The sequence below is a fragment of the Bradyrhizobium sp. UFLA05-89 genome (assembly GCF_059803475.1).
This window is the reverse complement of sequence record NZ_JBANBA010000056.1, coordinates 1-57,671: the sequence shown is the minus strand read 5'-3', so window position 1 is coordinate 57,671 and position 57,671 is coordinate 1. Positions and strand designations below refer to the sequence as shown.

Below are 57,671 nucleotides of genomic sequence, written 5' to 3'. Positions count from 1 at the left end.
AGGCATTCACTTTAGCGGACTTAGAAGCGGACGATAGACTCAACGATCTCTTTCACAGACCTCGCATCGCGCGCTATTTCCTGCTCGTTCTTGGGCAACACGTCATCGGGGCTGGTTTGGTTCGGCTAAACCCTATGATCCCACAGTCGATATATGTTCCATACATTGCTATCCGCGCGGCCGACCGCGGAAGACTATCTACGCGGAGGATGAAGCACCTGTTCGCCAAGTTCACGCGGGAGATGGGCGCCCGCAGAATTCTGGTCGAGGCCGAAAGCCCGCCTCGCATGCTACGCGATAATCACTATCGGAAAGAACGCATGCAAAATTCTGCTATGAGAATACATTTGCTGCATCGCGTCTTAGGCACGATCTTTATTGACGATCCGGAACGGGCAATCGCGTATACACGGCCAGCTTCCGATGATCCGCAGAAGGTGAGAACGTCACTTCTGCTGGGCTTCGTGCCTCTCGAGGCAGAACCGGCACACTTCTTCAATCCCGAGCGTACCGCCATAACAATTGACCGCTATCGGCAACTCTATGTGGAACTTATGCAACTGGATTACGGCACCGAAACACTTATGCCCACGCCGAGTCAGCTGGCCGGAAGATACCCCGCAATTCGCGATTTCATGACTCGGACGGATGCTCTTCGCAGGGAGCGCTGTTGGGTATCGCTTCGTCCCTCCTGATTGTCCAACCCCGTTGGCCGCAAAGAGTTAAGCGTGACGGCTCCGACGCCATCCCTCATCAAGTGCTCGCGACCACCTTTTGTCCGATCTGCGAGAGCAATCCTGTAGGCGCCCGAACACACCGCCCGCAAGCGCGAACTAATACGGATCATCATCGCTGTCCACGGACACTACCACGAAAGCCGCGTTCAGCATTTCCGCGTCAAGCGTCCTACCGATCCGCATCCAGAGCGTCGGCCCCAAAGTCGATCGCGATCGGGTCGCGACTGCCGGTAAGAGCATCAAGTGCGATCATCACAAAGACGATCGCAACCTGCGAAAAGAAGATCAACACACTCCCCTGAGCCCCGTTGGGGGCGCAATGAACGTTCGCCTGGAAGAACGACGCGAGCGGATACGAACGCGAGTGAGCCCCGTCGAATGCAACACGTTGTCCCGCGACTCGGAATGCGTACCGATCCGCTCGAGCTTCTTGACCAATGGCCTCAATGACCAAACCGGTCTGATGTTTCTGGAAAATCGGTCCAAATTGAGTTCAATGTTTACGGACGATCCCAACTTTGCCGTCTTGAAGTTTCGGGGAGTCGGTCGGGTCTTTCGGAAGTGAAAATGTGAGCGGGAAGGTCTTGGCAAATAAAGAGTTGAACGCGGCCTGCTCCTTTGCAAGGCGTCTCTCGATTAGCTGGCGTTCTACGTCCGACAATCTCGTCCTTAGCAGCAGTCGACACCGGTGTATATTGTTGCGGTGAGCACGAATGCGAGCCAAGTCTTCATCGAGCATTGTCACTGAAGAGTCATGTCCTCTTTAACGTCGAGCAACAGCAGAGATTTCGCAGCTCGAGACTCTGGCGTCCTTTAAGAGTGTGCACCGCTGATGGTGCTTTGTGGTGAGTTGACCGATAACGGTATAAAGTCGCCCAGCTTTTGAAATGACTCTCGTTCTCTAAGTCGTTTTTCGCTCGGGAAGCGCCTTGCCTGATCCCGCTCGCAGCTTGGTCCATACATAGACGATGCCTGGTATCGATTGCTGCGATGACCTGCCTCGGGGCGTCTGAAATGCGCATTTGAGCAGCGTTTTTGAAGGATTCCTTCATGCCGGCAAGAGCATGGCTTGGGCAGAGTAATGAACCGATGCCGCCCAATGATGAACTCGTGGTGAAAGCCAGGCGGGCACCGCTCCAGCCTTGCGCGCGTACAGCCTGAGCTTTCCGCTCTAGCTTGGCCAGCACTAGCTGCTCCAGCGCGCGGGTTTCCAACTAGTTCACTTTGAGATTGGATAACCAGGCTACAGATGATAACGAAGAGTTGTTGCGGGGGAGTTTGCAACGGTCGTTGATTGGCGGGCTCCCGCGGCACACTTGGGGAAAAGCAATGCCGTTTGGGGCTTTACTTGTCGCGGCGGGGCCTGTAGCTCAATGGTTAGAGCCGGCCGCTCATAACGGTCTGGTTGCAGGTTCGAGTCCTGCCGGGCCCACCAACATCATCAATGGCTGTCGCGCCAAACTATAAGTGAGTCGATTCCAACAATTTTTGAGTCGATTTCCAAGGATTCTTGAGTCGATTTGGCACGAAACTGAAGAATTTTGAGTCGATCCTCGGCAAAAGCAAGGCCCTTCGCGGTTAGCCGTATCAGAAACAGAGGAAGCCGGCTCTCGCGAATGCGAACCACGCCGAGTCAGTTGATGTCTGAAGTTGACGTCCTCCCGGGGACACCTACCCGCACATTAAGCTCAGGCGGACCCGGTACTCCCCAGATATACATCCAAGAGGATTTTTTCCCCTCGCGAAAACGGCCCAGGCGAGAAGGGGAAATGTCTAGGCTGAAGCGCTTCCGTTCCTTCACGAGATTCGCGATTCGGAGATGACGAAGGATAGGACGCGCCTGGACATGTCCGAAATGACTTGACATCAAAGAAACCGACCGACGCGAGGAACCGGCTAAGGAATCCAGCATTTCCTTATTTCGAATCCCGCCATCGGCGCAACGACGATCTCAAGGATTCGTTAGGGCTCTGCTCATTTCTCCCTCTAGACTCGGGCCATGGCGACAAAGCGGAAAAACTCAAGACGAAAGCCAGGCGGCCAATCGCCGGGCACGGGAGGACAGGCCAGGAAGAAGGCCAAGAACAGGAAAACACGTCCTCACTCAATTTTGTTGGCTGACCTCTTCTTGTGGATCAGGGTCGCCGATGAATGTCTCTACCATCCCACAGGAGCTTTGGGTCGGGCGGCGAAGACGGAGGGCTACAGCTCGGTCGGGAACGTCGTGCAGCGCCTCGATGTTCTCGAAAGCCATTTTGGAAGGCTCTTTTATCGCAACCCGCGGCGCGCTGATCCGCCAGGTCGTGATCGTCGGCAAGGCGCGCGTATGCGCATCCGCACGAACGGCGCCCGAACTGACGCTCAAGAGCCCGCTCAGCGTCTCTTCCCCCGGCACGCTCGCCTGCTGCCAGGAGAAGGACAGTATAGATCCGGCGTGCTCAACTTCCGCGGAGCTGCCCTCGCTGAGCTCTTCGTAGTCATCGAACTACTATACTCTCGGGCGTTGTCTTTTGGGAGATCCGGGTTCCTTGACGAATTGCATAAATTAAAGGAGGTCATTCTTCACCTAGCGCCGAGAAGTGCACGTCGTGTGCTGGACGAGTTGGAACAAAACAGAATCAAGGCCAGCTTGGCGTGGTATACTCGACAGTCGAAAACCGGACGGGCGCACCATCGCAAGAAGATGTCCGACTGGCCGACTTTCAGTCCGTCGCCGGTTAAGCCGCGAACTCGGCTTTCGCGCACCTCCGCGCGGTCACGCGGTTGACGCCGCAGCTGATCGCGGCCCGATGGATGCTGCTGCCGCGCTCGACCATGTCGAGCAGCTCGCGTTTGGTCGAGAGCGGTTATTCGCCGTGAGCACTACGGACCGAATCTGGCGGCATCTCGGTCGACGCCCATCTCTTGGCTGTCGCATAGCTAACTCCGCAGGCGATCGAGGCTTGATGTACGCTGTTGCCGCGCTCGACCATGCCGAGCAGTTTGCGCTTGATCCAGCGAGGATGGGCGCCGCGGATGAATTCGGGTCGCGCTACGTGTTCCTCGACGACGGCTCGATCGAACACCGGAACGCCGCCAATCTTTAACCAGAACAGCGGCTTGATGCCTGCGTTCTCAAGCCAGTTCATGACTCCTACGTAACTTACGTATCCTGAAAGCCGCATGATCTCCGGAACGAATACGATTTGCTTCGCCAGCCTTTTTACCTCGGCACGACCGAAGGGAGTGACCTTTTCGGTCGCCGTCAGATGCCCGGTCGCGGCCAGCTTCTGGACCGCGAAGATCGTGCAACCGAGAATGGAAGCGGCCGTCGCGTAGCCCACCTTCGAGGCATCCGATAGCTCTTGCGCCGCCGCGAGCTTACCTAGAGGGCTATCCGGTCCACGTCTTTGGCCTGTCGGATACGATCGGAGCACTCGCTCCCTCGATAGCTCCTCGACACGCCGCTGCAACGCTCTCTCCACTTCGGAGCGCGAGTAAACCTTCCAGCCTCCGCGCTTCAGCTCCAATCGGGGAGCGATTCCATGCTGCTTCAGCCACGCCGAAGCTTCGCGGTACGTGTTGAAACTGCCAGTTCGTGCGACTTCGGGGGCGAAGATCATTTGAACGGCCAAGAGTTCCACCTCCCGGCGTTTGAAATGGGAATACTGCGCGGCGTCCTCGTATTTCTTTAGCACTCCCGCCTTCACGAGCCGCCAGACCGCCACCTCGTTAACCCCAAGAATCTCAGAAGCCGCGGCGTTTCCAATCCATTCGGGCTTTGAGCCGGACTGCGCGGAACTCAGACGCCGGATCGCAGAAGCGAGCGCGCTCGCGTCGCGTACCGCCAGTCGATCGCCAAGGGACTTGCGGGACCTGTCTGCCTTAATGCGGAAGACTTCGAGTTCGCCATTTAAAATCGACTGGACGATTCCACCCCAAGGCACCGCCTGGACCTTGCACGCGCGCACAGCGACTCTCAGCCTGAGGCAATCCTTCGGCGCGCGGCGCGCGATGCGGCTCTGGATACGTCGCTTGAGCGTATCGACCGATTGACGGGTGTAATATGCCTCCGCTTTCAACAGCTTGAGCACGAGGCCTTCCACTTTCTCGAGCAGCCCTAGCTTGTGCAGTTCATCGATATGCGCCGGATGAACGCCAATAGCGGCCGCGGCGCGGGTCGCCGAGATCGTGTTTTCCTTCTCACACAGCAGCGGCTTGAGCGCGGCTTCGGACATCATCACCGGCCCGCGCTTGACACCTTCGAGTTTGGTCGTGGCAACGATGCCGCTCTCCGCGAGGTGACTCAAGGATAGCCGAGTGATGCCGTACTTGTTCGCCAGGCTCTGTAGGGGCTGCATGTCCGGATCGCGTCTAGCCGCGACATACGCTTCCGTCGCTCGCCCCAGTATGGTCTTTGCTTCCTCACAAAGGCTCGGCTCTACGATTGAGAGAGGACCGATCTCGGCCCATTTACCGTATTTCTTTTCCCGCGGCTTGCCCCTGGCTTCGCGGCGCAGGATGTCTCCGAACATCTCAAACCCTGGCTGACCTCCCAGGAGAGCGCGGCCTCCGATCGAGAGCATTCGAGGCGTCAGCCAGCTCCAGCTTGATCCTCCCTTCCTCCGCCTAACGGTCTGCTGCTTGTCCCAGTGATCCAGGTCCAGCATACACGCGAAGGTGAGGCCGACCTCGAAGAGATCGCCGGCGGTCAACGATGACCACATCTCCGGCACCAGTCTCCGTGATCGGTCCTTGCGCTCGGGCGATGGATCGATGAGCCCGATCAGAAAATCCAATGCCTCCTCGTCGTCGACCTGTATCTTCGACTGGGGAAAGTCGCGCAGATCGAGCCCGGGATAATACCAAGTGAACTGCCCGAAAATTTCCGGACGACTGCAATGGTCGCAGTAAGAGACGCCGTAGGTGCGGGTCCAGCCAAGGGAGCGCTTGCATTGCGGACACGAATCTATCAGCAGCTCCTTGGTCGCAGGATCGAACGACAGCGGTCTGAGCGACCAGGTCGCTCTCATGTAGTCCCCGTTCTTCAGCGCACCCGGTGCGACGCGTCGGAGTTCAGGCTGACGGTACATGGCGCGAAGAGGTTCGCCGAAGAAGTCGATCCAGCCTTTCCGCCCTTCGACGGACCGGTGGAACATGCGCGCGATGGCTTCGACATCCTCGGTACCGGCCCATTCGGCGATCGAAGTTGCCAACAGCGACGACTGGCTGCTGAGCGATCCGAGTCGGACGGTTCTGATGCCGATTGAGGAAAGTGCGCCGAGTGGGCTTCTGAGGAAGTTTCTGGCGGTCGCGCGGACAACGAAGCCGGCGAGACTCTCGTCGGTCGCGGGTTCGATTGGAAACGCGAGAGGCATTCTCTATTCTCTTGATCGCTGACGGTGGAAAGTCGACTGCGTCGCCTCATTGGCGACGCACTCACTTCTGGAATATTTGGGCCGACCTCAGACCCTCGCGGAACGGGTTGTAGGGGCTCATGTTCTTGGGGATCGCCCAGAGATCGACAGCCTGCAGAAGATGATCGCGCAGTACCTGGGAGGATCCTTCGTCGACGGCGATGAGCGCGGCCTGTTCAACGATGCGCGACACGACGCCGAGGCGCCCGGAACTCGCTGCGTTAAGACAGATGGGGACGTCGCCGGACAGGAAATCGGACTTGTGCTCGAACAGACCATGCTGCTTCAGCTTCAGTCCCACCGCGCCGCAGTAGTTCTCGAATATTTCGCGTTCAGCACGGTTCGTCCAATCCAGGCGGGAGTAGTCGATCTCCTTGATGCAGCGACCCGCTAACTGGGTATCGTTGAAGACCACCGACCGCGCCTCCTCGATGCCAACGAAGGCCATCGGAACGAGCCCCCGAATCAACATGGTCTTCAGCGTGTTCGTGAGATTGGTGGGTTCCTCCGAAGGAGCCCTCTTGTCCTTCTCTTTGTCCTTTTCCCTCATCAGATGTTGCAGCTCGTCGATAATCAACAATTCGACGTTGTGTTCGTTGAGGTAGTCGTATGCAAGTCGCAGGAGATCCGACGTCGTGCCTTTCGTTGGGCCGCCCAACGCTCGCAATATCTCCTGTGCGAGGTTCTTGATGGTGGTCACGCCTTCGAGAGAGATGTGGAGCACGATCCTCTGCTTGAGCGCGATCTGCTTCGGGTCCATATCGGCCGGATAAAGCCCACGCGCGATCGCATCCTTGGCAACGATCGTCTCGAGGTACATGCGGACGGCCGTGCTTTTGCCGCTATGCGTGGGCGCGAATATGCACGCCCAACGCTTCGGCTCAAACGGCGCGTCGCGCCGCGTTTTCCGGAGGTTGTCGAAAACCGCGTAGGCCCGTTCCAAGCGGTTGTGCTTGATGCGCATCTTCTCGAATTCGGCGAGTATGCGGCCATGAGTATTCTTGTCCGTCATCACAGGTCCTCCTCGAGTTGTGAGAGCCGTTCCAGCGCTTCTGCCTTGGTGAGACCGATCTCCGCCGGCGTCGCCGAGCCCGCTTTGCGGTCGGTTGGCTGTCGAGCGGACGCCGCCGGCTGTTCCTTTGCCTTGCGGGCCCTGTTTCGTTCGCGTGTGGCGGCTGCGTTCCGGGTCGCTTTCTCGCCTCCGCGGCGCACGCCTTTCTCCGGACGTCGATCGTCCGTACGTTCGCCAGCAGGGATCGTCTGCGGGACGTCAACGTCAGGCCGTTCGATCGCCGCCACCGGCTCCTCAGTGAGGACGACATGATCGCCGGCAACGAGTTGCGGCTTGGAGAGATAGACGGCATTCTTCCGCGCCTTGCCGTACTGCAGGTGAGGATGGTTCTCGCGCAGCGATCTGTCATAGGCCGCTCGCGCTGCGTGCATTTCCTTGTCGGAATGAAAGGCCATATTCCGCTCGTGGGCGAACTTTCGGATGTCTTCCGCATCCTTCCAAGACAGGCCGTTTGCGAATTCCGGATACCAGTTCGGCAGCCTGACGTTCTTGCGCCGTACCCAGTCCCATACATGAATGAATGAGACATCGCCGGGATCCCAAGTGACCAGGACCGCGACCTTGCCGCTCGATAAGCCCTTGCGCTGACCGCGTTTCTTCGCGTGCCTTAGCAGGCGATCTAGGAGGTCTGACGTTATGACCTTGTCGTGGAATCTTTCGCCATTGCAGGTGATCCCCGACGTGGTGAGAATGGCGCTTGCCGATCGACCCAAGAGCTTGTCGAGTTCGCCGACATCGTCGATCGTGGGTCGGCCATTGGCCAGCAAGCCGTCGCGCCATCGAAGCGCTGGAACAAGTTTCATTTCGCCATGCTCCTCCACATGATAGACGGTTACTATGGCTTCCCACATGCGGTCATAGAGCCACTCGAGCGTCTGAATGGCTTTCGGCCGCGGATCGAGTCCCCTGGCGGTCATCTCCTGAGGTTTGTACGGAACGGCCGCATCGAGCCGGTGCCAGACTAACGCGTTCAAGACGCCGAAGGCCCGCTCGGCGTACGTCTTGAATTCAGGCGACTTGACGGGCGCCCAGATGACGTGAATGCCCGCCGCCTCGCAGCAGACCTGGAACGAAATGCCCGTGAATTCCCAGCCGTTGTCGACGATCACGGTGAGCGGCTTTCCGAAGCCGTCGGTTGCGCCCTTGTGGTATCCGTACCTCTCCGTCAGGAAGGACTTTTTTCGTACCACTTGTCGCAGACACCGTATGGCGGAGTAGACGGAGGGCCCTTCATAGGTCAACACCGCTCCGAGGATCATGCTCGAGTACACATCGATGGCCAACGTCAACCACGGTCGCTCGACCAAGACGCGCGTTCCGTTCTTGTCGTACAGCGCCGCCCAGGTGTCGATGCGGGTATGATCGATCATGACGTACTGAACTCTGTGGCCTTGATGGCGCGGCCATGCGCCTTGAAACGGCGACGCGCGGAAGGTTCGCCGTACTTCTCGCGCCACGACCAGTAGTTTTCACCACTATTGATCCAGAGCCTCAACGTCTCCTTCGAGGGGCGCGTTAGCTCGCGCAGATCGAACGGGAGCAAGTCGTCAATCTGCTCTGTATGGCCTTCCTTCGCGCGGGACTCTTCTAGCCTCCTTCGCTCCTCGGCGCGCCTGTCGTTCTCCTTGTCGAAACTTTCGTAGAAGCCGGAGATCACGTCGCACTTGCGCTTCGTGGGAATCGACCAGAAATCGGTATTCATGATGACCGCGAGTTCGAGCGTGAACTCCGGCCAGCGCTTCCCGCGGTCGTGACGGCCGTTTCTGGCTAAGAAGCACGCAAGCGGCCTTTCACCGGGCACGCCACATTCGTCGACGGCGCGCAGAACCTGCTGCCACGAAGGCTTCATGGGAAGTTTGCGGTCGACGCGCGCTACCTCATAGTGGTCGTCAATGAATTCTCTGATGCCGACGCGCCCTCTGCCCGCCGGTGCTTCGTCGTAGCGGATAACGTAGAATCGTAGGGTCCGCGCCCACTCGAGCCGGCTGGCGGCAAGTCGACGCCGGGCGGACTCCTTGAGCGTGATGTTGGGCTCCTCCGGATCCAAAAGCGCGAGCGGATCGATGTCTTCGATTTCCTCCGCGCTCCTGCCCCGCCGTAAGTCCGAAATCCGGCAGGCGCGCCGATCCGAGCGCATGTCATCCCATTGCGGGATGGGGAAGTTGAACTCCTGGTCCGTTCCGAACAGCGTGAATCGTAGGACTCCGTTTGAGAGCCGCTTCCTGAACTCCAGTACCAGGACGGCTTCGTGACCGGGGACCATGACGGCGTACTTCTCGCCGATTTTTACGTCGCAAGGACTCAGATCCACGTCGAAGCCGCTCGGAGCAGCCATCGACGCTGGGCCGGCTTGGGGCAGTAAGACTTGGCTCACAGGATTGCTCCGCGATCACCGACGAGCATCACCAGGCTTTCGGGGTTCAGTCCATTCGAGATATCCATGCTGACGACTCGCCGAACGTGCAGCGCCGATAGCTTGGCTTTGCCGATGGGCCCTGATCCCAGAACCCAGGCCGCCTCCTCGTACGGGAGGCGGCCACCCGCCCGCTCAATCGCGTGCGACACGCGACCGACATCGACCATCGTGATGCGCGTAAGCGCGCGGGACCAGATCTTGTCAACGCCCTGCGCTATATGACCGCTCGGAAGGTCTTTCGATTGCAGGAGATGCGCGAACGACCATCCGATCCTGCGATAGACTTCACGCGCCAGATCCAACTTGTGCAGATAGGATGGATCGACCGCGCGTCGATCACCATCCGTCTTCGTCTCGACGATCAACGTTCGCCAATCGAAGGACTCGGACGTGGGCTTCCAGTCGAGCGCGGCCGCCCAAAACGGCTTTCCGTCAGCCAGGTCGTCCAGGAATCTTGCGTCGACGACGAACTGGAAATCGGGATAGAAGGTCAGAATGCGGTTCGGGCCCCCGACAACGTTTATGTCCAACCTGTGGGGCTGGCTCCTGATGTAGCGGAAGGGGCTTGCCACTTCCGCTAGGCGGATCAGCGGCCATTCTGATTGCATCGATTCCCAAGTGGTGGCACGGAATCCCGATTTCACGCAGGTCGGGCTGCCGGTCGGATGCGGCTCGCGCCCTGTGATCAATCGGCGGGCGGCGGCGCCGGCCTCCGACTCTCGGATCGTGGCCAACGTCCGTGCTTGGCGGAATTCGAACTCTCGCTGCAGGACGGTTTTCCAGACTTTACCCATTCTCTCACTACTCGCGGTCTGCCGCCCGATCGGAGTTCATCGCTTCGGCGATCGCCGATCAACGCTTTGATGATTCCAAAATCGAATCTTGGCGACGCTCTGCCTCGCGGCGTTCCCGGTCAGAGTTCGATAAAATCCGCCCTCATGATGTGCCTTCCGTCTCGAGCATCCGGCAGTCTTCGGCCTTCTGGCGTGAAAGCTCGTGTTGATCGGATTCAGCAATCTTACCGGCGTGCGATTGCGGACGCCGCGCAAGATCTCGTCGACTTCCTCGACGCGCAGATAGCGCTTCATCGCGAGCCGTTCCGCCACGGCAAGGATGACCGCGCGGTTCTAAGATCTTGACGTGTTGTTCAACGGGAAGTCAAAGTGGCGTTACGGTCAGTAACGGGTGATTAGTTCCTTACGGCGCAGAGGTCGCGCTCGCGCAAAATCGCTTCGACAACACGGCGAAGGCGGCGCATCGAGCCACCGGACCAATGCCTAGCTACAGCGGCATGCTCAATCCCGTCCAACGGCGGCACCCAGTTGCGGTCGAGACCCCGTTCCTTCGCAAGGTCGGCGAGCACGGCCGGCAAGAGCGCATCGAGATCGTTCGCCGTCGGAATCGGAAACCTCACGATCCGGAAGCGGTCCCGGATGGGGCTCGGCAGAGGATCGAGGGTATTGGCGGTCGCGATGTAAGAGACCCGTGATAGATCGAGATTCGTCTGCAATGCCGGATCCGGATATCGGCAATTGGTCTCGGGCTCGAGAAAGCCGAGAAGCGAATCCCAGAGACGGCCGTAATCGGAGCGGGTCGCTGCCTTCTCAATTTCGTCGATCAAAACGAGCGGGTTGGCGATGCGGCCCTGCGCGATGGCAAGGAACGCGTGGCACGGCTCGGCCGAGTACCAGCGACGATCGGTACCGCCAAATACGGCACCATCTGCGCGGCTGCCATCGGTGCGCCAGACGCTGACACCTAATACCTCGCCGAGACGACGCGCGAAGCGGCTCTTGCCGCCACCGGGATAGCCGACGAGTAGAAGCGGGCGCAGATGAACCGTAGCGCGACCGACGAGATCCGCTAACGCAAAGTCAATCACTTCTTTCGCATAGGGAAATTCGAAGATCAGGATGTTGCGTGCGCCGTGAAGCAGCGGCGCCTTGACGAGCGGCAAGGCCGTATTGATCGCGCCCCGGAACGGAGTCACAATTTCCTTGAGCTTGGTATTCTTCATCTCCGCGTCGGATAGACGTGCGACGATCAAATGATCCTCGGGAACAGCCTTCGCCATAGCCTCGGCCTGTTGCTTGTCTGTTGCCTTCTTGTCGGCTTCGTTCCTCCTCCGCAGTTCTTCCCCAATCTCCTTTTCGGCCTCGCGCCGTGTCTCAACTTCGGCGTCGTGGATGCGTTGCTGTGCCATGCGACTTCCGAGCCACGCAGCGTTCGCGACCGCCGACGCGCTTGGCTGCAGGATGTCGGTGCAAACACTCAGTGCCGCCCAGCCGTAGACGAGCCGCTCCAACTGGCAGCAGAGTTCCCTTTCAACGTCTCTCGCGCGTCCCTCAAACGCCTGGACCAGCGCCTTGCCGACGCGCCGGTGCTCCTCGAAGAACGCGCTCTCATGCGGCGTCGGGAGGCTCAGGAGACGCACAGAATCGGCAAGGCTCCTGAGATTGGGCTCGTTCTGAGCGACGGCACGACGGTCGAGCTCAGTCGCGAGCGCCAGGGCATTGTCTAGGTTTGGGGCTATGGTCCAGGCGACACCATGTGGGAGCTGCGGGCAAAGCTGTTCGATCTCCGCGATCAACCGCTTCTCGACATGGTCAGCACATTCGAACGACAACATGGCATAGCGCAGGAGCCGCGGCAGGCCCTTGAAGCGCTCGTCATCGGCAGAATCGGCCGCCGCTCCCGTCGAGACGACGTCATTCATCCTCGTCGGATCGGCATTGTCGGTGTCGTCCTTCGTGTCGCTCATGCCTTGGTCTCCCAACCATCATCATTTCCTGTCGGACCGAAGGGAGCGTCGCCGCGGGCTTTGTGGACTGTCTCCCAGTTGAGGTGACGCCCCAGCTTGTAGAACCGCGACAGGGTGCGCGCCCATGTATCGTTGGGATCGGCGAACCAAACGGACGACGGAACAACGGCGCGATCCCCGAGCAGGGGATGCCCCTTGACGTAGCCGACAAGCCGCACGCCATCCTGCGCCATCACCGCCATCCAGTTGTCCAGGAAAGGCGCGTCCTGGAGCGCGGCCAGAGAGTTGGCGCCCGTACGCACGAGCCGGTCGCAGTCTTCGGCCAGGGCACGTAACCGGGGTGCCAGACCGGGTTCGATGCGAGCGGGGTCAAGAAAGGGAAATGAACTTGTCAGCATGGGAAGCTACTCCATTCCAGGAACCGGGATGGTGAGGACACCGCGCGGGAGGTCGTCACGAGCCGATCTCGAGCACCAGTCCGCCATCAAAATTTGGGTTCTCGTTGCCATAGCCGTGCGGATTGCAAATCACCCTGGTTATCCCGACGCGATAGTCAGAACTGTGGTGGATGTGTCCGTGTACGAACAGCGTGGGCTGGTACGTCTCAATCAGCGCGGAGAGATCCGAAACATAGGCGGCCGTTAGCCATTCGCTCCGGAACTCCGGTAGTACCGAGTTCAGATGGACGGCGTGATGGCTGATCGCCACGGTCGGGCCAGCGAAGGGCGTTGCTAGAACTTTGCTGAAGTAGTCGCGCGACTGATGGTGCAATAGAGCCGCTTCCTGCGGGCGGAAGCGTCGCCACGGCTCCTTCTGGAATCCGATCCTTCTGTGGTCGTTCATGCCATTCCTGCAGACGTTCATCACGCCGGCACGATTGACCTCGCCGAAGATTGTGTAGTCGCTCCACAGCGTCGCGCCGACGAAGCGCACGCCGCCGAGAACGACCGAATCGTTCTCCAGGACATGAACGTTGAACGCCGGCGCATGCGCGTACGCCAGCGCTAGTTCATCGCGGATGAAGCGCCGGTAGTACTCGTGGTTGCCCATCACCATCACGACCGGGATGTGCATCGGCACAATGCGGCGCAGATGCTCGAACGCGCGGAGGGCGCCGTCGCAGGTATCGCCGGCGACAACGACGGCCTCGCCCCCCTCGAGGACCGAGAACGTCTTGACCGGATAGGCGTCGATGTGGAGATCGCTGAAGATCTGGCTCTTCATGCAGTGCCAACCTTTATGTGATTGCAGCAGTCCGATCGGCGCGCGGCGAATTGCCCGCGCTACTTGATGTCACACGATTCTGCTTGCTGTTCTCCAAGCCGATACAGCTTGGTCCAGGTGCGCGCCCATCTCTTGTTCGGATCGATCATCACCAGCTGCGACGTGTGCACGCGGGAGCAATTTCCGAGCATAGGAAGGTCACATGACCTTGCGATGAGACATGGGGCGGGAACAAACCCATAGGACCATTGATGGAGGCCAGGGCTGGCCCGCAAGTCTGCTTCCGACGGCGATTTGCCCGAGCTGAAATCGCGAAGGTCGCTCGCTAGCTTTTCTAATTCGTGCAGCAGAGCGCTTACAGACTGAGCGTGGACCATGCTTCTCACCCATGATTGATCGGGGGCGTAGCCGCCGGGCGGCAATCGAAGCTCGCCGCGTGCGAATGAACGCGGCGTTTCGCATTCCAATGGGAGGGTCAGCTATGGGCGTGCGAACTGTGTAGACAGCCAGCGCAGGTGGAGTTGCCTGCAAATCGGATCAAAGCGAGCGCGACGTCGCAAAGCAGACAGTATGACGACGCGAGCCGCGGGATCTCCTTCGATGGCGCAACAGAGGACGGCCGATACGACAGCGTCGGCCAAAGGATTCATCATTCCGCAGCGTTTGAGACTGAAGATCGCGATACCAATGGCGACTGCTGCGTCGCCGGAGGCTGCCTGAAGCCATCTGCCATCGCTTACAACGGTAGAGGCAATCAGGGCCTGGCGGATTTCGGTTACATGCACACTGCCGAGTTCTGTTGGGGCTTTGGTTCGCCACCATTGCACGGGCGATCGCACCGCAGAGCGCCGGGCTGGATGGAACAGGAGCTTGCTTTGGTCCACACTTCCGTATTGCACGCGCATATTTTGTATCCCCATGCTCGTCTGCAGGTCAGAAATCTGGAAAATGGAACGTTCACCTTTGAGCTTACTTGCTCAAGACGCAGGTCCTCGCCCGCAGCGATGAAATCACGCAGCGGCCATTTATCGTGCTTTTGTCTGCCTTGGGCTGTCTCAGCCATTCCGAGCCTGCTCCTCGAAGGAGAGCAAGCCGCTAAGGATTAGTCGACGGAAAGGGCCCCTTGCTGGCCCTTCTGAGGCCAAGGATTCATTTAAAGAGCCGAGCCTATCGCTTTGCCAGGCAAAGACCTGGCAAGGATTAAGTTGTACGTTTCGTTCCGGGAATTAGCGGCACCTCTTCTGTCCCACTGCCCAAGGCGCCATGCTTAACAACGTCCTAATGATATCAAACTTCGAAGAATTTGAAACAGCAGTCCAAAATTAACCTTAACGCGACCGAGCCGAGCATCTCGCCTGCTCAGCTGAGGGCCGCTCGAGTGTGGCTGGGATGGAGCCAAGAGTATCTTGCAAAGCAAGCTGAGGTCGCCAAGGGCACTCTGAATCGGTATGAACAAGGCTTTTCGATTCCCCACTCAAATAGCCTAAAGAAACTTCGCAGAGCTCTTGAGGTAGCCGGCATACGCTTTCTGTTTAGAGGCTCGATCGCGACAGGCATCGAGACACAATCAGACTTGCCTCATCCCCATGGCTCCTGAGCGGATCTTCGCCATCTGTTCGATGACCTCTTCGGCCTGTCTCAGTTGGGCTGCGGCGCAGCAGTAGGCCGCGAGCCGCCCGACGTCGAGGACGGTCAACAAGTTCAGCCGATGCAGCTCGGGCGCGATGCGATGCCAATCTTCCTTTGCGTAGGCATTCAGATGCGGTGGGCGGAGGAGGACATTCCTCGGTGCGTGCAGGCTCGGGCGGTGAGCGCGCCGGGCGCTTGCCGGGATTGCCCTTGAGCAGGCGAGATGTGGATGTTCAGGCGGCGGACCGGGCACGAGAGCCTCCTTTCCGGCCCCAACCGGTCCCATCCTACCATAGTTTCGTCAGATCGCCCGAGGTCCGCTTGTGAGGAGGTCATAACGGACGTTGGACGCTCACCGCGGGCAGGTCGCATGCGTTTTCGACGACCAAGTCCCATGGCGGATCTCCTGGTATTTGGCGAGGCGAAATCCGGTGGCCAACGCGATTGAGGCACTGCCGAAGCGACTCTTTCGCACTGGACAACCCTACGCTGAGAAGTAGTGTCGACCGCTGAGGGTGACGCAGATCGCGTCGAAATGGGGGACGACGTGGCGCTGGCGCCGACTGCCAATCAAGTTTCCGTGCGAGAAGTGCTTGCGAAATTCAAAGCCGAGTTTGCCCAGGTGGCGCATGCGGTCGAGAATGGCGAGTTCGCGTTGTGGGTTGGTTCAGGCAACTCGCGACAGGCTCCTGATCTCGGGAACCTAATCGAGAAAGCATTCGATTACATCCGCGAGCGGGCAATCGATCCGGCGACTGCTGCGGCCTTCCTTCCAGCACTCGAAGAAGCGCTCAATCTTGCTGAAATCGCCCCCGCGAGCGTCCAGACACAGTATGCACAGCCGTTGGCCGTATGGCCACAACACGATGCGATCGTCGAACGCCTGTGGACTAAATATTCGCGTGTGCTCGACATCCGCATTCCAGGCACGGATGCGGATTTTATCCTTTGGGACGCTATCGACATCCGAAGCGCCTTTGAAAATCCGGCACCGCCTGCTGAAGCCTCTCTTGGGATACATGCGAACAAGATCGTCCCGCAGGGCTTTCATCGCTTCTGCAGTTGAAGCAACGTTCAAAGTCACTTGCTCTATCAAAGCGTTGCTTATTTGCTTAAGCTGTTGAAACAGCACAGGACCGAGGGCTTTCTCAATTTCCGACGTGGGTATTCTAGACTCATGCTCGAAGCCCGCCTCTTCGAACTTTTGCCAAGCCTTTTCCAGTAAGGTGTTGCGATTATCAATCGCGCCTTTCACCTGGTGATAGCGCTCTTCTTCGATGATCGCTCGCTGCCACACGGCGCCACTGGATTGAATCAGAAAGCCAAGATTATTCTTATTAAGCTCAACGCGGATGCCATTGTCCAAGGGCGGCCCAGGCATAATCTTAAACCACGCGTCCGGAGCGCCCCGGTGCGGATCAATATAATTTCTCTTATAGAGAAACTGATGATTCAGAAACTTTGTCAACACCGACAGCGCCAAATTGCCTTCAATGACTTCCTTGTCGATACGCTCCCGCGTCGCCCGTCGATTGTTGAAAGAAAAGGTAGCAAAGGCACCCGCAAATATTGAAAGCGGCGCCCAAAAGGCCCCGAGCACTTCTTTGAATGTCAGCGAGCTAAAGAAGTTTGACGCGCCGTCGAGCGCAAAGTGAAACAGACTGGGCATTTCCCCCCCATGATTGAAAAAAGCAAATCTGACAACAACGGTTGTGTCAACCGGCATTGGCCACTTGCGGATGCCTCTTGGGTCCTTCTGGGGCCGCTCCCGGTGCGGGTGGACGCGCGACCGTCCGACTTGGCTAGATATAAAATTTCAAAAGTGACTTTCTGTTCTCGAATGCGCGTCTGCCTCCAAACCAAGGGCATGCGCAGCGGCTACTGGATTGGGCTGTAGCGGAATAGCCCATTGTCCGACGTTGAAGGCAGTTCAATCGCCTTCAGGATGACCCGATGCCCACCACCACTCCGCTGTATCCGCCCGATTTCCGCGCTGCGCCCATTTCACCGTCCGCTCGGAAGCGACGCAAAAATCCGCGCACCGTCTCGATGCCCGAGCGCGTCGGACCGTTCGCGAGACTTGTCATCGCCGAGATGGCCCGCCAACGAGTGACTTACGACTCGCTGGAAGAGCGCAGCGGCGTGCGCAGGGCTACGCTGAAGGCGTGGAGAAAGAAGAACCGTCCCGGTCTCGAGAGCATCGAGGCGGCCCTGGCAACGCTCGGATTCGGCCTTGTCCCCGTCGCCGCACTTGAAGCGCTGAGCCCTGAACTCGCGGGCGAACTCACCGCAATCCAATGAATATGATCGCCAAGCTCTTCGCCCCCAAGACTGCAATCAATTCCGCAACGATCCGCGTCGAGATCGAACGGGCTGAATCTGAAATCACTGCACATAGTGCCAAACTTGAGGGCGTGCTTGCCGGCATTGCCGTCATGAATGATAGCCAGCATGCGCAAGCTGAGGGCGACGCCGCAGCGATCAAGCGTGCAATCATGCGACTTGAAGCGCGCGCCAATCATCTGGCCGCCGAGCTTCCGAACGTGATCGCGGCTGAGGAAGCCGACGCAAGGGCCGCCGCCGACGACGCATTGCGCCAGCGTGCAGAAGCCGCGCGGAAGGCGAACAATAAGGAAACCGCCAAGCTGCTTGCGGACTATGCCGTCCACGCGGGGCGGGTTTCGGAAGTAATCGCAAAGCTCGAAGCGCTCGACGTCGAAACGGCGGCCGTGAACGCAGCGCTGCGCTCCAATCCCGTCGCCGAACCCGTCGCGTCATACGACGCAATTCACCGAAGGAGCCCCGACCGCCCGGCGGGCGAGCGAGGCGCGGTGCGGAAGTGCTGGGTCTACCGTTACCCGGGCTCACCGCGCGATACGGACAAGGCGAAGTTTCAATACGAAGCTCCGCACGAGGTAGTTCGGCAGGCGGACATCGGCCGTGACGGCAAGGCAGTCCCGGTCCCGGCAGTCCAGCACGACTACTATGGTCGCGTGCTCACCATTACCCCCACCCTTGAAGACCGCGAGGTTGTTACCGAGCGAGTGTCCTTCCGTCCTGGCCAGAGCGAGGCACCGCTGTCGTCGGTGCGGCTCCCGCCTGCGTTCTCAGGCGAAGACCACATTTGGCCGCGAGGATAACAGCAGGCGTCCATCGCTTGAGGTCGACTTGCTTAGGCCGATTTGGCGCTCGACCGTCGAAACAACGTTGGCGCACAAACATGATGTCTGGCTGTCCAACAATAGCGGCGCAATAGGAGACTGACCCAGAGGTCCCGGAAGGGCCACTTGTATCCTTTGGACACCTCCTTTGCGAAAGCCACTACAGCGGCCGAGAGCGATCACTTCGCAAACTTGATCCTGAGACGTGAGGCCACAAGCTCCGGAACAAAATGGGAGACGTCGCCGCCCATTCCCGCGATCTGCCGCACCAAGGTTGCTTTGATGGGGCGCATCACCGGCGAAGCTGGGAGAAATACGGTCTTTACCTCTGGCATCATAGTTTCGTTCATCCCCGCCATCTGCATCTCGTAGTCGAGATCGGAGCCGTCGCGTAAGCCGCGGATCAGGATCGAGGCGTGAACGCGTTTCGCCGTGGTCACCACGAGATCATCGTAGGTTATGCAGTCAATCTCACAGCAAACTTGAGCCGCCACTGGCAGGATCACAGCATGCAGCATCTCGATCCGCTCCTCGCTCGGAAATAGCGGCTTCTTGCCGGAATTGATGCCGATAGCCACAACTAGTCGATCAACCAATGCCGCGGCCCGGCGGATCACGTCGAGGTGCCCATTGGTCACCGGGTCGAACGTCCCCGGGTAGAGTGCAATCCGCATCCTGCTCTCCTCGACTACACCACACATCTGCTACCTTAAAACACGTCCACCCAACCTATATCATGCGGTGTGGCTCGCTATCATGCTAGGGGCGCCCATAAGTCCGCTGTGGGTCAATCGCGTCGCTCTGACACCGCGACCGCGACTTCCGGTCTAGCCCAACGAGCAGACATCGTCGATGCCGATCGGCATGAGGCCGTCCGCTATTCCTCAACGACGAGCAACCGAAACTGAGTGGGTAACTATCTGATCTCCCCTTGAAGGCGGACCTTGATCCGCGATCAGCCGGGGCTGCTTAGTATGCGAATGACTTACGGGTGGGAAGCGAATGTCTGAGAAGCGCCTATCGATGCGCCTCGTCGCGCCCCGCCTTCAGGGATCATGCGGAGGCTGGTCTGCATCTTTAGCGGATCCTTCCTGGGTATTGGAAGGCGATATGCGGGCTTCTCGTCTCGCCTTCCAAAATTCCTGATAGGTGGGGCCACGTGAATCTGGCGGGCTCGTCGGCGCGTGAACGAATACCGGCACCGAAGCAGGAAGGTCAGGCCCAATAACAACTGCTTCTCCAGGGCCTAGCATTGGGATGAACTGCGCCGCGCCTCTGTCGAGGTCGCCGCAGGCGCTTTCGACAGTATCGCGATCTTGTTTGTTCGTCAGGCGATGGACGAACAGGGTTCCGAGCTGACTGAGAACATCATGTGGTATGTCCCGCGGTCGCTGGGTGGCGAGGACGCAAGTTAGACCATACTTTCGACCCTCCTTTGCTATGAGGCCAAAAGCGTCGAGGTGGGTGCTGCCATACTCGTCACCTACAGTCTGGCCTAAAAATTGATGAGCCTCATCTAGGAAAGCGACCAATGGCTGACGACGAAATCGACCCGCACGGGCGAGCCCAAGCAGGTAGCGGCCGATTATGTTCAGCAGTATTTCTCTCGTATTGTGTTCGAAGCGGACATCACGAAATGAGATGATTGCAATGTCCCTCGAAGGATCGTCGATAAAGCTTTCGATCTCGTCAACGAGCGACGTGCCATTCGTTTGGAACAAGCATTCCAGCTCCGGCGAATGAATCTGTGTGTTGATTCGAGATATCAGCGTTTCGCAATATCCGGCCGTCGTCGGGTCGACGGTTCCAAAGTTTGCCGGCGTATCTCGGTCGGATTGGTACACGCATTCCGCCTTGATCTGATCTGGCAACGACGCGATGTCAAAATCACAGTAGGGCGAATGAATAGATTTTGAGTTGGCTTTGATGGCATCATAGAACGGCTTGCGTGCTCGACCTCGTTTTGTGACCAAGCCATCGAAGTATATCACCCCCTGGGGCGCAACAGCGCACGTGGCAGCAACGAGTTTTAGACTCTTGATCGCTTCTCTTAGCTTTGGTCCCTGGCTTTGTCCCGACGGTCGAAAAAGGCTAAAGAGGTCATCCTCTGTGATCTTTCGGTAGGGAAAGTGAACGAGCCTCTGATCCCTATCAGGAGCGCCGAAGACAAATACGCTATCGACAGAGTCGATGTTGACGAACTCACCAGTCGGATCCAGAAGGATGGCTCTGCCGCCGGCCTTCTTTAATTCTTGTAACAACGTCGCTAGTGTCCAGCTCTTGCCGCCGCCTGTAGCCCCGAAGATTCCGGCGTGCCGCCCAAATATCTTTTCAGGTGGAAGATAGATATCTACACCATCCGCAGCGTCGATCCGGCCGATGTTCAGCGTGATATCGCCAATCTTCGCAACCGCATTCCGGATCAGGGTTGCCAGCAGCTTACCGTCGGCGAGGTGCACGCTGTCGCCGATCTTAGGAAATGCGGGAATACCGCGCGTCAGTTGATGAGAACCTTGTTCGACAGCGGCGAGCAGCTGAACCCGCCCTATAGGATTGGGATCCGTCGCCTCACCCAAATGCGGCTCGACGCTAAGTCGCTCGGCGTCCGGAATCCGTGTTTCGATCACGCGGCCGAGGAGCTTTACTCGATCACAATCGATGAAGACAAAGTCCCCGACGCCACCGCGTGACAAACCTCGTCTTCCTGGCCGAGCGGTAGCCTGGGGAAAATTGACTTGAACCTGGGAGGCCGTGACGTGTGTCACCGTCCCTAGATAGAGTTCGGGATCGACCGGGCTGGGTAACCTCATCCCAAGCGCTCCTCATCATCTCGGATCGCGCGCATCCGAGCGACATGACGCTCTCGATCAGTTTCACCGACGAGGTCGGGTAGCGCTGTAGCCAAATCGGCAAATCGACCATTCACAAGGTGAATGCGAGGATCGCCGCCCGCTGCAAGTTTGTAGAACCCTTTCAAAAATGGATTTGTCGTGGCTGGTGCCGCTGCGACGATATGATCGCCCCCGTCAATGTCCGCCGAAGCCAGAAAAGCCGGATCACAAATGACGAGCCGAAGCGACATATTGGCCTCAACGGCCGCAAGAATCGGACGACTCAAATGATCGTCATTGAAGCCAAAGCCCGAAACGATCAGGGCAGTGTCCGGTTCACGAAGCGCAGCTTGCAATGCGCTGATCATGTCAAGATATGGCGCTTCAAACGCCTCTTGGTATTTGCTTGAGCGCGGATATATCAGGATTGGGTCGCCGACTGGCCCCTTGGAACGAACGATTTCGCCGTTGACGCGACGCCAGTCAATCGAGCCATGCAACTTGTAGAGATGGAAGACATTCTCGATGTAATCGGGCGTATCCTTTGCAGCATCCCTTCTTACGATATCATGATCAAAGTGCGACCGATCATAGACCTGCTCCAGTGCGTGGGAGAACCCGTCGATGATTGTGAATCTATGCCGACGTGCAGCCTCTTCAAAGCAAAGATCATAGTTTGTGGTAAAGAAGCGCGCCCTCGGCTTCCTTAGACCTCTTCTGCCGATCTTTTGAATGAAGCCGGCGTGAGCGTCCAGCGTTGTCTTTGTCCCCACAAAATCAACGCGATCCAGAATTGCGAGTTCAGCATCTTTCACAAAGCTACGGACAAGTGTTGTCTGCGCGTCCTCTGCCGTTTCATTCAGCTCAAGGTAGAGCTTGCAAAGTGTGAGAAGCTTTTCGATGTTTTCGTTTATCGGTGAAGACGGAAACATCCCGCAGACCCTCGCGAAGGTCTCGTCTCCGGCCCGGACTCGCACCGCCGTCCACAAATCTGACATGCTGGCGGGCGTCTTCCCAATCTCGTTTTTTGCCGCGAACGACGAACCTGAGCCTGTCAGCAAAATGAGATTGGTTGAGTTCAATGCATTGAGAAGCGCACTCTCAAGCGCACGCTTGCTGCCGATGGCCTCTATTCTATTTTCAGTTTCACTAAGCTTATCGGCGTAGGCCTTCCAGCCTTCATCTGGCAAATAGAGGCGCAGGAGCTTTGGATCGGCGGGATCAGTCACCCAATTCGGCATTTAGTTCATCTTCCTAGAAGCCGCAATTTACGATACAAGAAAATTACCGGACTATCACCCAGGTTGTCCTGTGATGTCTACGGATGGCTGCTGTTATACTCAGAGCATTTTCGACGGCACTCGGCTCTTGGGGCCCACAGGTGTTGGCGCAAGCGACGGGCGAAAGATCGTGGATTTGAAGAGTTTGTACGGATATTTGCAGATTAATCAGATCGACTTAAGGTTGGGGCGCTAGAAATTTGACTGCTAAAACCAAATCAGAGCGCCTTAGGCGCCTCGTCTCGCACGGCTACTTCGCACCAGAACTGCCACCGTGCTTTGTATCTGAAGGTCTCGCACGCTCTCGGAAGACGATCCTCACTGCGATAGATGCGCTACCGCTCGACCGGCGGGGAAGACCGGATCATTACTCGTTCATTTCAGAGCCGGCATGGTTCTATTTCCCTCGATTTGGGAAAGAGGATCGACGACACGGCGTCCCGAATCCCGTGGCCCATCTCTTGTTGTCTAGAGCTTTGGCTGAAAACTATATCGATCTTCGCCGAAAGGCTCGCTCGTCTAAGGTTACGCTTTCGCCCCCGGTCTTCGACTGGTCGGGATCGCGGGCTCTGATGCGCCCGAGTATTGAGCTTAGGGATGACTCTCGCATCAATCTCTCATCTCGCCGAGAAGAATACGTCGTCGCGGACGTCCGGGCGTTCTTTCACTCGATATACACACACGCCATTCCTTGGGCGATTCACGGCAAGGAGTTTGCCAAGAGATATCGCGGCCCAGCGCACTACGGAAATCTGATCGACCTCCTATGCCGCAACGCGCAGGACGGACAAACTACAGGACTTCCAGTCGGCCCGGATACGTCGCGGCTGATTGCAGAGGTGGTCGCCTCGGCTGTAGACACTCATCTCCAGCAACGCTTAAAGATCGGCAATCGAGATGCTTCTCGCTATATCGACGACTACACCCTGAGCAGCCCCGACGGTGCCGACGGCGAAGAGTTGCTAGCCGCCCTGCGTCAATCAATGGCCGTTTTTGAGCTCGAACTGAACAGCGAGAAATCAGCGATCTTCCCAACATCACACCGCCAGAACATAGGCTGGCAGCAAGCCGTTCTCACGCACATTCCGCGCTCATCGCCATCGAGCGGCCGGATTGAAACCAGCGCACTACAACATTTTCTCTATCAGCTTGGCCGTGTATGCGTGGCTCACCCGGATATAAACGTCGAGAAGTTCGGGCTTCAGAACGCGCGTTCAGCAGTCATTAACGCAGATGACTGGAAAGCGCTCCAGTTCAGCCTGATTAAGGCTTACCGCCGAAATCCAAGTCTGATTTCGCTCCTTGTAGAGGCTTGCCTATTGCGACAAGTAGCTCACGGAGACGTGCAACTTGCGATCCTTGCGGAGTTCATCGAGAATCGAATCCCTGTCCTTGCGCGAGCCAACCGCACCGGTGAGATAATCTGGCTCCTTTTCCTAATGATCAGGCTTGGCCTGCGCATTCCAGCTCAGCGATTAGCACCGCTGTTTTCGATGGAGAATGCGTTTGTTGCACTTCTAACCGTCTGCCTTGACTCCCGTGGCCTAGTAAAGGGGAATATTGATCGGACTCTTTGGAATCAATCGCTGACAACCGATGGATTGCGCAGCCCAATGTGGCTTTACGCTTACGAGGCCGTCACCCAATCCTACCTTCCCGGAATAGCCGACGATTTTATCGTGCAAGATTCCTATTTTACTCTTCTGCGAGCAAAGCGCGTGCAGTTCCTTGACATCTCTCGGGGGTACACTTCGATTGGCAGAACATTGCGCAGCCTCCGAAACGAAAACGAGAGAAGCAGACGCATGCGCGAGGCGATCGAAGATGAGGATTACGACGATCTCGATGAGCTGGATGAGGGTGAGGAGGAAGAGGAGATCATCGACATTTATTGAACGCCGGCTCTAGACGCACAAATCCATGGCTCTGGAATGCGACGGGGCGCACTGGCTAGCACATGAGACATTACGTCGATAAGCACTAGAGCTGTCATCATTTTGCCTCAAGCTTTGCTTCCACCGCAACTTCGACAACACCCTCGCTACGAATCTTGAACCAAAGACGGAGAGCCGATGCACAATCGCGATGCGGAGGTGCGCGCACTATTCAATCATGTGCGGCACGCTGTCGATCTCCTTGAGCACATGATGCTTCGCCCGCCTCCACAGGACGCCCAGCAGAAACCCGAAGCCCGCCAGCCAGTAGAAAAACCTCCAGCCCCTGGGTTACAGCAGAAGATGGCTTACTCAATCAGGGAAGTGTTAGAACTCTGCGCTATCAGTCGCGCGTCGCTATACGCGGAAATTGGCAAGGGACGCCTGCGGATCGTAAAGCGTGGGCATCGATCCTTGATCCTCGCCGCCGATCTCCAAGAGTGGATAAGTAAATGGCCCGCATCCCAATCCTAGACGACTAGCTTTTGCGTTCCTAGCTGGGGTCACCGGGACCCTGGCTCCCCCTACTGCTCAAACACCAGTCGCGAACGATCCGGCTCGCCGGCCGGTCGCGAGAAGTAGCTGTTCAAGCTCTAGGGGCATGATACGCTAGGGCACTTTGGGTTGAGTGCCAGAAAGGCGTAAACCACAATGATTGTCCTGCCCTTCACGAAGAAAGCTCATGCGCGTGACCTCGCCTTAGAGCAACTTCGCCCGTTACTAGCGTTGCAGCGGCTACCGGCAGATTTTTGGAATCAGCCGTACGCGCTGTCCTTCATATTGGGCTATGTGGAAGGCGTGACGAAGCTGCTTGTCGGCGACCAAAAGGCGACCGTCAACTACGTCAGTGATGTGCAGACTGGAGTCTTGTCTGCACTCGCTCCCCAAGAGATGGAGGCGTGGCCCCAGCGGGCTGCCAAATGGCGCGGTACGCTGCCAACTGTCGAAGGCATCAGAAATGGCAAGTTTATCGCTCTGTTTCTGAACGGCGATAGAGATGCCGACGCAACCGAGCTTGCGGTGGAAGCGTTTCGGCAAGCGCGTGAACGAGCACCAGTATTTGACCAACTGAAATCGCAAACCAACGAGCGTGGCCGAGCCGGGATCATTCTGTGTGAGATCTTATTTTTCGACAAGATCAACGGCTCTCCCACCACGAGCCCGCGCCCTATGGAGCCTGTGAAGAAGGCCGAACCAGAGCCTCCTCCCAACACAAAGACAGAGCCATCCAAATCCTCAACCGTTCAGGTCTCTGACTTGTATTCGAAAGTTCGTACCGAGCTCGGTGCGGACGAGCTCGGCGTCAGGACAATCGCAGCACTCGAAGCCGAACGCCGCAACGGCGGCGTCAACGATCTCATCGAGGCCGAAATCTTCGCCAGACTCTTCAGTGACGACCAAGCACAACTAGGAGCTAACCTAGCCATCAAAGACATCGCCGATGCTAGTATTCACGCCAGGATCGTTTCGAAGTTTACGACCAAAGAAATAACTGAATCTGAGATGTATGCGCAACTAGACGCTGAGCGCGGCAAGTTCACGAAGCAAGACGTTACCGAGGCCGAAATCTTCGCCAAGAGCATTGGCGAGCTTGGAGCGGAACGTGGCAAGCTAACCGACAAAGACATTATGGAAGCCAAGATCTTTGCCAAGTTCTTTGCCCGAGCGCTCGCCAAAATCAGCGCCCAATCATCTGACAGCGCGCCCGCGTCCGAAAGTCTATCGTTCCGCGTCGCTACTATGGACCCCCAAGGCCTACCGCCATCTCATGGAACTATTTGGCTTGATAGCGACGAACTTTGGTTTACGACTCCGTCAAAGGATTTTTCCTTTGACGGGCGCTCGTATCATATATCCGGCGGCGTGGTCTGCTTTCCAAAGCACAAAATCGGACGCGAAGCGCTGTTGAAAATGCTCTGCAATGAACGTGACCTCTGGGCGCCCGGCGACGAACCTGCCCTAAAGGCACGCCTAATCCAACGCGCAGACCAATCTCGAAGTTGAAGCACTGGGGCGCCGACATGCCGTCCTTTTTGCGTATTCTTGACGACGGTAGAGCGGAAGTTTGTGAATCTAAATCACCTAACCTCGATGTGCCTTCTCACCTGGGCAAGGTGTGGCTTGATGGCAATATCGTCTGCCTTCAATTCCCAGCAATCGAAGAAATCAGGGTTGCGGGCCGCCCGCCGTTAGAACTAGTCAGCCATCTTGTACGGCTTCCTGCGGATGAAACGGGAATTGCGGCGGCCGAAGCAGTGCTCCGTTTGCGTCAGAAGATGATGGACAAAGGCGGCGAAGCATTGCTACTTGCATTCGCCGAACGCGGAACGGACCGTTCTGAAATACTGCGGCTATATCGGGAACACTCAGGCAGCGGCCTGCCTCAAGCCGACGCCAGTTCTCTCGTCGGTCCGGCCGCGCAGAGTCACGGGTTCAGAGCCAATGAATTTGTGGTGTACCCGGCTCACGGTGTTGGGCAGATCCTCGCTATTGAAGAACAAGAGATTGCCGGTGCCAAACTCGAACTTTTCGTGATCAACTTCGTCAAAGACAAAATGACCCTGCGCGTGCCGACTGCAAAGATTGCCAAAGTTGGGATGCGTAAGTTGTCCGATTGGGCCACGATCAATCGGGCGCAGCTTGTGCTCGGCTCCAAACCGCACCTTCCGGAAGGCGATTGGTCTCGAATCGCTCAAGAGTACGACGCAAAAGTGAACTCTGGAGAGATCATTGCCCTCGCGGAAGTGGTTAGGGATCTGTACCGGCCTGCAATAAATCCGGGTCAGTCATATGCCGAGCGCCAGCTTTACGACGCTGCGGTTGCTCGACTTGCCCAAGAAATATCCGTGGTCCATCACACCACCGAGGCTGACGCTGTCCGAGACATTGAATCCATCCTCATTGCGAGGCCGCGCCAATGGTCCGCGACCAACTAGTCGACATCATTCATAAAGGCACGTTCGGCGTCCGCCATGACACTTCGCCTGAACTAAAATAACAGGGCAATAAGCTGCAGCAACGCAGAAAGAAACGCAGCAGCCGCGGCAGCGCTCAATCGCGACTGCCTAGCAAACGCAGTGCTTATCGCCGCATCGTTTTCTAACTGCTCGGCACGAGCATACAGCACCTTCTGCTCAAGAAGGAACGGCTCATTGAATTGATAGTCCACCTTAAGCGGCACCTTTGCCGACAAGATCCAGAGGGCACCCGATGCCGCGGCCAGAACAACTGATAGCCACTGCAAGATTGGGCCAAGATGCGCCACGAAAGTCATCGGCAACCTCGCTAGTCTACGTTAAGCGTGCCAAGGTATTTCCCGGGTCCGGTCATATCCTCATCATCTAGGTGCGAAACTTCGTATGTTTCTTCGGACGCAAAGATATGCACCTTGCCAGTCTCGCATTCGAAAGTGATATCGCCCGCGGAGTTCTGTGTGAGCGTCTCGTATCCGCCGTAGTAATTCAGGTGGCGGGACGGCGCTTCTCCGATCACGATGATCCTGGGCTTGAGCTGGTTGAGTATGGCGTGAGGTATCCTGCCGCTGTTGCGGCCGTGATGCGCCGCAAAAAGAATGTCAACCTTTGGCCATGTAATTTCGTCAGCTCCCTTTGCCGCTCAGGACTTCATATTCGAGTATGAGTGATCTCCGGTAGTGGCCCGAACATGAAGTCCGTGCGGGACGCCAAATCGTCGGCTCATCGGGGTAGACCGGAAGCGGACGAACATCGATCCGAGCGGTGCTTTTTGACCCAACTCGGGCATCGGTACCGAGTCTTCCGTGATACACAACTGAGCAAAGTTACGAAGTGCGGGCCGGGCGCTACGATGTCTAGCGCGTTCGCCTTTTTAGATGGGCTGGGGGGCCCTTATGGCCAACATCGACGTCAACGCATATATCGACCAGCTACGCCGGTCACTGCCTTACGTTCCCCCGTTTCTTGATCGTCAGCTCAAGGCTCTCCACCGAAAACGTGACTTCGGTGGTATTGTTCGGCTTGTCCGCAGCATGATGAATGTGGATGCACGAATTACGCTTCACTGGACGAACAATCCGTCGTCAAACCGGCAAGCTCCAGCTTGGATCAGTCTGCCGAACGATATGCCGGAGTATGGCAGCCAAGCATTCAAAGACCTGAAGCTTGATATGTATATTCTTAAGTCGTTCGCGCATGAAAGCCGTTGCCACGAATTCCTAGCCGTGGTCGCGCATGAATTCTCACACGTCGTTCTTGAGTCGATTGGGCATCCGTTACGGACTGAAGAAAAGGCTGTCGATCTGACAGCAATGTTGCTTGGATTCAGTTATTCTTACCGACTGGCCGCACACGCTGTCCGCGCGTATCCTGGAAATTTATATGAAACCTCCCGTATCGGATACCTTACTGAAGATGAGCTGAATGCCGCCTGCCAAATTCTTCTCCCGCGAAATTTGCGGATGCGGCACCTAACATTAAGCTTCGCCCGACAAGGCTGGGGATGGTTGCTCGTGCTCAGTATGTGTATCGGCGCTTGGCTACATAGTATGTTGAAACACTAGAGTGGGCGCCTGAAGACCTCCAAAACACGCGCACGTCTGAACTTGGCCCTAAGCGGCGGCTTCCTCGAGACCGCAATTCTTCAGCTCTCGGGAGCTAAGCGGACGACGCCTACCGGGGAAAATTTCCTCCGACCTGCGGCCGCTAATGGAGCGCCGCCGCGCTCGGAAATTTTTCGGCTTTCCTTTTTTCTTGAGTGCCCCCCGGGGTTGGTTGCTAGAGGCTGGTGTGCTCGCCCCTTCGTTGGTGTGCCGCCATCTATGGTTTGCCAACAGACTTCGGAATGACGACGAGGTCGGTAGGTTCACCGCTCCACGAGATTCGCAGCAACTTCTTGGCGCGGGTCGCCGCGACATGGAGGAGCGATTTCTCCTGTTGCAGAATGTTGCGGCGATCGACATCGTCCGCAGCGGCTTTCAAGCGAGCGGCTGGGGGAAAGACCGACTTCGACAGGAGCGGGATCGCCACGGCCTCGAACTCGAGCCCTTTGGCGCGGTGCATGGTCGACAATCGAACTCCTGGCTGTCCACGATCGTCACCCATGTTGGGCCGGAGCCGAATGCTCTCGATGCCCGCATCACTCAGCTTGCGGGCCAGGTGGTCGATCTGGGCACCCGTGCGCAGCAAGATGCCGATGTCGGCCAGTTGTGTCCCGTCGGCCTTGAGTGCAAGAAGCCAGTCCGCCAGTGCCTTGATCTCTTTCTCCTCGCTGGGGTAGCCAACAAGTTCCGGCGGAGGACCACGGAAGGCGCTCGTATAGCCATTCAGATTATCAGTTCCCTCGTCGAGGTCATCGATAGGCACGCCTTCGAGAATCGAGACTGCCCATCGGCGTATTTCATCGCTCGTCCGGTAGTTAAGCCGCAACTGGCGCGAACGCCCGCGCACGTTGATTCCGCACGCGGTCATCGTCGCGCGCCGCGCGTAGATCCGCTGATGTGCATCGCCCACGATGAAGATCGAATTGCGGTCGCCGCCAACCTTTTCGGGTACAATGGCGCGGATGAGACGGAATGCCTGCTCGCCCATATCCTGTGCCTCATCGACAACCACGGAGCTATAAGAAAGGTTGGGGGCTTCAGCTTTCAGTATCTCGACCGCCTCGCGGTAACCGTCGTCGGGCTCAGCCAAGCTCTCATCGATCATCCGTGCGCGATAGTCGGAAAAGATCTTCCAAAGGACAGCCCGGCTGCGCCGGTCGAGCGCCGTTCCGCGACCTGTGCGAGGCACCTTGAAATACTCGCGTTCGCTCATCACGCCCTTGGCCTGTACTACCTGCTCCCACTCGGCACGAACGAATTCTTCCGAGAGCCCGACAGGCCGGCGCTGTGCGTCGAGAACCTCCCGCCATACCGTCTCGAGGCGATCTCGGTTCTCGCCGAAGTAAACGATCTCACGAGGAAATTTCTTGCGCTTGAGGAACTGGCTCACCCAACGGTCGAGGTTGATGATCTCGATCCTCGGGTTCGTCCCTTCAAGATGTTCGGGACATAGCGTCTTGAGATTCGACTGAATGTCGATGGCGAGGTTTGTAGTGAAGGTTGTGAACAGCACCTTTTCCGACAAACGTGCGGCATCTGCAGCGATCTGGTCGGCAAGGTGTTTGGCGCGATGCATCGCGACGACCGTCTTGCCAGTTCCGGCGCCGCCGCGCACCAGGGCGGGGCCGTTGTAATCGCGATAGGCGACTTTACGCTGATCGCGATGGAGAAAGATCCGCCAGCCTTCTAGGTCACCTTCGAAGACGCGACGCAGTTCGTCTTCGGTTTCCGGGATGAAGATATGCTGTCGGCTCTCGTCCGATGCGATGATGTCGGCAAATGTCGGAGCAGCCTTCTCCTCTGTATCCTCGTCGGCGCTTTTGATGCCGACGAGGGTTCTAATCTCCTCGTCGGAGTAGCCGGCCACGAGTGCAAACAGGATATCGTAGCTGGTTGCGTCGAATGCATCCTGGCTCCTGTCGAGGTCCTCCTGGTCGCGCAACTGTCGGACCTTCAGAAGTTCTTCGGCAAGGATCCCAAGCGCCAGAAGCCGTTCGTCCGGAATCGCGGCGAACAGGGCGGGTGCTTCCGCGTCGGTTGCCTTTGCTGCTCCGACTTCTTGCTCGACGTCGACGGCCTCGACCACTCGGATTCTGTTTGTGGCGGCGTCGATACGCACGTCTCGCTTCTCGGCCCAGCGATAAGCATCATCGTGGTTGTTCACGTGCAGAAACATGACGTCGTGCCCAGTGATGAACGCGATCGCGCGATAACCCTGGTCGATCCGGACTGACTTGACGCCACGGTCACCGGTACCCCTCACGCTCTCGAAATTCAGGCCGTGAGCCGAGGGGTCGCTCATGAAGCGCGTCATCATGTCGAGGAACTTCGCCGATATGCGGTCGGGAAGCTTCTTCAGCGAGCGCAGACAACCGAGGTCGTATGAGACCCTGTATTGTGTTGCGGCGTTCATGCGGCTCTTCCTTCAATCTTACGCAGCACCATGGCGACAACCTGTGTTACTGACTGGCCGGTTTCAGGCTCGAACACGATAAGGTCCCACTCCGCTGTCTCGAAGGGCTCTTCGCAGATGGCGAGGCGAGCCTGGGACCATCCGAGCTCGATCATGCCGACGACCTCCCCATCGCGGGTCACGTCGAAGCCTTGCCGATCGGGCACCGCCGCATCGGCTGCCCGCAGGGCCTCAACCAATGACCTGAAGCCTTCCCCCGCGAGGGACAGTATCTCGAGCCAGGCGCCCTCAATCGGGGCAGTTCCCACGGTGTCGACATCGGGCGCCTCGAGCGTGTCGAGACCCTGGAATTCGACGTGGAAGCCGGGCAGGTCCTGCAGAAAGTTGACGAGCCGCCACAGCCCGCGCCAAGCCTCGGAGTATCCGGGCGCGACGGTCTGGTCGCCAGGAACATCGGGCAAAGTGCCGCGGAGCAGCACTCGGCAGTCATCGACCTCGTCGCGCCAGTTGCTCGGCGCTACTTTTTTCGCCGAAAGGTAGACGTCCAGGTTGCGATCGACGATGTGGCCAAACAGGTCGGACTCTTCGAGGAAGAGACGGCCGTCATCGGACAGTGCCGAGATTCGGGGTAAGGTGGCGATGTCGCGGCCACGCCCGACGATGGTGCGCACGAGAACTGAAGCTGCGGCTCCGCAATCGATTTCCGGATACGAGAGGAGATAGAAAAGACCCTCCAGTGAGGTGCGATTCTGCAAGAAGTCTACTTCCGTCTGCAGGCCAGCCATTTCCGGCCTCACCAGCAGGTTTGCCAGGATGCCCGCGTGCGCGGGACCAAGCCGTGCCTCCGTGAATGGGTTTGGCGGGGCCGCCCCGCCTTCCTCGAGATCCTGCCAGCCCAAGGTCCATACGCGCGTATGGCCCGACCGCATGAGGAGCAACCGTGTTGTCAGATCCTCGACGACCGTGGCCGCGTGGTACTTTAGTCCATCCATTTCTACAACAATCGGCCTCGCATTTGAGCCTCCGATCGGGCTGAAAAGGAAGTCGACGCGTTTTCGAGGTACGTCGCGGAAGCGCCTATCGATTTGGACCTGAGTTTCGATGTTCCAGAAATGGCTCCTATCGCCTTCGCTGACCTTGAGGACATGGCCCATTCGACCGCCCTCGAGTACGTGCGGCTTGACGCAGCCTTCCCCGAAACGCTCGACCAATTTCTGGATGAAGCGCGACTCAAGCTTGCTTTCGACAGCGAAATTTCGCACCCGAGCGTCGATGCCGGTCTCCGTTCGCGTCAAGTTGCTCCAGCTGGCGAGGATACGGTCCATCATCTGCAGCGCGGTGTCGCGATCCGGCTCGCCGGCGCCGAACTGGGCCCGATAGGACTTGACACAGCGGAAGCAGCCAGTCTTGCCCTCGACCGCAACGCAGGGGCAGGTTCGCAGCGCTTGCGCGGCAGCCTCCACTACGGTTCGCATTGAGTCAGGATGCTGGGCGAGTTGCCGTAGATAGCCGGATCCTCCAGGAACCGCGTCATATAGAAAGAGGCTGCGGATGGCGACAAGGCCGTCGAGTTGGGCTTCGACCACCGTACTTCGGATGTGGTCGACCTTCCCGGCAAAATGTGTGCGCATGCCAAGGTTGATACCGGCAACGAAACTCTTGATGTCGTCATGGGAGGCCTCCCCCATGACGGGGACGATCATCCGGATCGATTCGGTTTCGAACTTTCGCATCAAGAAGACTTCGTCTTCCCAAGCCTCTCGTGCTAGCTCGCCATCATCGTCGCGCTTCACCTTGCACCGGGCCGTGTGCTCACCCGGGTCGTCATCACCACGAGGCGGCCGTTGAACAGTCCCGCACTCACAGCAAATTCTGAACGGGCGCGATTTGCGGTTCTCACCAGCAATTCTCGGTCCAACCGGTGCGGAGGCACGTGGCCCAAAATTGAAGTCACGAAAACCGCAACGCGCGATAAATTCGAATCCGAAGGCAGCGGCGGAGCCGTCGTGGTCCTGGCCGTACCAGGACGTCTCGATGTCGGCCGGACCATAGAAAGGAACAAGGCTGCGGTCATACCGCTTTTGCTGCCGCTCGTCGGAATCCCTAATCGCGGCCTGCTGCTCGCTGGTGACCGCAATGACTGTCTTCAGCTCGATGGCATTGTGCGTTGAGCCCCCGTCTCCCCACATCTCGTCGCTGCATCGCGGGCAATTGGCGGACGCCTCGGCGGTCGCTGTGAACTCCACATGTGAACAATTCTGGCAGAACCGAAATGTAGTCTGATCTTGCTTGTTAAGGTCGATACGCTCAATCTGGACCTCGCGACCGCTGGCGTAAAACGTCTGGCCGAGAGCAAATTCCGTAAGTGCGTTGCTTGCGGGTCGCACGTATTCGCGGGTGACGAGGTTGTCTCCGTTCTCAATTCGGCGACCATCCTCCGATTGTCGCGACAGGATCGACTTTAATTTGACGCCTTCTTCTGGGAAGGCGTAGTTCGGCAGCACCCCCTTGTCCGTCAGATAGCGCAGCACCGAGACGTCGTCTATGCTCTGGCGGATCGCATGGTTGATCTGCCCCTTGTCACGCTTAATCTCTGCGAGACGCTCGTTCAGCTTCTCCTCGGTCATTTCGTGCGCGCGGCGCTTGACTCGTTTTGCCTCTGCATCGAGTTCGTTCCGGCGTGTGATAAGCTCCTCGCGTTCGGTCCTGGCTTCGTCGAAGATCGAGCGGATCTGCCAGATCAGCGACTGATCGTCCCGGCCGGCGAGATATTCGGTTATGCGGCGCGAAACCTTGGGTCGTATTGCGACTTCGGCGGGCAGCAATGCAATGAAGTTCTTGGCGATCTCTGCACCCTTCTGCTCGAGGAAGAAGAACCAATCGAGTGGGAAGCCGTCGCCGCGGCTTTCATCGAGCTGTCGGAGGATGTTGCGCACCTTGCCGTAGTCGCCCGTCTGCTGGCCGGTCGCCACGAAGCAATCGAGCGAGAAAGCGGCCGCCTGGCGTAGCAGGACCGACAGAGCGCCGATGTACACCCCGGGTGTGCGGACTCTCCCCGACAGCATCGCCTCTGGGGCTTCCCAGAACTGCAGGTCGTGCTGCCGCGTGGTTGCGATCGTGAAGTTCAGGGAGTTGCCGTCGCGCCGGCCGGAGCGGCCAATCCGTTGGACGTAATTTGCCTCTTCGGGCGGCACCGAGCAGAGAACCAGTGTCGACAGATCGCCGATGTCGATGCCCATTTCAAGGGTGGGCGTGGCCGAGATCAGGTTGGGGGCCCAGGGTGCTTCCTTGTCAATGAACCCCCGCTCGATTTCGCGGCGCTCGTCGACCTCCAGGATGCCGGTGTGTTCGAAGCCAACCACGCGATGATTGCGGTCGGTGCCGAGCAACGCGGTCGCCGACGCCAGAAGGATGTGATCGTCCTTTTCGAGGGTACCGTGGCAGGCGATGCGTGTGCAGGGCGATCCGACGACGGAGGAATTGTCTTCGAGCGCGATTTCCTGCCGGCGGCAAGCATTGCACCGCAGATGGACCACACGATCAGTGACGGTGATGACTTCGGGTTCGATAACATAGCCATGGTCGGTCGAGGGACCGACCCTGTCGATCCGACGGACGATGCTCGCGGCCTCGAGGCAATCCATCGTCGTCTTGAAGATGATGTCGTACTGTGAAACCAGCGCGAGCGAGATCGCCGTGAAGAATTTGTCAGCCCAGTCGCGATACCAGTTGGTGGAATGGTCCTGCAACAACGGCTGATACCCTGCGCACGAGCGGAGCAGCGTGACCGGCACCGGCGCGGGTCCTTTGCGATGATTAGGGATGGGCAGCACATCCTTGATGCCGAGCGATCTGGCAGCCGCAAAATAGTTGGGTCCTCCAATGTTCCGCGGTGGGGTTTGCATCCCCTTGACGATATACTCATGTCCGACCGCGCCTCGCCGCCGCATCTGTTGCAGCAGTCCGCAGATGAAACGAGCGGCGCTCTCGCGGCTCATCTCGAAGTGACCTGATACAGCGTTAGCAAGTCGGCCAGGCAGACTGTCCGCGACCACATCGATCATGTCGGGCGAGACATCTGCCACCGCGATGCCGGAGGCCTCGAGCGACGATGACATATGCGACAGGTAAGTCAGGTCCTCGAAGTACTCCCAGCTGAGCATCCACTCGACATGAGACATAAACCGGTCGCCGTCCGGCAGATGATCGCTTCGGAGGAGCTGTTGATATGGATCCCGCCAGGTCTGGTCGCGTGTTATGAAGCTTGCCGCAAAAACCTCGTCGCCGAGTTCGGCGCGAAGCTTCGCGGGCAGCTTCTTGATAACGTCAGACAGCGTCAGGCCCTGCGTCTCGCTTTGCCTAAGCGCCTTGAAGAGGGACTTGCGGACCACCGAGACGGTGTTGCGAATTTCGGTCACCGCCGCGCGCTGTGCGGCGTCCTGCACCGAGTCGGAGAACATCAGAAGACGCGGCTTGGCTTGCGGATCCTCCTCGTTGTGCTGGGAGGCATAGAGCGTGTTGGCGAGCGCCGCAGTTACTCGCGACGCGCGCAGGCCGAACAGCAGCAGACCGTGACCATAGCCGCACGCGGGGCAGGTGCGGTCGACCGAGCCGCCGGCGGTCGGATCGTACAGCCACACAGGGCTGCGTGTGCCCGGCTCCAAGCCGTTGTCGTGGTCGCCCGGAATGAATTCGAGGCTCTCGCAGTCGAGCAATCCGGTGACGACGCCGCCACGGCCGGAGGTGCCGGCTTTCCGGCTGACGCTCTCGTGGTAGATCAACCGTAGCCGGGTCGACCGGTCGTCGAAGTATTCCTCGTAGAGCTCGTTGAGCGGTGCGCCGAGGCAATTGCCAGCGGCAGGCAGCCGGCCGATATGTGCCGTGGTGCCGCAGCGCGTGCAGTTCACGAGCGGTAACATGCGCTTCAACGCGCTCTCCTCGCGGTCGCGCGCGTGGACGAGGTCGATCGGCGAACGCTTGTTGTCGGCTTGCCATTGCGGCAGCGTTGCTACCATGCCCGCCATTTCCCGCACCCAGGTCTGGATGCGCACACCAAACAGCGGCTGCGGCACGACTTCAGAGCCTGATCGCGCCCACGCCACCAGCGAGACGATCAGTTCGGCAAGTCGCTCGCGCCCATCGAGTGTCCTCTTAGATAGCGCTTTGACCTTGCCAAGCTGCTCGGCGATGGCGTCGAGGTTGAGAGGCGCTCGGGCTTCGGCGATGATGCGCACGACCCGCTGGGTCGCGACGTGTTCGCGCAGCAGCCTTCCGAGAAGCAGACGCCAGGCGATCGATGCAGGGTCACCTTCGTGGATCTGCTCAAGCTCACCATCGTCAGGCTCAGGAAAGAGACACTTGGCGAGGTAGCGCGCTGTCTCTGCCTGACTCAGTCGCATCGAGCGATCGAGCGCCGCCTCGACCTCCGCGTCATCGGGCCACTCGAAATACTCAGCCTCGGGGAAAACCTCGTCCGGCGTCTGGCGAGTTTCGCGGATGACGGCTTCCTCGTCGAAGGTCTCGCCGAAGATCGTGCCGGCATATGCGCGCAGTTCTGTGGCAGCATCCGCGCCTGAGCCTAGCGTTGCGGACGATCCGACGCAGACCAGATGTCCGGCAGGCGTGCCGAGGCGATGCTTCAGCCGGCGGATCAGCAGCGCGAGGTCGGCGCCTTGAGCGCCGTCGAAGGTATGCAGTTCATCGACCACGAGGAAGCGCAGCGATTCCGGCGCATTCGTCGCCCAGAGCGGCTGGTCCCTGCCGCGCAGCAGCAGGTAATCGAGCATCTTGTAGTTGGTCAAAAGGACGTCCGGCGGCTTCTCCCACATGGCGGCGCGCCGCGTAATGACCTCCTGCTCGGTCATCGCGTCGCTTGGCGAGACTGGCTCGGCGTCGGCATAGATGCCAGCCCGCACGCCATTCAGCGAGGAGATATCGTTGATGGCGCGTGCAATGCGCCGCGCCTGGTCGGTCGCGAGCGCGTTCATCGGATAGATCAAGATCGCTTTAATGCCCGGCTTGCCAAGGTTGACGCGGCAGTGCTCGAGGATTGGCCAGAGGTAGGATTCGGTCTTGCCGGAGCCGGTGCCCGTCGCGACCAGCGTCGATCGCAGGCTCTTGCCGCCAAGACGTTCAAAGGCCGTCAATTGGTGCTGGTAGGGGGGAAAACGCAGCGGCACCTTGGGGAAAGGCTGTTCGAACGGTTCGCCTGGCGCGACTGACTGCTTGAAGGGCATCGCGACCGAGATCCACGGCCCCTTGATGAAATTGGCGGGTTCGGCGAGGAAGCGCTCGACCGTGCCGTCGAAGCCGACGCTCGTGGTATTGAGCGTCGCGCGAACCAGATCCTTCAGGCTCTGTTCGACCTGGCGGCCAAGAATGATTGGGTTCATGCCGCGGCCTTGTTCTCGCGATGCTTCTCGAAATACGCCCAGGCGCGTTTGTAGTCATCGATGCGGCTACAGGTATCGAACGGCCCCTCGAAGGTCCGCTTGGCACGTTTCGAACCGCCCGGCAGGAAATCGATCGTCGCCTCGCATTCGAGATGCGTCGCGCCGGAGGCGAGGATTTCGTCCCAGCGGCCGCGAGACGGCTTTCTACCGTCTTCGAGATACCCGATGCCGGGCAGGCCCTTAGAGGCAGTCCAGACGATGCGGCCTTTCTGGTCGTACCAGGTTGTGGCCTCGTATTGCTGCAGGATAGGAAAATAAATTCGATAGATGTCGATCAGTTGGTCGAGCTTCAGGCCGAGCGCCTGGGCGACCAGTACGTCGTTCTCGACCAGCGCCATGCGGCGGGCGAAATCGGACCGGAGCGCGGCCGACCGATCCCAGGTTTTCGGACCCTTGATCGGACCCTCGAGAGAAAGTCGAGCGTCACTCGAATGCCAGGCGAGCGGAGCGAGTTCACTCGCGTTATCGTTCCAGAGATCGGCATAGCTGCTGGTCAAGCAGGTCAGTCTAAGGCTTCGGTTCGTGGCCGAATCACCGAAATCTATAAACGGGAAGCGGGCCACATCAGATGCGGACAGATCGCCCCGTCCAGAGGATCGGATAAAGAAATCGAACACAAGAGATGTTGCCGCAGTCATCATCGTCAAGAGATGAGCATTGCGATCGAACGCAACGCTCTCGACAGCATGAATGTGAGCGACACCTGGAGCGATGACTGCGCCAATCAAGCTTCGTTCAGCATTGAGATTGATCCTTCGACGAAATGCCATGCGGAAAAAGTCCACATGACTCTTTGCTGGGTTCCACAAGCACCGCGGCAATCTTGAGACAAAGCCTCTGATCGGTCCGATCGGCGCATAGTTGCTGCGCGGTAGGTAGCTGTCGGGTGCAGCGCTAAGATCCACTACCTCGTAGTCGGCCTTCGTACGGCAACTTTGGTTCGGCGTCTTGTAGAGCGGGTTGCCGACGTGGAGCATCGGCCCGGAGATCACCATTTCGGATGGCCGATCTCGGAACGAGGTTTCACGCCTGATTATGCCGTCTCTCTGGGATCCGCTCTCGTGTAACACGCCACTCATCTGCCAGCTCGCTCCAACGTCACTCGAGGCTTCTCCGCCGTTTCCGGCGGCTCGAGCGATTGGCAGAGCCTCTCGAAGGGAAGGCGCAGCAGCCATTGTTCGGTAAACCTCGAGCATGCGAGCCGAGTACGGTTGAATGAAACGCCCGTGCAGGAGCGGCGTATCGTTTCCTTCGCTCAAAGTATGGATCGTTGCCAGAGCGGCCTTGTCGATGCGTACAATGCGATCCCGATGACCACTAATCTCTGCATTCCCATCTGAGGTCAAAATAGTGGGTAGCGGACCGATGCCGTCATGACGGTAAGAATCGTTAATCTGTGAAGCGAGAAAGGCGTTTGTAAACTGCTCGAAAGAAACGTCACCAGAGTATCCGCGGTAAATGTTCAAACTAAATCGGGTATAGTGCGCAATTTCTGCGAAGTTCTTGGTTTTAATGCGATTGATAAACTCGAAATGCTTCGAGATTCGTCCGTACCACTCGCGTCGAAAATTGCCGGCTTTTGGATCGGTCAGATGGCCATCCTGATGGATCAGAGCGACGCAGCCGGCAGGTGAAACCAGACGGAATCCCAAGTCGAGAAAACAACGGTACAAATTGTTCTGGCCGCCGCCGGCAAATGGATTCATGACTTCAGAACCAGTTGCGGTCATTGCCCCCTTTGTTGAAGTGTAGGCAGCCAAGAACCTGTCTCGGTCGGCGTTCCTTAAAAGAACAGTGGCTCGTGCTTTCCGAGTATCAACCGCTGACAATTTGCGCGTGACAAATCCGGGATCGAGGTCTCCAAGTACATCGGCCTCATTCCACGACGGTTTGGCCCAGGGCGGATTACCGACGATGACGTCGAAGCCGCCGCGAGTTCTCAAGACGTCCGCAAAGATCAGGTCGTGGTGAGTGAACCGCTCACGTTGGGCTACCTCCATCGCCACGCCGAGCCATTCGACTTCCTGGATAAGCGCGTCGACGTCGGTTTCGTGGAAAAGCGCTGCCTGCTTCTTTTTCGGCGCCGACTTCGAGCCTGCTTTCTCATCGGCCTTGATTTGGTCGAACAGATCGCGCTCGGGCGCAGAAAATTCCTCGATGCTCGGAACCGCGATCGATCCGTCCGGCATGAAGCCGCCTTCGAGGATCAGTGTCATGCCATGCAAGAATTCCTGGCGCGACGGCAGCAGATGCGCCTTGTCTAGCGGCCACAGCCACAGGGCGCACCAGGCGTCCATCGCCGTCTTCAGCCGCTTGTAGGGCAGCGTGTTGGAGGCGCGGTCCGCGCCGATCAGCTTCTGCAGGTACCGGTCCTTCTCGTGGAAGTCGAGCCCGCGAACGCCAGGCATTTCGTTGTCTAGCCAGATCGTGATCGCGTCATTGGTCGAGGCACGGCTTTTTGCGAGATCGTCGGCCACGATGTCGAACAGTTCCTCGGCGATGCGGCTGAGCTTCTGCAGCAGCTTGGTTTCATGGGGCTCGAGCCTGGCGAAGAAGCCGTCCTTTCGCCAAGCCTTGATCTTTTTCTGCGCTTCAACCGCAAATTCGGCGATTGACTTGTCGGAGTCGAACCGTGCCATGTCCTCGGCTGGCAGCAGGAACTGCCAGATGTGACCTTCAGGCAGGTCGCCGCGCCAGCCGATCTCCTGCGGCTTGTGGCTGTACCAGAGATCGTCCTTCTTACTCGCCGACATCAGTGAAGGCGCATAGGACGCGCGCCTCGCGCCGACGAGCGAGTTGCCGGCGTGGAGCTGGTCGCGGAACCAGGGCGAGAACTCGCTGGCATGCAGGCCATTGAGCCACAGTGAGATCGCGCCGAGCTCGGTCGCGACTGGGTTCATGTCGACGCCGAAGCAATTGCGATCGGAGATGAAGGCTCGGACTTTCTGCTTCTCCAACGCGACCTGGTCCTGAGGGATCGTCCTGCCGGTCTCCTTCTGCTTGCGCTCGAGATAGATGTCGGCAAGCTGGTTGGTCGTTTCCACCAGGAACGCGGCCGATCCCATTGCCGGCTCGAGGATCTTCAGATCAAGGATCTCGTCGGCTGCAAGGTCCTTACAGCGCTCCTGCAGCGCATGTCTCACCAACAGCCGCGCGAGCGCCTCGGGCGTGTAGTAGGATGCCGACTTCTCGCGGTCGCGGCCGGCCAGGCGGTAGATGAAGCTACCCTTTGGATAGACCCGGGCCTCGGGCCCGTTGAAGATGACCTGTTCCGGCTTGAATTCGCTGGCACGGCTGCGTGGCACGAAATAGCTCGGCACTAGCAAGTCGACGTCGTCCCGCCGCGACGCGGTTTCGGCGTCGCCGTCCTCGTCGTCCTCGTCTTCGACCTCGTCCGCATCCTGGCTCGCGTCGGACGTTTCGTTGTCCTCTTCAGCAGCCAGCGAACCGCGACCGCTCGGAGGCCGGAGCTCGATGAGATCATGCTTAGCGACCACGCCGGTGAACGAGATCAGCGTTTCGTAGACGGCGCCGAGCTGGCCGATGCCCAGCTTCGCGTAGGAAATCCGCGCCGTGCCGTTGCTAGATTGCTTGAGTGAAAGCAGACGGATGACTTTCTGTACGGCCTCGTTGCGAAGCCTGATCGAGTTCAGGATCGGCGTGCTTTCGGGATCGAGCAGCGAGACCTTCACGGCCGGAAGGCGCATAGCGCCGCCGCTGCCGCTGTAGAGCAGGCCGAGCGTGCGCTGCAGGCTCTCCCAGAGATAGGTGCCGTTCTTTTCAGCCGGCGTGCGCAGGCGGACGGATTCCAGTTCGCGTAACGCCTCGATGCTGTAGCCGCTGGCGTAGACCGGATCTCTGAGGTTCAGCACATCTAGCCGCGGGTTGGCCTCAGCATAGAACAGAAACAGCAGGCGGTACATGTAGCGCAGGCATTCGAGCGACAGTTCGGGTCCGTCGATCCAGACGCCGTTGCGCGGACCAGAGGGATACTTGCCCTCGGTGATGTCGAGTAGCTCCTGTCCGAGGATCTCGATAGCGTCCCGGACAGTCCGCTTTAGCGAGGTCGTGACCGCATTTGCGTTGCGCTGGGCCTCTTCCTCGATGCGGTCGGCGATCGGTATGCCCTGATCAGGCACCCGCGCCTCGCGCGACAACAGGCACGCCATGGTCGCGAGCGTGTCCTTGTCCTGGCGCGAGAAGATCTCCTGCAGATCGAACCGCAGGACCGAGCGCGCCGGCCACTTGTGACGGTCGACCAGCACGATCTGGGATAGCCCGAACACTATGACGAGCCGGGGAGGACGGTGCAGCTCGAAAATGCCGTCGCCTAGGATTTCCTCGATCGCGCGCTCGGTCTCGGCGAACTCGCGTTCGTCGTTCGGAAACTGCTCGGCCCGAAAATTCAGCGACAGCGGGTCCGTGCTCTCGTCATCGACGCTAACGAGCGGTGCTTCAATCAGCCAAGCGACATCGCGTCCCTCGACATCAGCAACGCTCGCCAGCGCCGGGACAAGGGTCTCGCCCCGGAGCGCAGTATGCAGGCTCTTTCGATCGTACTTATAGCCGAGCGCCGTCACGAGCGCGTAAGTGATCTTCTGGCGCCACTCGGTGCCGGTGGCGGCATCGGTGGCATTGCGGATCTTACGCAACGCAACGAGATACGGCTCACAGCAGCCCGCGAGGCGATCGATCGGGTTTTCGCCATCGACAGCCTTGGACCAGCGTGATGCGATCTCGCGCAGCTCGTCCTGCAGCGAGTCCGACAGTGCGCCAGCCGGGAAGAATTCGGCCTCGTTCTCGATTCCGATCAGATCCATTGCTCACCCAACGAACACGGCCTTGATTGCAACGAACGGATTAGGGTCATCCACTATTCGCCGCCGGCTTGAGTGCCAGGCCGCGAGGTCGGCGAAGATTGTGTCGATCTCGGCCGCGCGATTCTGGCGCCGGGTTTTCTGGCGACGTTGCTGGATGGTCAACTGTGAACCGTCCTGAGGGACATCGGCAAATTTCAAATCGAGATCGGCGCGGAAGCGCACCTCAAGGCCGGCAAGCCGTTCGAGCGTAGCGTCGAGGCTAGTTTCGATCTCGGCCTGGCGCTCCTTGCGCAGCTTGACGAGGTGCGACTGGAACGCATCGACGGCCGGCCCAAGCGTCCTGGCCGCGGTCTCCACGTCCGGCTTGCCCTTGTTCGGGACGCTTCCTGCAAGGCCCGTACGGGCCACGAAATCACTGACCTGCTCGATGCCGGTGACACGGCCATTTCGCAGCGTCACCGCCGCCCAGCAGTCCACTACCGGTGCGCCAAGTTCATTCGGCACCGCGCCATGCAGGATGACGACGACCTCGCCCTCGGCAAGGCGGCCACGCAGAATGCAGAGCGGCGCACTCATTTCCGGGAAGAACGTCTCCGCGCGATCGCCGAACCAGTCAAGGATCGGATGGCCGTCCCACAGATACTGGACGTGCGGCCAACTCCGCTCGTCGGTCTTAGCCTGCGCGATCGCGGTGTTTATGACCTCAGCACGGTCGGACAGCTCGACCGTGCCGCCCTTGCCGACGGCTTCGATCGGCATGTAGCGGTCGTCCACTTGGTCGGTTCGGCCATAGCCAAGTCCGCCGTCGCTCATCATGTCGCCCGGGATCGGAAGGCTGATAATGCGGGCAGTCTGGTCGACGTCTGGCGCGGTATCGAAGACCCTCTCGTTCGGCTCGGCGAGCCTTTGCAGCATTGCCTCGGCGTAGGCGAACGTGTCCGGAAAAAGTCGTGGCGGCATTTCCACGCCCGACGCACTTGTTGTCGGCACAGCCAAGGAACTGTCAACGCCCTGATAGTCTCCAAACAGCGCGTCGAACTCATCGTCGACGGTCTTGGCCCTTGATGCATTTGCGGCGCGTTGATCCATTTCGGCGGCGAAGGTTTCTGCGCCCCTGCCATCGCTGACGGCCCTGGCGACGACCTCCTCCTCGCGCTCGACGTCGCCGGCACCGAGGAAGACGGCGGGATCGCCGACGCCGTCCTGGGCCGCCTCGTCCTTCTCGACCAACTTCTCAAGCACCCACATGTCGCGCACTTTTGGATGACGGCTCTCGCCGACGAAGTAGTAGATCTGCGGCGGTCGGTCCTGACCATAGCGGTCGACGCGCCCGTTGCGCTGTTGGAAGCGCAGCAGCGACCAAGGCAGGTCGAAATGGACCAGCCGATGACTCTGAAAATGCAGATTGAGACCTTCGGAGGCCATGTCGGAGGCGAGCAGGATGCGAATCGGCGACCGCTCCTGGCCAAAATCCTCGAGCACCTGCTGTGTCTTCGCGTCCGCCTCGACGCTGGCACCATCGACGCGTCCGATCATCTCAGGCGAGAGGCCAAGATCGGCGGTGAGGCGCTCCTCCAGCCATGCGAGCGTCCGGATGCGCTCCGAGAAGACTACAAGACGATCGCGCCGGTCCTTGCCGGCCCATTTGATGTCCTTCAGCAGTTGCAGGAAGTCCTGGTACTTCCGAAAATCGCTGGGTTCGATTGAGGAAAGTAGTTCGGCCAGATCGGATAGCTTCTGCTTGTCGGCTTCGCTGCCTTTGCCTGTGCCCCGCTCAATGCGGGCAATCCGTCCCCTCACGGTCTCGAGACAGGCAGCGGGGCTGGAGAAAATCGCTTTCGCAAGGGTCGTACGGAAAAGATCGATGGCGCGGCTTGCTGGTGCATCCATGTCAAGATCGAGCTTGAGCTCGGCGATCATTGTGTAGGCCGCTTCCTCCTTGTCGCTCAAAGGGAAACCGCGGCGATGAAGTTCGCGCGGCGGGATCGTCGACTGGAGCGCCGCCAGCACTTCAGGAGAAGTGCGGAAGCGGCGGATGACGAGATCCTCGATGTCGTCGCGATGCAGTTTCTCGGGATCGGGGACCCGCGTCGGGTCCAGCATCTCGATCAGGCTTGCAAAGCTTTCCCTGGAGCCGTCATGCGGTGTCGCGGTCAGCAGCAACAGCGAGTCGGCCTTGCGCGACAGAAGCTTCGCCAGCTTCGATCGAAGGCTCAGATTGCCGCCGCCCCTGACTCGCTTGGCGGCGTTGTGGGCCTCGTCGATGATGATCAGGTCCCAGCTTGACTGCTCGATCGCCGCCCGGATCTGGCTGTCCTGTTTCAGAGTGTCGATCGAGACGATCGATCGGTCGAACTGATCGAACACGTTGTAGTGCGCGGGGATCTGGTTGCGCATCCGCCGGATGGCCGCACTGTCGAGGCGCGACAGCGGGATCGAGAAGCGGGTCCAGAACTCCTTCTGGAATTGCGCCAGCATGGCGCGGGTGGTGACGACCAATATCCGGTCGGCCCGGCCCCTGAGAATCAGCTCGGAGGTGATTAGGCCAGCCTCCAGCGTCTTACCCAGACCGACGTCGTCGGCGATCAGCAGCCGCACCCGGTCCTGTGCCAGCGCCATTTTTACCGGGACATGCTGGAAGGCGAGATCGTCGATAGCGGCCTTGCCGAGCGTCAGTGGCTGCGATGTCGTGGTTGGCGTCGACCTGAATGCCGACTCCAGGAACAGCTTGGTGTCGAGAAAGCCGGCCGAGTGGTCGCGTTCGAGCGCAATCTTCGCTGGGTCGAGCACGGCGTAGTCGTCCTCGAGTTCGACAACAAACCGCGCCGTCTTGCCCTTCACAAGGCCGGACATCCCGCGGCAGGAGACGACATTGCCGTGCGCCCGCCGCTCATGGCCCGTGACCTTCCAGGTCGACGACCGCACCCGGATTAATGTACCGACGTTCATGGAGTTACCCGTCCCAATGGCAGACGGTCCTTCAAACAGCCTGAGAGTTCAATAGGTTTTTGGAGCCCAAGTCATTGATCTTTTGGATAAAAGTGAATCTGTGGAAAACTGTCCGCCGTGGTGCTTAGGTCCATTTCTCCTCGCACGCGCGAAGGTCACAAAACCGCACGACCGCTTGGGGTCCATCAGCCGCCGCAAGCCGCAGCTGTCTCTTCATCAGCCAGAACAAGGGCGAGCATCTCGCAACCCTCCGTCGGCAGACGTCACGCCGTTCCGCATGCGCGCTACCTCTGCGTCCGGCCTTAACTCGGCGCGGCGCACGCGCCCGCGTCACGATAGCGAAGCGACCGTTTCGACCCTTGGACGGCAAAACGGACGTCCTTCTTGAGCTTTTCCACCGATGCAGCCGCATCGACCAGTCCGCTCACCAAAGTGGCACCGATGCCATGTTCGCTGAACGGGTAGCCCGACATCAACCCCGGATCCCCCGGAAAGTCGGTCCCGACCACGGCACGGACCGCCGGCTGACTGAGCCGCTGGCGGGGGCAAGCCTGCCTTTCGGGGCGTCAGTTGGGTAACCTCCGGCGGAGCTGGCGAACGACCTCACGCAGATCCTTCGCTGAAACAGTCCGGCACGTCGCCGAACTATGTCGCCGCCGGTTCGGCTATGAAGAACAGCCCTGCCGCATTCTTCATCAGCAGATAGTGGATTCCGTTCAGATTGGCGTGGCTTTCTGACTTATCCTTCAAGCCATTGAGCAATGAGATCACCATCTCGCCTTGCCTCTGCCGATCGCCTGAGGGATTTAGCAGTCGCGCGACGATCATGAACGTTGTTACGGCCTGCACCGTGGCGACCGAGACGGCGCCGTCGGGATCGTGCAGGACGGTGATTTCGGTCGCGAGCGGGTCGTCATTCTGCGAAGCCGTCGTCACGAAGACTCGCTCGTTCACCTTGAATCTGCACGCGGTCTTCACTTGGGAACTGCAGCCCAGGCTCAAGGCGCGCAGATCGAAATTCATGGAAGCGGACATCTCGTTGAACCGGAGGTGGAAGTCGCCGGCGACGATCCCCAGTTTTCCGCCCTCGGCTTCGCGCGCGCCCCTCTGCGACCAAGCGCCTTCCGCGGCTTGCACTTCGGCGAAGGCCTTGCGGCGCTTTTCCTCCTCGGCGCCGAGCCGGCTCCTGATCTCGGCAAGCCGCTGCTCCGCCGCCTCACACTCTCGCCGTGCTGCGTCGGCCTCCTTCGCCACCTCCGCGATCTTCGGTTCTTCGGCCTCCACGCGCCGACGCGCCTCCTCGGCGGCGGCACGGTCGCGCTTCGCCTGCTCCTGAAGCCGCTCGCGGTCGCGACGTGCGCGGTCTTCCTCCAGCCGGCGGGACTCCGCCGCCGCCTCACCGTCACGCTCGGCCTGTCTGGCGAGCTGCTCCTGTTCGCGCAGCGCCCGTTCCTCGGCCAGCTTGCGCCGCGCTTCGATCTTCGCGCTCTCGGCGCTCGCCTGCGCCCGAGCCGGCTCGATGAAATTGCGCTTCAGGCGTCCGACCGCCTCCGCGACGCGGGCCTCAATCTTTTCCGGAGTCGGGTTCACCATCCCGGTCGCGAAGGAAGCGAATCGTCGGACACAGGCCGCGTAGACGGTCCGATACTCCTCCACGTCCTCGTCGGTCCAATCTTGGGCCGGACTGCCGAGGAACGCCCGGTCGCCGGGCCGCACGTCGCCCATCAATTGCAGCGGCCCCGGCTGGCAGCCGCCTTTGGAGTCCAGCCACGACTGGACAAAACCTGCGTCCGCAATATTTGCGCTCGCGAGCAGTGCCATCGCGGCGCTCGACGAGATCATCAAGTTCCGAAACGTCATCCAAATCCCCACCTTCCGAAGCGAAGCGAACAACATGATTCTCGCGCAATGTCAGTTAGACAAAATATTGATACAAGGTGCGCATTCTCGATTCCTTCGCGCGACGCGTGTCGTCCCATGCTCGTCCGGGCATCGTATTTCCACTAGCAGGCCCGCTTCCGCCGACGAGACGACGCTCGGTTTGCAGAGCGCCCAGGCGATCAATCCAATTTTTCAGCCCATTCGCCGATTTCCCGATCGATCTGCTGGAACAGACCTCCGGACACGATATCGTCGAGCACGATCGCGGCGCTCACGAACCCTTTCGCGCCCTTCTTCGCCGCAGGCAGGCGCCACGCCTCATAGCGGGTCACCCCGGCCCGGGTCCCCTTGGGCGGCATCCGATCCAGCCCCAAGCGGTCTGCGGTCGCGGGATTTTCTTCGCGCATGCTCTCGAAGAGCCACCGGAAGTCGCTGACCGTGCCGAACGTGGGCACGAAATGCGGGATCAGATAGTCCCGCACGATGTTGTCCAGGTCGTGCAGCACGCCCTTCGGCATGCCCGGACCGGGTCGGACCACGAGCTGCAGCGCGACCGGCACGACCAGGGGCGATATCAGCCAGTTCCACTTCTGCTTGAACGCGGCGACTTCCGCCTGCACGCGCTGCTTGAACTGCGCCGACTCGCCCGGCTTCGTCGGAAGCTCGCCCAGCTCGATCCGCAGCGGCGCGCTCCGGAACATGGTGTCCCATTGCTTGGGGAAAGGATTGAAGATCCCTCGCCGCGGCACGTCGAACAGCCAAGCGAGCGAGCCGGTGGTGACGCTCGCATAGGCGAGCGCGGCGTTCTGGGCATTCCACCGGTAGAACTGCAGCATGGCTTCGTACTTCGCTCCGCCCAGCGCAGCCCTGTTGGCCGCTTCCTCCTCGAGAAACTCGCGAAGGATCCGCATGTTCTCGATGCGGTCGCGGCCATCCTCATAGTCGTCGCGGTCCGCCATTCCGGCGATAGCGAGATCGTCGCGGAAGGCGCTCATCGAACGCACATCGACCGCGATCATCGGCTCGTCTTCCCCATGCCTGCATGATACCGACAATGCGTGGATCTGGCTGTCGTCATGGTAGAGGACTTTCCGGTCTGGGCCGCCGAGGCTCGGATCGGCCGACCCGAACAGGTCGAGCAGATTTTTGGCGATCGTGTGCGCCTGGGGCGCATCGTGACGGGTCGTCGCCAGCCGCAGATCGAGCGCGATGTCGCCCTTGAACGCCTGCCGGCTTCCGCGGTCCATGTCCTTCAGCAGGCTGTCCTGGAACTTGATGCGGTCGCCTTCGCGCATCTTTTTGGACTGCGGCTCGACGTCCGAAACGAAGAGATGGAGCCGCCTGGCCTTGCGCCCGCGGTAGAGCTCCAGCTTCTTGGCGTCGGGCCGGGTAGCCTTCGCGGGGATACGCAATTTCATGGCGACCTGTCTACCATGCGGCATGTCGCGTGCGCCACCGAGCTAGTCCGGCAGCTCGACGCCCTCCGGCAGATCGTCGGGATCGACCTTCACCTCCAGTCGAAAACCGTGGAGCGTAGCCCGCCGGTGGCTGAACTTAGTGCCGTGCATCACGACGAACTTGAAGCGCTCGCCGATCATCATCTGCAGGATCGGAGGCAGCGCATCCCTGGGCAGCGGCAGCAACCCAGTGATTGGGGTGCCGTACCCGTCGAGCGACCCGACGCCCAGCGGCCGTAGCGCCTTGCGCTCCTCCTGCTCCAAGTCCCTCGAAGGCAGGAACGTCAGCTCGATCCGGTCCGTCCTCAGACCCTTCGGGTGCAGCAACCTGCCCCGCACCTGCAGGTGGCGGAATTCGTTGTAGGGATCGACAGGCTGCCGATCCGAGTTGAGGCTGAACGAATAGCCCCACCCCCAATCCTCAATCGCGACGACGTAGTAGACGTCCGGCTCGCGCGGCTTCGGCTTCCGCTTCTTCCTGACCGGCTTCGGTTCGACAGCCATCGAAAGGATCTCGTCCCTCGGACTAGCGGCGCCCGGGCCAGCGCAATTCGCATCCTGGACTTGCTGATTGGCTCTTGTCTCTCGATGTGTTTTGCTCTCGATCTGAAGTCAAAGCCGCCACATCGTGATCGATCAGCACATCTCAAAAGACCCTGCGGAAGGATTCCGCTTTCGACCGCTTCCTAACTGAGGCTACTCTTGGACCCGGTATCGCATGGTCCGTTCGAGTGTTGTGCGCGGCCGCCCAGCAATTCTAACTCCTGTCCTTCATAGAGGCCGGCTGTTCGTTTGGGTGACTATACCGCCGCTCCCACTCTGGAATTCCCAAATGTCGATGAAAGACAGCGACGTAATCAAGATCAGTCCGCAGATCCGCTGGCAGCGCTTTGAGCCGAGATGCGAGATTGAGAGTGGCGCCACCTGTCGAGAGTATCGGAACCGCGCTTGCTTTTGGCTGAATGGTTGTGAACAGATCAAACTCGTCTAATATCCCACCCATCCCGCCAATGAAGACAGCGGCCTCGAACTCATTCTCTTTGAACATTCTCTCGCGCATGTGACGCAGGCTCTCCTCCCGATCACTCTTTACGACCGTCGTATAGGTGACGTTGTGGAAACGCGCGTTGTCTTCCGGGAATTCATCTTTGAAAAATTCGCTCTGATACAGCTTGACCCATTGGCTGTAGTCAACGCTCAAACTTTCAGCGATGATCCAAATCATCGGCGTAATCGCGGGATGCCCACCCCACACTAGTTGCCGGCGACCCAGAGTGACATGCACCAGTGCTCGAACGGCTGAGGATATTGCGACCGGATCTGCTGTCCGCGCGAAGTCAGGAGCACGCTTCGGATCGGGGACACTCGCTGAAAGAAAAACAGCTCCTGTCATATTAGCCTTCCCATGCAGCCAGTTGCCAGTGCGCCTCTGCCGATCGAATGGCCCGAACCACCTTGATATTCTGATCCAACCACCTCAGGTGATTGATCCAAGCTTCAGATAAGCCAACGTAGTCATAAATGAGAATCGGAACGCCATTTTGATCCGCTTGACGCGCTTTGTCAGCAACATCGTTCAACAATTCCGCCGTAGGAACCCCAACGACTGGATAGGCCCATAGTCGCCTGCGATCCTCCAGTTGAATTGAAATAGCACGGTGGGAGCCAACACCGAGGACGGAAGCCCCAATACGGGCGATGTCTGCTCGTAAACTGCCTGTGATCGCCATGTACCGAGAGGCAATGCTCTTGCTTCGAAGCCGCTCTACGGCAAGAGCAATGTCGTGCAGGACCCCTTCGGTAAGACCTGTCTCCTCCACTTGCTCTCTCTCTAAATAGATCGTGTCAGCAAATTCCGTCTGCCTGTTGGGAATATGATTGGGCCACACAAGGCGCAAAATATGTATCCCCTTCGCCCGGGCGCGTCCCAATTCGTGCCTCGTCCATTTGCTCTCAAAATAACTGGGGGTGTCGAGCATGATTAAAACATCGGAATCACACAGACGGTTCCAAAGAACATCCTGGAATGGTTCTCCTGGCCTGACATCGTGCGTATCCAGAAACACGTCGAAGCCCCGCGAAGTAAGCGCATCATGCAACTGCATTGCGGCAGTACGGGATTCAGCGCGGCGATAGCTGACAAAAAGTCGACGCTGCTTTCTCAACAAACCGACACACTCCAGGAGAGCAGCGCTAACTTCTCTCATTTGTGGGTCGTCAGCACGAAGAAACACTCCATTGAGGAAGTGCAAACAAGGGGGGATTTCGGCCTGAAAGCACTCAGCAGATGAAGCGACTGGGAGTATTGGAGCGCTTGATCGGAGAAGGAGGTCGATGGCCTCCAGATCTTTAGATGCGTCACCCCCAAAGTAAAGTCCGACAAAGGACGCCTTCAAATCACGGCTATGTAGTGAAGCGGCATTGTGTATCACCACGTCTGCGTCCAATCTCAAACCGAAGTCGCCGATCATCTCAGCTATCGTCCGCTTGAGACTGGTCAGACGCTCCTCAGTGACACTTCCAATGATGGCAAGCTCATATAGGCTCAAATGCGACTCCGTTGTTTCAAACGAGGCACCATCCATATTTTGAACGGATCTTCATCGCTTCTTCAATTCGCCCGTTGATGCTCCTCCCAAGACTTCTTAGGCTCCTCGATTTTCGAGCCTTCTCCGGTCCGGCCGCGCGAGTTTTCTGAGCATCTTAACGGTCGCGTCTGGCAGGCACCATTCAGGATAGCGGCAGAGCCGCGGAGTCAATGCCCCGCCAGGGCCGCCGCTGTTTCGATCCAACCTCCGATGTTGTTACGCCCATCCTGTTGAATGAAATCATAGCTCATGCAGTGATCCGATAGCTGCACAACGCTGGAGTCGGTGGGAGCATTAAACCAAAGGCTACTCTTAGGTACCGCAAGAGTGTAGTCGTCGTACTTCACCCACTTGCCCCCCTTCCATTCCGCCAGAAATTTGCCAGCGTCCGTCTTGTAAACGCCCATCTGGGCAAGCGGATCTGCGCCCTTCTGAGCAACTTGTCCAGCAGCGTTCTTCGCACCGTGAATGTAAACTGTAAGCAGGCCGTTACCCTTTAGCAGGTTGCGGGCAATCTCGTATCTGACCCACCGACGCTTCCATGTTTCGCTGCCTGTGAGAACGCAAGTCACTGACGTGTTGTCAACGCCTTCGCGTAAGAAGGCCTTGAGTGCATCATCACTTTCTTTTTGCTTCGCTTCGAAAACGCTGCTGTCGAAAAATCCGCGATCGATTTCATCTTGCGGCTTTACGACCCAGAAATTCCGAACGTTCCATGCTCTCCAAACGTCTGGGACGTAATGAAATGAAAAAACGTCCTCCGCGACATCTCCTCTTCCCTGCCCTCAAAGCTACAGGATGCAACCAACGCGATAAAATGTCGAGAGCCGAACGGCAACTTCCCTCGAACCAGCGAGCCCCGAGCGACCAGCGACTGAAACGCCACCGGACCTGCGGCTGACATATTGTGCACATCCGTGCTATGGTTGGTGCACTCTACCTTTGGTGTACACCCTGTTGCTGACTACAGATGGCCTGTCTACAACAATGCGCCCACTCGCAATTCATATCGTCTTGCAAGATTTCGAAGGCCAACCAACAAGCGCCGCTCAATCGCTTGTAAAAGCTCTATATGAACGCCTGATCCGGGGACAGCGACCATCCGGCATTCCCATCAGGATTTGGAGTGGCCGCGAAACAGACGGCCACTTCATCGCGCCGGGAAGTCCTGCTTTCGATGGCGCAGAGAAGAATGTTATAATCCTATTGATTGACGATCATTTTTTTGAATCTCGCAGTGGTTGGCGGCGATACATCGATGATCTTAGAGCCGCCCTTCGTCCAACTGACCTACTGCTTCCGGTCTCGATCTGCGGGCACGCCGAGCGAACTTCCGAAGCGCTTGGTGATATTAATTGTATCCAAGTGCGTGATCCGCTTGTGGCGAGTAGCGACGAGCGAATCTTCCAAGCGATATTGAACGCGATACTCGGCCAACTTACGTTGCGCACAGCAGACGCGCGTGCCCCCGAAGCCTCCGAGGTCGGCACGCTTCTGCGCTCTGCACCGAGAATATTTCTCTGCCATAGCAAGACCGGCGGTGAGAGTAACACCGGCGGTGAGCCATTGGCTCGGGAGCTACGCACTTACATCTACGAGCACACCCAGCTGACCTGCTTTTTCGATACGCACAACATACCACACGGCTTTCCTGTGAAAGACTCGATCCGGCAGTACATCAATGAGTCCTGCGTATTGGTCGTTTGGACCGATAACATGTTGGACAGCCGATGGTGCCAATTCGAGATTCTTGAAGCTCGTCGTCTTCAGCGCCCTATTATAGTGCTTGACGCACTTAGCAGCTTCGCGCCAAGGATATCTCCATTCCTCAGCAATATGCCGGTAGTGCGTTGGTCCAAAAATCCGGCAGAAGTGGTCAGCGCGTTACTTCTAGAACTTGTTAGAACCCGACACCTCGAAGCGCTGTTTCATTCGCTTGTCGATAGCGAACGGATCGCTCCACAATTCAGGCTATACCCACCAGATCTCATGGAGCGTGAACGCAATGGTGTCACTTCGACGGCTGATCTCACACACGATCAACTCGTCGTCTACCCTGACCCGCCTTTAGCGGCAGAGGAGCTATCGTTTCTCTCTGAAAGCTATCCGCTGCTTTCATTTCAAAGTCTCTCAGAATGGTCCGCGCTGCGGGCTAAGAGTTCAGAAAAACTGGAGTACAAGATACAAAGCCGCTCGATGCATCCGGAGCTTGGTCTCAACGTCGCGATTTCGATATCCGAAACGGATAATTGGAAAACTCTCGGATTGATACCGGAGCACCAGGACGATTTGGCCACGGACTTGGCTTGCCAACTTATCTTATTGGGTGCCAGGCTGTTGTGGGGCGGGGATTTACGGCCCCAAGGTATCGGTGCGAGATTTGAGTCTCTCGTACGCGCGTACCATCAATCAAACCACGCGCCGCAAGATCATATCGCATGCTATCTGGCGTGGCCCAACTATCGAGAAATGTCCCAGGACCAGTTGCAACGTCGGCGCGCAATCGCTGACATATTGTGCTTGCCGCAACCTGGAGATTCTGCGGACAGATCAAAGGCGCACGATGCACTCTGTTTTTCCCTGATGAGACAACGGATGGCCACGGACAGCGACGTTCGAATCATCCTAGGAGGTAGCACGACGAGATATCGAGGACGGTACGCCGGCATCGCCGAGGAAGCGTTGGAAAGTGTAAACGCGGGAGTCCCGCTCTACATCATTGGCGGCTTCGGAGGCGCTGCCCGAGCTCTCTTTGACATGATCGCTGAACCAAACAGCAAGAACGAACTCGATGCTGGCTGGGAGATGCGTTGCCAGCCCGACGTGCGCCAGATGCAGGAGGACTATGATCGCCTAGCACAGCGCCTCGGCTTAGGTTTGCAGGTAGACTACGCGGGACTGCGCACCTCGTTCACATCGTTAGGCATGAACGGACTATGCGCTCTAAATCGGCTCAGTTTAGAGGAGAACCAAAGGCTGGGCCTCACCACCGATATCCACGAGATCGCGTCGATTGTAGTACGAGGACTAAGCCGGGTCACAAGTAAAAACTCGCTTGCCGCCGGCTAATCCGCCTGCGCGTCTACTCAATGAAAAGGGGCGGCAGACGTCAGCATCTGAGGGTCAAGTTCCTACGATCAATCATAGCATTACCGCGCCCGACCGCTGGCTGTGAAAACGCGGGAGATCGAACCGCCGCAAGAACTATATTCTTCAATCGCTCTTTAGTTGAGGGCGCTTTCGAGTTTGAGTGCTAGAACGATCTTGGACGCGTAACTTCTTCTATCACCACCAATCGTCTCGGCGTTTTCACACTGGCACCGAGCAACACTGGCAAGCAGTCCGAGGAGGAGCTCTCTCTTGGCGATCGACGAGCATATCGCGCTGCTGAAGAAGGGGGGACTACCTGGAATCGTGGCGTGACGCGCACCCCGACATTCGTCCCGACCTCAGCGGCGCGAACCTCAGCGGAGCGGACCTCAGCGGAGCGGACCTCATCCAGGCGAACCTTGTCGAGGCGAACGTCAGTGGGGCGAATCTCAGCGGGGCCGAGCTCATTGAGGCGAACCTCCGCGAGGCGGACCTCCACGGGTCGAACGTCAGCGGGGCGAACCTCGGCGGGGCGCAGCTGGTAGACACCGATCTTACTGACGCTAATGTCGCCGGCTGCCGTATATTCGGGATATCGGCGTGGCGTTTAAAGCTGGAGAGAGCCAAGCAGCAGAGCTTAGCACTACTTTGGCAGAATCTGTTTGCGCCAGTGTTTTTCAAGGATTTTTTTCGGCAGTATGGACACCGTTGAGACGGCGGCCGAAGGATGAGATCGACGATGGCGTGACGTACGGCGGGCATGGTTGGCTGAGGCGGAGGTCCGTTGATTCTTTTTTTTCCGCCCCGCGTGTGCGAGGCGACGGTGTTGCAGGAAGGCGTAGGCAATCATTGTCATCAGGGCGTGGCGATGAAGACCTTGCCATGATCGCCCCTCGAAGTGATCAAGTCCAAGCTCCTCCTTTAACTGCTGATGCGCCTGCTCACAAATCCATCTTGCCTTGATGGTGGCGGCTAGTGTGCGCAGATCCGTCGCCGCAGGGAGATTGGCAAGATAGTATTTCTTCTCCCCTGAGGCGCGTTGCTCGCCAATGAGCCAAGCTTCGTCGCCCGGGAGATGCTGCTGACCCTTATCCCAAATCCGCTGAGGAGGGCCGTCGGCGGTGCGGACACGAAGAGCAGCAAATCGGGCTTTCAGCCGACCTTTCGTTCCGCTGCGCCAACTCACGGCTTTCCATTTGGCGCTGGCTAGCATTTGTTCTGCCGCAATCGATAAGATATCGGGCACGTGGTGCTTTCGTGGTTTCCCGCGGACTTTGGTAATCGGCCAAATGAGCTTCACATCGACCGGATACACTTTCAGGTGCCGAGGGACACCGACAGCCCAGGCCAGCCCGCGCTCTGTCAGCCCTTGTCGAAAAGGAGCGCTAAGTCCGTATCCTGCATCCGCCAGCACACATCCAAAGCGCACGTTGGCTGCCATCGCGCGGTCAATCTCGGCCAAAGCAATCTCCGGCTTGGACCGGGGCGTTCGGTGTTCGACTGGCACGCGAGCGCGCTTCAAACGAGACACGTCGCTTGTCCAACTGTCAGGCAGAAAGAGACGTAACGCGACCATCACTGGCACTTCGCCGCGCGCAAGCGTCAAAGACACCAGCGTTTGGCAATTTGCCGTTTTGCCGAGAGCCGACGCGTATTGAGCCGCAACACCAACCGAGCGTTCACCCTTCTTCGGCAGTGAGGTGTCATCAATAACCAGCACCGCATCCCTACCGCCGACAAGTCGGTCCGCCTGGTTGAGCAGCTCTGTCTCCAGCGGCGTCGCGTCCCAGACACCGTCCGCAATGAAATGGTGCAGCTGGTCGTAGTTGCCCGTGGCAAGGCGCTCTGCCATCGGCTGAACGCTCTTGCGATCGCCAGGACCGATCAATCCCGCAACGTACAGCGGACACATCCGCTGCCGAGTCTTATGACCCAGCCGGTCCAAGAACGGCATCAGCCAGCGTTCGAGTTCGTCTTCCCATCCCGCCATGGTCAGCCCTCCAAGAGCCGACCACCTATGAATCATTGAAAAATTGATTCGGGAATCCTATAAAGCACGGCAAAATCAACGATCTGCCAAAGTAGTGTTAGGGTTCAGACTCAATTGATCCAATAGGCGACGATCGCGGCGAGGTGGACGGCAGCCAAGAAGTTTCTGGCAAGTTTGTCGTAGCGAGTTGCGACACGCCTGAAATCCTTGAGGCGGCAAAAACAGCGCTCGATGACGTTGCGCCCCTTGTAGGCGCGTTTGCTGAAGCTGTGGAGAGTGACCCTGTTGGATTTGTTTGGAATGACGGGCTTGGCACCACGATCGACGATTTCGGCGCGAAAGCCGTCGCCGTCGTATCCTTTGTCGCCAATGAGGGCAGACATGGGTGGCGCGAGTTCCAAAAGGGCCGGCGCGGCGGCAATATCTGCGTCCTGGCCTGGAGTGAGATGAAATGCGCAAGGTCTGCAATCAGGGTCGCTCAGCGCGTGGATTTTCGTGGTCCGCCCACCGCGCGAGTGGCCGATCGCCTGTTTATGCTCCCCCCTTTTCCGCCGCTCGCCGAGCGATGCGCCTTGATCGAGGTGGAGTCGATAGACAAAATGACGCCATCCTTGCCACAGCGGGCGAGCGCTTCAAAGATCGCCTGCCAGTGTCCGCGCTTGGCCCAGCGATTAAAGCGATTGTAGATCGTCGTGTAAGGACCATAGTCGGGCGGACAATCGCGCCAGCGTGCGCCGCACTGAAGCATGTGAATGATACCGCTGATAATGCGTCGATCGTCATCGCGCGCCGGGCCAGTCTGGTTCGTCGGCAGATGCGGCTCAATCTGAGCCCACTGCTTGTCGTTCAGCCAGAACAGCCCCTTGCGCACCGAAGTCCCCCGTGCCGAATCAATTCAACGCGAGAGAATCAGAAACTGCTAATTAGGTACAGACCCTAGCATTACAGTTGCTTTTTTGATTTGAAGTGGGCGCGTTGAGCGGCAGCCTGGTGGGCTCTGCGCCAGAAAGACCA

The 57,671-nt window shown here is 58.6% G+C and carries 39 protein-coding genes, 1 tRNA gene and 2 pseudogenes (1 of these 42 running past the window's edge); 13 read left to right on the top strand and 29 right to left on the bottom strand.

Annotated features, from left to right (window positions below; all coding sequences use genetic code 11):
* Together SO139_RS26135 and SO139_RS26130 are read left to right on the top strand one after the other, a co-directional pair.
* Positions 1 to 695, top strand: part of the annotated coding region (locus tag SO139_RS26135; protein WP_498540844.1) for a hypothetical protein (this coding region is incomplete at its 5' end). The annotated region extends 170 nt beyond the left edge of the window; 695 of its 865 annotated nt are in view.
* A 1,401-nt stretch (positions 696 to 2,096) separates the two neighbouring features.
* Positions 2,097 to 2,172 (top strand) — tRNA-Ile (locus SO139_RS26130).
* A gap of 669 nt (positions 2,173 to 2,841) precedes the next feature.
* Here SO139_RS26130 and SO139_RS26125 read toward each other — a convergent pair.
* From SO139_RS26125 to SO139_RS26080, 10 genes are all read right to left on the bottom strand, one after another.
* Positions 2,842 to 3,102 (bottom strand): hypothetical protein, encoded by a 261-nt coding sequence (locus SO139_RS26125; protein ID WP_498540843.1) that lies wholly within the window; start codon positions 3,100 to 3,102, stop codon positions 2,842 to 2,844.
* A gap of 481 nt (positions 3,103 to 3,583) precedes the next feature.
* Positions 3,584 to 6,094, bottom strand: coding sequence for a hypothetical protein (locus SO139_RS26120; RefSeq protein WP_498540842.1), 2,511 nt, complete (start codon positions 6,092 to 6,094; stop codon positions 3,584 to 3,586).
* Positions 6,095 to 6,155: 61 nt separating this feature from the next.
* Positions 6,156 to 7,145: an AAA family ATPase gene (locus tag SO139_RS26115; protein ID WP_498540846.1), complete on the bottom strand. Its 990-nt coding sequence runs from the start codon at positions 7,143 to 7,145 to the stop codon at positions 6,156 to 6,158.
* The gene (locus tag SO139_RS26110) at positions 7,145 to 8,575 is read right to left on the bottom strand and encodes an integrase catalytic domain-containing protein (RefSeq protein ID WP_498540841.1); all 1,431 of its coding nucleotides are present in this window, start codon (positions 8,573 to 8,575) and stop codon (positions 7,145 to 7,147) included. Before SO139_RS26110 ends, SO139_RS26115 begins: the two co-directional genes overlap by 1 nt.
* Entirely contained in the window at positions 8,572 to 9,540 is a 969-nt protein-coding gene (locus SO139_RS26105) for a hypothetical protein (protein ID WP_498540840.1), read from the bottom strand. Before SO139_RS26105 ends, SO139_RS26110 begins: the two co-directional genes overlap by 4 nt.
* Positions 9,541 to 9,575: 35 nt before the next feature.
* Complete coding sequence (locus SO139_RS26100) at positions 9,576 to 10,415, bottom strand: hypothetical protein (RefSeq protein ID WP_498540839.1); 840 nt, start codon at positions 10,413 to 10,415, stop codon at positions 9,576 to 9,578.
* Between the two features lie 395 nt (positions 10,416 to 10,810).
* On the bottom strand, positions 10,811 to 11,926 hold the full coding sequence (locus SO139_RS26095) for an AAA family ATPase (RefSeq protein ID WP_498540838.1): 1,116 nt from the start codon (positions 11,924 to 11,926) through the stop codon (positions 10,811 to 10,813).
* 452 nt (positions 11,927 to 12,378) lie between these two features.
* Complete coding sequence (locus tag SO139_RS26090) at positions 12,379 to 12,780, bottom strand: DUF6634 family protein (RefSeq protein ID WP_498540837.1); 402 nt, start codon at positions 12,778 to 12,780, stop codon at positions 12,379 to 12,381.
* Between the two features lie 55 nt (positions 12,781 to 12,835).
* Positions 12,836 to 13,606, bottom strand: coding sequence for a metallophosphoesterase (locus tag SO139_RS26085; RefSeq protein ID WP_498540836.1), 771 nt, complete (start codon positions 13,604 to 13,606; stop codon positions 12,836 to 12,838).
* 59 nt (positions 13,607 to 13,665) lie between these two features.
* Positions 13,666 to 13,983 carry a DUF6634 family protein gene (locus SO139_RS26080; RefSeq protein ID WP_498540835.1) on the bottom strand — a complete coding sequence of 106 codons (318 nt, stop codon included), beginning with the start codon at positions 13,981 to 13,983 and terminating at the stop codon, positions 13,666 to 13,668.
* A gap of 926 nt (positions 13,984 to 14,909) precedes the next feature.
* Here SO139_RS26080 and SO139_RS26075 point away from each other — a divergent pair.
* Positions 14,910 to 15,203 (top strand): helix-turn-helix domain-containing protein, encoded by a 294-nt coding sequence (locus tag SO139_RS26075; RefSeq protein ID WP_498540834.1) that lies wholly within the window; start codon positions 14,910 to 14,912, stop codon positions 15,201 to 15,203.
* Here the strand turns inward: SO139_RS26075 and SO139_RS26070 are convergent.
* Positions 15,174 to 15,488 (bottom strand): P27 family phage terminase small subunit, encoded by a 315-nt coding sequence (locus SO139_RS26070; protein ID WP_498540833.1) that lies wholly within the window; start codon positions 15,486 to 15,488, stop codon positions 15,174 to 15,176. The genes SO139_RS26075 and SO139_RS26070 overlap by 30 nt on opposite strands.
* A 450-nt stretch (positions 15,489 to 15,938) precedes the next feature.
* A complete protein-coding gene (locus SO139_RS26065) occupies positions 15,939 to 16,961 on the bottom strand; it encodes a hypothetical protein (protein WP_498540832.1) in 1,023 nt (340 codons plus the stop codon).
* A gap of 227 nt (positions 16,962 to 17,188) precedes the next feature.
* On the opposite strand from SO139_RS26065, the gene SO139_RS26060 reads away from it, so the two are divergent.
* On the top strand, positions 17,189 to 17,536 hold the full coding sequence (locus tag SO139_RS26060; RefSeq protein WP_498540831.1) for a hypothetical protein: 348 nt from the start codon (positions 17,189 to 17,191) through the stop codon (positions 17,534 to 17,536).
* Positions 17,537 to 17,538: 2 nt separating this feature from the next.
* Entirely contained in the window at positions 17,539 to 18,375 is an 837-nt protein-coding gene (locus SO139_RS26055) for a hypothetical protein (protein ID WP_498540830.1), read from the top strand.
* A 200-nt stretch (positions 18,376 to 18,575) separates the two neighbouring features.
* On the opposite strand, the gene coaD is transcribed toward SO139_RS26055, so the two are convergent.
* From coaD to SO139_RS26040, 3 genes are all read right to left on the bottom strand, one after another.
* Entirely contained in the window at positions 18,576 to 19,070 is a 495-nt protein-coding gene (coaD, locus tag SO139_RS26050) for a pantetheine-phosphate adenylyltransferase (RefSeq protein ID WP_498540829.1), read from the bottom strand.
* 372 nt (positions 19,071 to 19,442) lie between these two features.
* Positions 19,443 to 21,206, bottom strand: a complete 1,764-nt coding sequence (locus SO139_RS26045) for an ATP-binding protein (protein WP_498540828.1) — start codon at positions 21,204 to 21,206, stop codon at positions 19,443 to 19,445.
* Complete coding sequence (locus tag SO139_RS26040; RefSeq protein ID WP_498540827.1) at positions 21,203 to 22,468, bottom strand: SIR2 family protein; 1,266 nt, start codon at positions 22,466 to 22,468, stop codon at positions 21,203 to 21,205. The genes SO139_RS26045 and SO139_RS26040 overlap by 4 nt, the downstream gene beginning before the upstream one ends.
* Before the next feature lie 611 nt (positions 22,469 to 23,079).
* Between SO139_RS26040 and SO139_RS26035 the strand changes: the two genes are divergently transcribed.
* The 4 genes from SO139_RS26035 (at position 23,080) to SO139_RS26020 (ending at position 27,377) form a co-directional block, all read left to right on the top strand.
* Positions 23,080 to 24,402 (top strand): RNA-directed DNA polymerase, encoded by a 1,323-nt coding sequence (locus tag SO139_RS26035; RefSeq protein WP_498540826.1) that lies wholly within the window; start codon positions 23,080 to 23,082, stop codon positions 24,400 to 24,402.
* A gap of 177 nt (positions 24,403 to 24,579) precedes the next feature.
* Positions 24,580 to 24,915, top strand: coding sequence for a helix-turn-helix domain-containing protein (locus tag SO139_RS26030; RefSeq protein ID WP_498540825.1), 336 nt, complete (start codon positions 24,580 to 24,582; stop codon positions 24,913 to 24,915).
* 177 nt (positions 24,916 to 25,092) lie between these two features.
* Positions 25,093 to 26,445, top strand: coding sequence for a hypothetical protein (locus tag SO139_RS26025; protein ID WP_498540824.1), 1,353 nt, complete (start codon positions 25,093 to 25,095; stop codon positions 26,443 to 26,445).
* Positions 26,446 to 26,462: 17 nt separating this feature from the next.
* The gene (locus SO139_RS26020; RefSeq protein WP_498540823.1) at positions 26,463 to 27,377 is read left to right on the top strand and encodes a CarD family transcriptional regulator; all 915 of its coding nucleotides are present in this window, start codon (positions 26,463 to 26,465) and stop codon (positions 27,375 to 27,377) included.
* 53 nt (positions 27,378 to 27,430) lie between these two features.
* Here the strand turns inward: SO139_RS26020 and SO139_RS26015 are convergent, their stop codons facing one another.
* The gene (locus SO139_RS26015; RefSeq protein WP_498540822.1) at positions 27,431 to 27,715 is read right to left on the bottom strand and encodes a hypothetical protein; all 285 of its coding nucleotides are present in this window, start codon (positions 27,713 to 27,715) and stop codon (positions 27,431 to 27,433) included.
* A gap of 594 nt (positions 27,716 to 28,309) precedes the next feature.
* Between SO139_RS26015 and SO139_RS26010 the strand changes: the two genes are divergently transcribed.
* Positions 28,310 to 28,978, top strand: coding sequence for a hypothetical protein (locus SO139_RS26010; protein WP_498540821.1), 669 nt, complete (start codon positions 28,310 to 28,312; stop codon positions 28,976 to 28,978).
* Between the two features lie 256 nt (positions 28,979 to 29,234).
* Here the strand turns inward: SO139_RS26010 and SO139_RS26005 are convergent, their stop codons facing one another.
* The 3 genes from SO139_RS26005 to SO139_RS25995 are packed head-to-tail and all read right to left on the bottom strand — an operon-like array spanning position 29,235 to position 42,051.
* The gene (locus SO139_RS26005) at positions 29,235 to 31,430 is read right to left on the bottom strand and encodes a 3'-5' exonuclease (protein WP_498540820.1); all 2,196 of its coding nucleotides are present in this window, start codon (positions 31,428 to 31,430) and stop codon (positions 29,235 to 29,237) included.
* Positions 31,427 to 37,822: a DEAD/DEAH box helicase gene (locus tag SO139_RS26000; RefSeq protein ID WP_498540819.1), complete on the bottom strand. Its 6,396-nt coding sequence runs from the start codon at positions 37,820 to 37,822 to the stop codon at positions 31,427 to 31,429. The genes SO139_RS26005 and SO139_RS26000 overlap by 4 nt, the downstream gene beginning before the upstream one ends.
* Positions 37,819 to 42,051, bottom strand: coding sequence for an N-6 DNA methylase (locus tag SO139_RS25995; protein WP_498540818.1), 4,233 nt, complete (start codon positions 42,049 to 42,051; stop codon positions 37,819 to 37,821). The genes SO139_RS26000 and SO139_RS25995 overlap by 4 nt, the downstream gene beginning before the upstream one ends.
* A gap of 369 nt (positions 42,052 to 42,420) precedes the next feature.
* Here SO139_RS25995 and SO139_RS25990 point away from each other — a divergent pair, with 369 nt between their 5' ends.
* Complete coding sequence (locus SO139_RS25990; RefSeq protein WP_498540817.1) at positions 42,421 to 42,612, top strand: hypothetical protein; 192 nt, start codon at positions 42,421 to 42,423, stop codon at positions 42,610 to 42,612.
* A gap of 93 nt (positions 42,613 to 42,705) precedes the next feature.
* Here SO139_RS25990 and SO139_RS25985 read toward each other — a convergent pair whose 3' ends face one another.
* The 8 genes and pseudogenes from SO139_RS25985 to SO139_RS25950 all read right to left on the bottom strand — a co-directional run.
* Positions 42,706 to 45,651 carry a DEAD/DEAH box helicase gene (locus SO139_RS25985; RefSeq protein ID WP_498540816.1) on the bottom strand — a complete coding sequence of 982 codons (2,946 nt, stop codon included), beginning with the start codon at positions 45,649 to 45,651 and terminating at the stop codon, positions 42,706 to 42,708.
* A gap of 302 nt (positions 45,652 to 45,953) precedes the next feature.
* Complete coding sequence (locus SO139_RS25980; RefSeq protein ID WP_498540815.1) at positions 45,954 to 46,124, bottom strand: hypothetical protein; 171 nt, start codon at positions 46,122 to 46,124, stop codon at positions 45,954 to 45,956.
* Positions 46,125 to 46,296: 172 nt separating this feature from the next.
* A complete protein-coding gene (locus tag SO139_RS25975; protein ID WP_498540814.1) occupies positions 46,297 to 47,472 on the bottom strand; it encodes a hypothetical protein in 1,176 nt (391 codons plus the stop codon).
* A gap of 239 nt (positions 47,473 to 47,711) precedes the next feature.
* Positions 47,712 to 48,827 (bottom strand): hypothetical protein, encoded by a 1,116-nt coding sequence (locus tag SO139_RS25970; protein ID WP_498540813.1) that lies wholly within the window; start codon positions 48,825 to 48,827, stop codon positions 47,712 to 47,714.
* Between the two features lie 165 nt (positions 48,828 to 48,992).
* Positions 48,993 to 49,493, bottom strand: coding sequence for a hypothetical protein (locus SO139_RS25965; RefSeq protein ID WP_498540812.1), 501 nt, complete (start codon positions 49,491 to 49,493; stop codon positions 48,993 to 48,995).
* Between the two features lie 253 nt (positions 49,494 to 49,746).
* Positions 49,747 to 50,382, bottom strand: a complete 636-nt coding sequence (gene thcA / locus SO139_RS25960; RefSeq protein ID WP_498540811.1) for a Thoeris type III anti-phage system protein ThcA — start codon at positions 50,380 to 50,382, stop codon at positions 49,747 to 49,749.
* A 1-nt stretch (position 50,383) separates the two neighbouring features.
* Positions 50,384 to 51,574 (bottom strand): Thoeris type III anti-phage system protein ThcB4, encoded by a 1,191-nt coding sequence (thcB4, locus tag SO139_RS25955; RefSeq protein WP_498540810.1) that lies wholly within the window; start codon positions 51,572 to 51,574, stop codon positions 50,384 to 50,386.
* Between the two features lie 170 nt (positions 51,575 to 51,744).
* Positions 51,745 to 52,317 (bottom strand): annotated as a pseudogene (locus tag SO139_RS25950) (TIR domain-containing protein); the annotation flags it as partial.
* Positions 52,318 to 52,522: 205 nt separating this feature from the next.
* Between SO139_RS25950 and SO139_RS25945 the strand changes: the two are divergent.
* Complete coding sequence (locus tag SO139_RS25945; protein WP_498540809.1) at positions 52,523 to 54,646, top strand: TIR domain-containing protein; 2,124 nt, start codon at positions 52,523 to 52,525, stop codon at positions 54,644 to 54,646.
* A 337-nt stretch (positions 54,647 to 54,983) separates the two neighbouring features.
* A complete protein-coding gene (locus SO139_RS25940) occupies positions 54,984 to 55,379 on the top strand; it encodes a pentapeptide repeat-containing protein (protein WP_498540845.1) in 396 nt (131 codons plus the stop codon).
* On the opposite strand, the gene SO139_RS25935 is transcribed toward SO139_RS25940, so the two are convergent.
* Both SO139_RS25935 and SO139_RS25930 read right to left on the bottom strand, forming a co-directional pair.
* Complete coding sequence (locus SO139_RS25935) at positions 55,311 to 56,693, bottom strand: IS701 family transposase (protein WP_498540808.1); 1,383 nt, start codon at positions 56,691 to 56,693, stop codon at positions 55,311 to 55,313. The two genes, SO139_RS25940 and SO139_RS25935, sit on opposite strands and share 69 nt — an antisense overlap.
* 74 nt (positions 56,694 to 56,767) lie before the next feature.
* A pseudogene (locus SO139_RS25930) lies at positions 56,768 to 57,528 on the bottom strand (IS5 family transposase).
* Positions 57,529 to 57,671: the final 143 nt, after the last annotated feature.

Coding starts and splice junctions, on each gene's coding strand:
- SO139_RS26120 (WP_498540842.1), bottom strand. CDS start 6,094: ATGCCTCTCGCGTTTCCAATCGAACCCGCGACCGACGAGAGTCTCGCC.
- SO139_RS26115 (WP_498540846.1), bottom strand. CDS start 7,145: ATGACGGACAAGAATACTCATGGCCGCATACTCGCCGAATTCGAGAAG.
- SO139_RS26110 (WP_498540841.1), bottom strand. CDS start 8,575: ATGATCGATCATACCCGCATCGACACCTGGGCGGCGCTGTACGACAAG.
- SO139_RS26105 (WP_498540840.1), bottom strand. CDS start 9,540: ATGGCTGCTCCGAGCGGCTTCGACGTGGATCTGAGTCCTTGCGACGTA.
- SO139_RS26100 (WP_498540839.1), bottom strand. CDS start 10,415: ATGGGTAAAGTCTGGAAAACCGTCCTGCAGCGAGAGTTCGAATTCCGC.
- SO139_RS26090 (WP_498540837.1), bottom strand. CDS start 12,780: ATGCTGACAAGTTCATTTCCCTTTCTTGACCCCGCTCGCATCGAACCC.
- SO139_RS26085 (WP_498540836.1), bottom strand. CDS start 13,606: ATGAAGAGCCAGATCTTCAGCGATCTCCACATCGACGCCTATCCGGTC.
- SO139_RS26080 (WP_498540835.1), bottom strand. CDS start 13,983: ATGGTCCACGCTCAGTCTGTAAGCGCTCTGCTGCACGAATTAGAAAAG.
- SO139_RS26065 (WP_498540832.1), bottom strand. CDS start 16,961: ATGCCGGTTGACACAACCGTTGTTGTCAGATTTGCTTTTTTCAATCAT.
- SO139_RS26060 (WP_498540831.1), top strand. CDS start 17,189: ATGCCCACCACCACTCCGCTGTATCCGCCCGATTTCCGCGCTGCGCCC.
- SO139_RS26055 (WP_498540830.1), top strand. CDS start 17,539: ATGATCGCCAAGCTCTTCGCCCCCAAGACTGCAATCAATTCCGCAACG.
- coaD (WP_498540829.1), bottom strand. CDS start 19,070: ATGCGGATTGCACTCTACCCGGGGACGTTCGACCCGGTGACCAATGGG.
- SO139_RS26045 (WP_498540828.1), bottom strand. CDS start 21,206: ATGAGGTTACCCAGCCCGGTCGATCCCGAACTCTATCTAGGGACGGTG.
- SO139_RS26040 (WP_498540827.1), bottom strand. CDS start 22,468: ATGCCGAATTGGGTGACTGATCCCGCCGATCCAAAGCTCCTGCGCCTC.
- SO139_RS26035 (WP_498540826.1), top strand. CDS start 23,080: ATGCGCCCGAGTATTGAGCTTAGGGATGACTCTCGCATCAATCTCTCA.
- SO139_RS26030 (WP_498540825.1), top strand. CDS start 24,580: ATGCACAATCGCGATGCGGAGGTGCGCGCACTATTCAATCATGTGCGG.
- SO139_RS26025 (WP_498540824.1), top strand. CDS start 25,093: ATGATTGTCCTGCCCTTCACGAAGAAAGCTCATGCGCGTGACCTCGCC.
- SO139_RS26020 (WP_498540823.1), top strand. CDS start 26,463: ATGCCGTCCTTTTTGCGTATTCTTGACGACGGTAGAGCGGAAGTTTGT.
- SO139_RS26015 (WP_498540822.1), bottom strand. CDS start 27,715: ATGACTTTCGTGGCGCATCTTGGCCCAATCTTGCAGTGGCTATCAGTT.
- SO139_RS26010 (WP_498540821.1), top strand. CDS start 28,310: ATGGCCAACATCGACGTCAACGCATATATCGACCAGCTACGCCGGTCA.
- SO139_RS26005 (WP_498540820.1), bottom strand. CDS start 31,430: ATGAACGCCGCAACACAATACAGGGTCTCATACGACCTCGGTTGTCTG.
- SO139_RS26000 (WP_498540819.1), bottom strand. CDS start 37,822: ATGAACCCAATCATTCTTGGCCGCCAGGTCGAACAGAGCCTGAAGGAT.
- SO139_RS25995 (WP_498540818.1), bottom strand. CDS start 42,051: ATGGCGTGCCTGTTGTCGCGCGAGGCGCGGGTGCCTGATCAGGGCATA.
- SO139_RS25990 (WP_498540817.1), top strand. CDS start 42,421: ATGCAGGCTCTTTCGATCGTACTTATAGCCGAGCGCCGTCACGAGCGC.
- SO139_RS25985 (WP_498540816.1), bottom strand. CDS start 45,651: ATGAACGTCGGTACATTAATCCGGGTGCGGTCGTCGACCTGGAAGGTC.
- SO139_RS25980 (WP_498540815.1), bottom strand. CDS start 46,124: ATGTCGGGCTACCCGTTCAGCGAACATGGCATCGGTGCCACTTTGGTG.
- SO139_RS25975 (WP_498540814.1), bottom strand. CDS start 47,472: ATGGCACTGCTCGCGAGCGCAAATATTGCGGACGCAGGTTTTGTCCAG.
- SO139_RS25970 (WP_498540813.1), bottom strand. CDS start 48,827: ATGCGCGAAGGCGACCGCATCAAGTTCCAGGACAGCCTGCTGAAGGAC.
- SO139_RS25965 (WP_498540812.1), bottom strand. CDS start 49,493: ATGGCTGTCGAACCGAAGCCGGTCAGGAAGAAGCGGAAGCCGAAGCCG.
- thcA (WP_498540811.1), bottom strand. CDS start 50,382: ATGACAGGAGCTGTTTTTCTTTCAGCGAGTGTCCCCGATCCGAAGCGT.
- thcB4 (WP_498540810.1), bottom strand. CDS start 51,574: ATGGATGGTGCCTCGTTTGAAACAACGGAGTCGCATTTGAGCCTATAT.
- SO139_RS25935 (WP_498540808.1), bottom strand. CDS start 56,693: ATGATTCATAGGTGGTCGGCTCTTGGAGGGCTGACCATGGCGGGATGG.